The sequence below is a fragment of the Paenibacillus sp. FSL P4-0176 genome, from assembly GCF_037975265.1.
GTDB classification, from domain to species: Bacteria; Bacillota; Bacilli; order Paenibacillales; family Paenibacillaceae; genus Paenibacillus; species Paenibacillus amylolyticus.
Genome location: NZ_CP150242.1, coordinates 7,204,581 through 7,262,251 on the forward strand (window position 1 = coordinate 7,204,581; position 57,671 = coordinate 7,262,251).

The following is a 57,671-nucleotide window of genomic DNA, read 5'->3' on the forward strand; positions in this document are numbered from 1 at the left end:
TGGCGGGAAGTTGCCCACCGGTGGCAAGTTGACCACCGTTCCGTTGCTGTAATGAAGCGTAACGATTGCACCGGATATTGGATGACCCGTCACGGAATCGGTAATTGTACCGTAGGGGTCAATGAGCACCTCACTAATGCTGATTTGTCCTTCTGAACTAATCTCAATATCAGCATGACCAACAACAACAGGTTGTGTTCCACCGCCCGGGAGCGGAATGTTATAGATGACATCGGCAGTGTAGATGCCCTTAAGTACACTGTCGATATTAAATATTCCATTAGAATCAATTTGGCCTGTATGAGTCCCATTGCCGTCATTGATCAACACCGTGTAACCGCCGCCCACAGTTCCGTTGAGTGCCAGGGAGCCACCCTGCGATGTTTCTACCAAGACAACACCAGAGACTGTTTTATTTCCCTCAAAGGATCGACCATCCACACTAGCATTTACTGGAACACTCTGATTAAACGTGACGGGTTTTTTCTGTCCACCAATCTCTACTTGCTTTGTAATGGATACATCGTATGTCACATTACCCTGCGGTATAGCTAGGGTGTATGCTCCATCGCCCGCTGTAACTGCAACAGCATGAAAATCAGTAATACCATCACCATCAAAATCTTTGCTCACTTTAATCAAAGCGCCTGCTACGGGGTGACCCGCTTGGTCTGTGACGATACCCGTAATAACACCAGGGGTGATCGTAATATGAATCGTATCACTCACGTAGAGATCTCTTGGGCTATCAGCAACCGTTGCCGTTAATGGAATAGATGTAGATTCCGTACCGCCAAGTATAGCCGCCGTGAAGGTTGTAGTTGCGATTCCGTGTGCGTCCGTCAAGACGCTTATCATATTCAAGTTCCCAGCAAAATGGCCGTATGTTGTATCCGGCACTTTAAATACGACTTGAACCCCTGCCTGAGGATGACCCTCTTTATCAGTCACCACCGCCTTAAAGACGGATGTTGACGCGCCGTTACCAAGTATGGACGATGGGTTGGCCGTCAATGTCATTTCAAACTCGACAAGCTCAAAGTCTTGGATGACAACTCCATTCGTATTAACGTTGATCGTGGATACTGAGATTTCTCGATGAGCAAAGCTGTACTCATCGCTAACCACTTCTAGAATATATTTATTGATCACGACATTCTCAAAATTGTATTTACCATTTGAACCTGTCGTGAACCGCTCCTTCTCTTTACCTGCAAGGTCACGTAAAATGACTGTCGCCCCGGATACCGGATCTCCGGTTTTCTTATCCGTCACCGTTCCAACAATGCTCGGGTTGGTAATTGTGATCGTCACCGTAGCAATGTTGGACTGACCTGTTCCGTCAGAAGCTTGATATGTGAACGTCACACTTCCTGATGCTTCCTCTTTTGCCTCAAACGTGAATGAGCCATCCGAGCTGGCCGTCAGCGTACCCTTGCTTGCTTCGCTAACTGAACTAATATTCACTGCTGTGAGCGTATCATTCCCTACGCTAGTGTCGTTGAGTAAAATTCCTTTTTCTGCCGGGACGGTAAGTTTACCCCCTCTTGCAACCTGATAGCTGTCATTCTCGGCAACTGGCACCGCTCTGAATTTTGCATAATAGTCTCCGGCTGTCTGAACAGTAAAGGTGTATGACGCATCCGTGCTTACTGGAATACCTGTGCCTTCTTCGTTCTCATACCATCCCACGAATGAATAGCCCAGACTTGGGTTAGACGCAATTGTTGCCGATTCGCCAAGCCCATAAGCATCGTCACCATTAGTCGTGCCCCCGACATTTCCAATGACATGTGTATTGATTGGCAACGTAATTGTGATCGTCACCGTAGCTACACTCGAATAAACGGTTCCGTCAAAGGCTTGATAGGTAAACGTAACATTACCGGAAGCATTCTCCTCCGCAATGAACGTGAACGATCCGTCAGGGCTCACATTCAGCGTGCCCATGCTTGGATCACTGATTGAGCTGACATTCATCGCCGTAAGCGGATGATTCTCATCATCGGTATCGTTCGTGAGTATACCTGCCTCAACTGGAACAGTGAGTGTATCTCCACTCTTAATGCGATAGGTGTCATTCTCCGCAATAGGCTCATGCGTAGAAACTGGTAGAGTAATCGCAATCGTCACCGTAGCTACGTTTGACTGGGCGATGCCATTGTCTGCTTGGTAGGTAAACGTCACGTCACCGGATGCTTCCTCATCTGCCACGAATGTGAATGATCCGTCAGGACTTACATTCAGAGTGCCCTTGCTCGGGTCACTGACAGAGCTGATAGCCCCCGCCGTAAGTGGACGTCCCTCCGCATCCGTATCGTTCATCAAGATGCCCTCTAGTGCCGAAACGGTGAGCGTATCTCCTCTTAAGACACTATACGTGTCATTCTCCGCGACTGGCAGCATAACATATTTAGCATAATAGCCTACATCCGTCTGAACGGTAAACGTATATGCTGCACTTGTACTTACTGGAGTACCAGTGCCTGCTTGGTTGTCGTACCATCCCACGAATGCATATCCTTGATCTGCGCTTGCCTTAATTGTTGCTGAGTCACCAATACTGTAGGTGTTATCCCCTTCAGTCGTGCCTCCAATGGCTTCGATGACATGCGTGGTGACTACAGCTGTTGTCACATCCGTTACATTGGTAGTTACTGTATTAGAGCCAAGATTAATACCCGAAATTACAGCATTGTCGCTGATCACAGTTTGCGGTGTACCTGGTGCCGTTTTCGTGAAGCTCAGCACCTTACTGCTATTCGCGGGTACATCAATTCCCGTTTGTGTTTGGCCCTCACTGGTGACACTAAGACCTGTTTTTGTTGTATTCGTATAGTTATAAATTGTAACTGTGTAGTTTATAGATCCGTTGGTCTGAATCGTTGCAGGACCTGTCTTGTCAATCCCCATCTTCAGATCAAGCTTACCGTTGTTTCCAAGTTTCATCGTCGCTCTTCCATTATTCAGTGACTCCTCGGTTACATAGGTTGCACCAATTCCATCTGATTTGGAGATCGTCTGCTTACTCGTTAAAGCAAGATAGTAAGGGCTGTCCGTAGGCGGGAAGAAATAAGCCGCTGTTTTGGCCCCATCCATGGCATTACCTGAATTCAGGTAGCGAGATATGTTTCCTACATTATTGGGAGATACCCGAAAAGTAGGTTTTACTTTATAGTTGAGTGCAAATGAACCGTCTGTTGGTGCACTATATTCTCCCGACTTTGGGCTTGTCCGGTTCTTGAAGCGATAAATATGCCGTTGCATATCTTCTGCGTCGATATACCAAGTGAGACTGGTAACACCTGCGACTGTCTTAATGACGGCTTTACTTCCGTATCCAGCGAATTGATACGCTGTACCGCCATTTATCGTTGTAGTTGCATCCACCGTTGCGACAGCGTCAACGATTTTCAACGTGGACAGATCAACATTAAAGTCCTCGCTGATTTCGTCTGCAACAACAATTGCACTTGCTATATCGGCTGTCTCTGAGCCAAGATCGGTAGTCTCCGGTATATTGAGAAGCGGAAGTATGGTCGTAGTAGCTTCTACATCGTTGGCCAACCCAGCAAAAGCTGAACTCACAATGTCATAGGTTGGAGCGAATGTGTAATAATTACTGTACACAAAAGAGTCTGCGTAGTTAAAACCATTTGGCCCCTGAGCAGCATACGTTTTCAACTTGTCATAGGTATTCTTTGCCGTACCATAGTTATAACTACTGTCTTCCTTATGATCGTTGACTCTTTTCGGGTCAAGACCTGCCCATGCGTAGACTGGCTGGTTACCATTATACGGTCCGTTAATTGCCGTTGTGGAACCCAGTCCCACTGTATACACTTTGGCTTTAGTGGATTCTCCTCCATTGTATGCAGTGTACTGATTATCTAAAAGACCCTTCATATATGCGCCCGTGAGTATAGTCAGCGCAGCAATTTCCGGATCACCTGTATTGGCCAGACTGGTACCGGCAGTAGCTGGTACGTATTTGGTACCATCAGTGCCACTCTGATTGTAGTTTGCAATCGTTGTAGCTTCGGTTACCGCATTCTGAAAATCAGTTTCAAACGATTTGCCTTTGGGCGAAGTATACCATGCCTTCTTGGCATGAATTGCCGCCCCATCTGATAGAAGGAACAAGTAAGGCTGGCGCTTAGGTCCCGTGCCCTTAGTTCCCACACTGCTCATCGTCTTGGAGACACCATACATGATACCGTCCTGCGTTGGCGTACCTGCCCCTAGCGAGACTGCCGACTTCGTTCCAACGGCCGTACCATCCTTGACTAGATTGCTGTTCAATGTGATGTTTTGGTTCGATGTTGCATATTTCAAATAATCTTCCGTTCCATGTCCTGAACTAAATACGTAGTGTCCTAGTTCCATAAAAGTGCCAAGGTGGTTGGAGCTAGCCGATCCTCCAAACCAATAAACCGCAACTCGGTTATTGGGATTCGCATTCATGACTGTGCGGATTGCATCATTGGCTGCCTTGGCCATCGCTTCGACACGATAGTACACACCAGGTCCACCTGCTGTTTCTGCTATTTCTCTCCCATTTAGATTTCCCATAGACGAACTCATGTCCAAAATAAAGGTTACGTCCGCCGCAGGACCGTCGGCATTGCCGCTCCCTCCGACACCTGGGTTGGTCAAATTTGCAGTCATATATTCTTGTGCTAACGCTGACAATTTGACATTAAAACTGCCATCACCCTCTGCCGTAACGCTCTTGTCAGTCCAAATACGTCCGTCTGATGCCGCTGTACCAAAGCCGCTAGGTGGCGCATCCGTCACCGGGTCGGCAGTTAACTTGACTTGGTACTGGTCGTAGTTCGTCTCCGCCATAGTCGGAGCGATTGCCGCATTGGCCACTGAGCCGTCTAAAGGAGTAAGACCACTAAGCCCAAATATTAGACAGACCGTAAGCGCAATTGAAATAAATTTTCTAAAGCCATTGTTGTTCATATCTAGTCCTCCGTACAAAATTGAAATGTAAATATCCCTAATACAGCAAACTTCTTGTGTTTATTCGTCTATAACCTAACCTGTTCAAAAAGAACTATAGCAACATTTATTACCTTCTTCCCGTCTCCAGATTTGTTGCGAATTTTAGTATAATCATTAACTCTAAACAAAAACTGAACAAGAACGTAATAGACTGATACTCAGTTCGATCACAGTGAATTCGATACATTAAATTAATCGCATTATGTATAGTTCCTAGATAAAATTGGGCAGAACAATTTAAAGAGAAACTTGATGCAGGGCAAGTAAAAGAAATCAGTATCGGCATGATTAATCCCACCATATTAAGCGAGGAAGAAAAAAATACGGTTATCCAAATGATACAAGATGCAGAACTTAGACCTTTTGATGCAGGTGATGTTGTTGGATCGAACAATGCTGGAAAAATTACATTTACAGACGAAACGAGCCTAGACATCGTTATTTTCGGACCTTCTGGAGGAATCGAATTGGATCCGAAGGCTACCGACAAGGAGTATGAGATCATGAGTGAAGAGTTAAAAAATTGGTTTCACACCAATTATAGTGATCAGTAGTGTAAGAAAAATTTTGCAATTGCCCTCCAAGCAAAAAGGGTCTGGAAGCTTACTTCCAGACCCTTTTTCCATATTAAGGCTTCCAGTTCTTATTTCGTTTGTTAACTTCAATTGCAATGAACTCTGGCAAATAATTAGGAGTACAACCCTTTGATACCATTTCATCTTTATAAAGACCTGTATTCTCACCAAGTTTAATACAACGTGCACGGTACTTTTGATCATAAATGCCTATCCAACCTGCAATGAAATTCATAGCCCACTGGACTGTCGGCTCTTCCTGCGTAATATTAGCTTCAATTGCAGATAGTAAGTCCTCGGTGTTATCAGGAGGCGTTTGTCCGGTCCATCTCAATCGCGCTTGATAATACCAAAAAGCTCGCCTTTGAAGAGCAGAAGGGCTTTTTTCCCATGACTCCATCAATGCAATGGTCTTCTTGTCTTTGGTAAGCTGATTAGCCATTAACCAATCCATTAAGTTATTTCGCTCATCAAAAGTGTGAGTCTGCATATCCTTATCAAACTTATTAAGCACTTCTTGTGAGAGAAGTTTTTTATCCATAATTAAAATAGCTAATAGTCTGGGCAAAAACGCTTCGGTCGACCAAAGTTCCATAGCTAGTTCGTGATCTTTTTTAATATCCTTTGCGATTTTTCGTAATTCGCCTAGCTTAGTTTTACTATTGATCTGCTGTAGAATGTCCCCTGCTTTTGAAGAGTATTTCATTTCTATACTTTTATCCTTATTCATTTGATACCACAGCTCCTTTATGGCGAAAGTCTTTGAAGAGCGAAAGGGCTATTTCCCATGACTCCATCAACCGCAGTAAGATACGCTTATTTTCATATATTGACAAATAAATGTGTTAGACTACTAAAAGAAGAATTGCCAATCTATACTAAAGAATGCTACACAACTGGATACAGGCAGTTCTTACGATAAACGTGTTAGAAAGGAAACCCCATGAATAGTTCCTTGAAGCAACGAATGAAATCATTATTAGCACCCGTGTTTCCCGGTGGAATCATAACCATTCTGATATTTTCCCTTGATTACTTCCAAATCGAACTTGTTGAAAAATTTCTGCTTTTTGCGGCTTTTGTCATTGTACCTCTTGTGATTTTACTTTTGAACCATGACGAAAAGAATAAACATCAACGAATGATTTATGCCGCTATGAAATGGCTTCAATTTCCCGCTGCGCTTCTTACCCTGGCCTCGGTAATGAGTAGTAAGATGTGGGGGTTAGAAAGTACGGAAATCCCAGGGATTCTGTCTCTTGGATGGCTACTGTTCACACTGCTGCTTGGCATCTATGGCTTAACCACTATTGTAATCTCTAAAGGAAAAGCAGCTGAAATAGCGATTGGTGCGGGGCTCGTTTATTTTTTTATCGGGGGCATTTGGTTTACCTTATATCAATATCAATTGAACCTGTTCCAAGCTAATCCTTCAACGCACGCGTTAAGCTCGCTCCACTTCCATTTCTCATCTGCGATCGTTCCGATTTTTATTGGTGCACTGGGACGCATCATGACGAAGAAAAGCTGGTATCCTTGGATCGTTGCCATCGATATCATCGGACCAATCTTGATTGCTATTGGTATGATTTTCTCCAAGCCAATTGAATACGTCGGTGTCACTTTGTTCGCCTGTAATATTGTGGTTTACACCGCTTATCTCCTTTCTTACTTGAGGAAGAACTCTTTGGATAATAAGGCAACCATCTTTTTAGGCCTATCTTGTCTAGCCTTTTACGCGGTTGTTGTCCTTTCTATTTTCTATCCGTTACTGAAAAATATGTACTCCTTAACCATACTCGATTTTATTCCCATTTATGGATCTCTACATGCGTTTGGTTTTGTCTTATGTGGACTAATTGGTTGGGTGTATATGGTGGACTTCATTAAGGAAAAGGCTAACCAATCGGCTTCATAGGAGTAGTTTAGTCAGGTTCGTGCTATAATAGTGATCACATAAATAACATTCATCATTCTGCCGAGATGGCGATGATTAAGGAGATTGAATTTTGACGAACAACCATGATATTGGAGCAGTTAACGAACTACCGGAGAACTTTGAAGAGCTCAAACGAGCGGCTAACCGGACGTCGAGCTGGAGAGAAAGACTGAATGCGGTGAACGAATTGGGGAACTGGAATACAGCCCCTACCATTAAGTTGCTTCAGCATGTTTTGAAAAATGATCAAGTGTTTCAAGTGCGCGAAGCCGCATATCAAAAGCTCAAGCAGTTGGATGAAGATGTACAAATGCCTGCCAAAAACAAAGGTGAGCTGTTTAAAGGTACTAACAAAATTTTGCTGCGGATTAAAAAAAGCCTTCCTGAAGGTCACACATTCGAGCAATTCAAGGAAAAACTGCAAAAGACACGTCTGGATATTTATGATACTTACGAGGGCGACAAAGATGCTGATTTCGATTCCTGGCTCCATGGAATTTGGGAGACACTAGGTAGAAGATAACCGCCGTTCACCGTATAATAGCTGAGTATCAAGCCACTCCATCAATGGAGTGGCTTCTTTATTTCTTCAGCGTCACCTCCATCAGATGTGGGGGTATTTTCTCTCTAAAAAAGTCACCACTGTCAAACTGATCTGACAAAAAAACGCCCTGTCTACTGATTCTTAAAAATCAGTAAACAAAGCGCAAAGTTAGAGCCTTTTTGAACAACCTCTATACCATTTACTCTGGTATATAAGGAAGATCCAGTGTCTTCGGAACGTTGATGACATGTTTTTCTGTATACGTGCGGATGCCTTCGGCGCCGTATTCACGGCCAATACCAGATTGCTTAACCCCACCGAAAGGGAACCGAACATCGAGCCCCTGCACAGCAGCTGTATTGATCATAGTCGTTCCAGCTTCGAGTTGACGTGCAACGGAGATGGCATCCTCTTCTTTCCCCCACACAGAACTCGTCAATCCATATACACTTTCATTGTGTAGATGAATAACCTGCTCTTCATCGTCAAATGGAAGAATCGGAACCGTAGGACCAAACTGTTCCTCCACTACAATCGGATCATGAACATCGCAACCCAAGACAAGCGTAGGTTGTAGGTAGTAACCTTGTTCAAACAGCTTCTGATCAAGAATTTGACCGAGAGGGATGACCTTAGCCCCACGCTTTTGCGCATCTTCAACCAAACCAAGCACATAATTTTTCTGCTTCAGGTTATTAACCGGACCTACTGTCGTATTTGAATCAAATGGGTCACCAATTCGAATCCAGCGATTAGCCGCCTCTATATATTTTTCCACAAACTCATCATATATAGAACGGTGCACATACACACGTTTGGCGATCATACAGATCTGGCCTGCTGTCAAGAAATTAGAAATGACAATCCGGCGCATTGCTCGCTCATCATGAACATCAAAACTTTCCAAGAAGATAGCCGCATCATTACCACCAAGCTCAAGCGTCATATCCTTAATCGTTTCCGAAGCCGCTTTAATAATATGCTTAGCTGTTGCGGTTCCACCTGTAAAGGCGATTTTAGTAACGAGAGGGTTACTGGTCAGTTCAACGCCCACATCCGCATCACCATGAACGACATTGATTACCCCAGCCGGGAACTCACTCGCAATAATCTCTGCCACTTTCGCTGCCGCCAGTGGCGCATATGGACTTGGTTTAAGCACAATGGTGTTACCCGCAAGTAAGGCAGGAGCGATCTTAATCGTAGATAACGCAATGGGATAGTTCCATGGACTAATCGCAGCCACCACACCAATTGGATCATAGGAAAGAATCGTTTTACCATTCTCATGCTCTTTGATCTCTTCCTGTAGAGCCGATTTAGCTTCATTACAAGCAAACTCCATCCACATTAACGAAACATAAATTTCACCGTGTGCATCATACAGGGGCTTGCCATGCTCTCTAGACAGCAAATGTACAATTTCATTCTCAGCTGCTCTAATCTTCTCGATCGCCTTGCGCATCATCGTAATGCGTTCATCAATGGGGGTCTGCTTCCATGTTTTAAAAGCCCCTGCCGCCGCTTCAATCGCTTCAACCGCTTGTTCTTTCGTAGTGACAGGGAAATAACCTACCATCTCAGTTGGGTTTGTCGGATTCTCTTTTGCTACCTGCGAAAGGGATTTTACATTCTGACCATTTATGAACGCTTCAACTATAATTGTCTCTTGGTCTGCTTGGATCGTCATTTTGAATCCCCTCCGTTATTTAGATGGATTAATTCCAAACTTCTTCTGCAATTTCCTTCACATAACGAAGTTTACGCCATTGTTGTTCTTCCGTTAAAATATTGCCTTCTTCTGTAGACGAAAAGCCACATTGTGGACTCAAACATAGTTGCTCAAGTGGTACATAGGTTGCCGCCTCTGCAATCCGAGCTTTAATGTGTTCTTTATCCTCTAACTCGCCTGTTTTCGATGTGAGTAAACCAAGCACGATTTTCAGATCTTTTCGATTCACATATTGTAATGGCTCAAAACCACCTGAGCGCTCATCATCAAATTCTAAAAATAATCCATCTACGTTTAAGCCTCCAAAGATAACTTCAGAAGCGTAATCATAACCACCCGTTGAGAAATAATTCGATTTATAGTTACCACGACAAATATGCATCGTCACCACTAAATCTGCTGGTTTATGAGACAATGTTTCGTTAATCATACGTTGCATCGTTTTCAACTCTTCCGCCGGTTCCAGACCTTTAGCACGTAACTTATCGTGACCAGCGTCTGAGAATAGGTCTGCCCAAGCTGTATCATCTAATTGCAGGTATCGACATCCTGCATCATAGAAGGCTTGAATTGCTTTTTGATACGCCGCAATCGTATCCTGGAGGAATTGCTCTCGGTCTGTATAGATATTAGCGTCATTCTCCAATCGATATAGAAGCATGTTGGGACTTGGAATCGTCTGTTTCGCTACTGCGTCACCTGCATGTTTTTTCAAAAACTCAAAATCCTGAACAAAGGGATGACTCGAAAAATCAACTTTACCAACAACACGAATCCCACCCTTGCGCGTTTGCATATTATGGAATTTCGGTCCGTCTATTTGCTCATACAACTCTACGCCATCCAAGCCACCCAGAAAATCAAAATGCCACCAGCTTCTGCGGAATTCACCATCCGTAACTGCCAATACGCCATTTTCTTTTTGCTTATCAATAATTCGAATAATCTCTTTATCTTCCACAGCTCTTAATTCCTCATATGTGATGTTGCCTGATTTATATTGTTCACGTGCCTGACTTAAATCTGCAGGACGTAGAAAGCTACCTACATGATCATTACGAAATGGTATCATAACTATGTCTCCTTCTAACTTTTTAGTCTAATGAGTATAGCATGATGAAAAGGAATGCTTGTTATATGAAAAAAGCATGGCTAGTCATAGCTTTTAACAATAGCTAAAGTCTCAAAAAGCAAAAAAACCACAACCTCATAGGGTACTAGATGTGGTTTACCTCATATCAATATCAATTTAGCCTGACACCCGCCTTCCTATCTCTCCCATTACATTTATTTTCTAGTATAATAACGGGATACAACAAACATTTTAAAATAGAAGGAGAGTTGTTATGGAATATCATGTATCCATACATGGGAATGATCAAGAAAAAGGAACAGCGGATCAACCCCTTCGTACCATATCACGCGCTGCGGCTCATGCCATGGCCGGTGATACAGTTATTGTTCATGCGGGAGTATACAGGGAATGGGTTAACCCGGCTAATGGAGGAACAGCGGAGCATAGAATCGTATATCGATCCGCAGGAGACGGGGAAGTCGTGATTACAGGAGCTGAACGGATTACCAACTGGAATTCTGAAGGAGACCATGTTTGGAGCACAGAAGTGCTCAATTCCCTCTTTTCCGTTCGCAATCCCTATGAGGTAGAGCTCAGTGGAGACTGGTTGTTTGACGGGCCCTTCCCAATTCATCTCGGCGATGTCTATTTGGATGGCAAATCATTATATGAATGCGATAGTATTGAAAGCGTTAACAATCCTGAAGTTTGGTCCGAAGCCAAGTATCCCAAGGATTCATTGTTAAAATGGTATGCCGAGGTTGGTACTACAACAACAAAAATCTGGGCCAACTTTGGTGGAAAAGACCCTGGGACGGAAAATGTAGAAATTAATGTGCGTCCTTATTGCTTCTGGCCTGAGAAACCGGGACTGAACTATATCACCGTAAGTGGTTTCAATCTGCGTCAAGCCTCCCCCCAATGGGCACCGCCTACAGACTACCAGGAAGGTTTGATTGGACCTCACTGGAGCAAGGGCTGGATTATTGAAAACAATATAATCAGTGAATCCAAATGCGTTGGTATTAGCCTGGGTACCGAAATCGGCACAGGGCACACCAAGTCTTTGGAGAAACATAGTAAAGGCGGTACTCAACGCGAGCAGGAGGTTATTTTACAAGCATTACGCTCCGGCTGGCATAAAGATAACATCGGCAGTCACACTGTTCGAGGTAATGTGATTCACGATTGTGAACAGGCAGGTATTGTGGGTCATATGGGAGCAGCCTTCAGCCGCATATATCAGAACCGTATTTATAATATTCACCATAAACGACTCAGACACGGTGCCGAAGTTGCGGGAATTAAGCTTCATGCTTCACTGGATACTCAAATTAGCGAAAATATAATGTATAGCTGTTACCGTGCGCTTTGGCTGGACTGGCAGGCACAGGGCACTCGCATCAGCCGTAATGTATTTTTTGACAATCTTTCGGAGGACCTCTTCGTTGAGGTTTGCCATGGTCCATATATGGTCGATCATAACCTATTTCTCTCTCCGATGAATTTCAGAAATATGGCTCAGGGCGGGGCATTTGCTCATAATTTGTTTGCAGGCCGATTTGTAGTTCGTTCCGAAATTACTCGTATTACGCCATATCACTTCCCTCACGAGACGGCCATGGCCGGATACTCTAATATCACTGGAGGCGATGACAGGTACTACAACAATATCTTTATAGGTGACAATGATCCTAATAAGGAGCCTGTGCCCATCACCTTTTTTGAGCATCTTCCGCTTAAACCAAGAGATGAAGTTGGAGAGGACGGGAAGACGGTCATGGATGGTGTTCCGGACAATTCCATATGTTATCTGCATGCTGTGGGACTTGGCGGCTACGATCAACATCCGGATGTGAAAGATAAAAAATGGTCGGAATACACCAAAGAGGAGCTTCTTGAGCTTGGCGATGCGGCGAAGGATATCTTTATAGGCAATGCCATTCTTCCGGTAGCTATGGGTGGCAATGTATTTCTTAACGATGCGGTTCCAAGTCGTCACGAACCCCAAGCGAAGATAGTTGCACAGAAGGGCGTAACAATTGAGACGAATCTTGCACTAGGCAAAGTGCACATTCAGATCCATGATCCCGAATTGCTTCGTGGAACCTCTGCAATGTTAGTTACCACGGATCTGCTTGGAAAGACTTATCACGCCAACATGAAGTTTGAGGAGCCGGACAGCACTCCATATCATTTTGACTCCGATTTTTTCGGAACAAAGAGACCGGATGCAGATGTTACACCTGGTCCCTTTGAATTGAACGAACAGGGTACTCTTGATTTTGAAATTTAAGTTTATGATTGAGGGGCCAGTCATTTTAGGTGATTGGATCTTTTTGTGTGTAAAGCCTCTACTCCACTAATCGGGATAGAGGCTTTTAATTGGTGAACGATACTCTGTTTTCTTTCGGGTAATCTCTTTTTTATCAAAAGTATTCCGCTGTTACTTGTGGTACGGTTTAGCTTAACGGGGTTATCGGCGAAAAAAAACGAGAGGAACTGCTACACAGCGATCTGCTGATTCCGTTCAGCTATCGTACCTATAGTTGCTCACGCCATATTGAATTGAATGTCGAGCTTGAAGGTAAATACAGCAGACAACCCTATAGTGGTAAAATATAGATATGAAGTATTGGGGGTGAGGTTATGTATGGCTGAGTACAAAAATAACAGGAATTTTAACTTTCTATTACAACACCTAGAATATCATAACACCTACAAAAAGACGTTCAATAATGAGGAAGAAGAAAGGAAGAAAATCATCCATTTTATAATTGATCGTCCCGGTCGCGTCGCAGGGAATCCCCCTCCGCTGCTCAGGGTACGATTATCTTCGGTTTCGTGGATTGATGCTTCAATCTATACAGAAATTATGGGGCAGCTGGATTGCACTTGCGGTAACCTCGCTTACCTTCGGGGCCTTCCATCTTGGCAATCCAGGAGCGACAATATGGAGCGCACTTGCCATCACCCTGGAAGCAGGGGTTCTGCTCGGAGCTGCATTTTTGTGGCAGCGTAATTTGTGGTTCGCCATGGGGCTGCATTTTGCTTGGAACGCACTTGAAGGTGCGCTTGGCATTCCTATGTCCGGACTCCCTGCGGCCGGGTTGTTTACGGTGAAGGCTAACGGCGCGGCATGGCTTACGGGGGGAGATTTTGGCCTAGATGGCTCTATTGTTACGGTGATCCTGGAAATTGTGATTGCCATTCCGATGCTGATCGGTGCTGCACAGAAACGGCCATGATTTGTTTCCCGCTATTTGGATGGAAAGTTGGAGCTTGAAAAGATTGTCCAGCTCATGAACTGATTCGATTAATTCTCATTGTACAGAAGGAGCGCATTTAGCGTTCCTTCTGTAGCTGGCAGTTGTGAATCATTGCCGCGGTCGCAACCTCATTCTGGAAATCACGGCTTCTATGACGAGCAGATTAGGAATCCAACAAACCCAAGCAACAACCCGAAACCCCGCCTCGAAATCGCCAAGCAGAAGATTCAGCGGCGCTAACCAGATTCGAAGCGTAACAGCTGCAAGAGTAAGCGCATAACTGCGAAGCATCCATGCTTTATGAGCTTGGATGTCTTTCGCCATAATTTTTCTCGTTGCAATAAGCGTCGTCGCAACCCACAATACATCGAGCGACATGAACCCAAGCCCGGCAATCCAACCTCCCGTGGCAAAAAGGGATAAATAAACACTCACGATCCCACTAACTGTAATCGAAAGAACATATCCATACCCCAATAGGCGATGCAAACGTTTCCTATCATTCGTTGGCTTCATAAATAGTTGAAAGGGTCCTATGATCAAGGCAAATATCGCGGTAACAATATGGATGTATAGTACATATATCCATGGTTTGAGTTCAAAATTCGGCTTTTGCAATTTGAAAGAGACAAGTCCTGCATCACTAGCTTTAAGCACGCCATACTGAACAATTGCGTATCCGGCAGTCGAAAATGCAAGAATGAGAACGAGTGCCTGAATCATCTTATTTCCCATTTGAATTATCCTCCTCCGTTGATGCACCGTGAAGCTGTTGTCCCTTTAAACCCTATAGTGGCTGTAGAGTCAATACCGATCTTCTCGATTAAGGCATCGGCTAGAAAGGGACGCACAAATTCAACGCTTGTCGTGGTCAAGTTTCCTGCCGTACTTTTGGTGCAAACGGATCTTCGCTTCCTCCCAGCTTTACAGTTAGAAATAATACCCCTTCCGAATATCATTTAAAAGGGTAGGATGTACTGGTTTCCATCCTAAACGCTCCTGCGTCAACGCACTGGACGCCGGATTATCCGTTTTCGTGAAGGGTGCAAGCCATCCGAAATGTTTACCTGCTTCTTCAACCCCAATACCTTGGACCGGCAAGTTCAAATGGAGGCCCAAAGCCGTGGCGATCTCTTGAAATGGAATGCCCTCTTCGCTCACTGCATGAAACCGGGACCCTGCCGGAGCTTGTTCTAAGGCGAGTCTAAAAAGGCGCGCCGCATCCAGTAGATGCACGGATGGCCAACGGTTGTTACCGGAGCCTGTATAGGCGGAGAACCCCTTCTTGCGAGCGATGTTCACCAGATTTGGGAACAAGCCCGTCTTATCGCCTTCACCGTGTACGATCGGTGGGAGGCGTACAATCGAGGAACGTATCCCACGATTCGCCAAGTCTAGGGTGGTATGTTCTGAAATGATGCGTAATCCACCTTGCGATTGAGGATCCCCAGCGCTGGCCTCCGTTCCGAGACGGCCGGGAGTAAGCGTCATCGTAGGCATCGCGACGACAAGCGCCCGGTCACCGGCGGGTAAGGAGGTGCCAAGTGTCTCGATGGCTCGCCTATCGGTCTCAATTGCAGCCTTCATAAATCGCATCACTACATGACGAGGATTCCCTCCAAATAAAACCCTAAGCCGAGTTGGAAGGCCCGCATGCGAGAACTTGTGGAAGAAGGCCAAATGAATGACCCCGTCTACTGCAGCAGCCACTTTGCGCAAGCCTGCTAAATCCTCAATCGAACCGACTTGAACCTGGGCACCCAGTGCCGTAAGCGGTTTGCCGGCTTTTTCAGAACGGGCAAAACCAACCACTTGATGACCGGCATCCAGCAGTTCGCCAACGACCGCCCCTCCGATGAAGCCTGTCGCCCCTGTAACCAATACACGCATTTTCAGAAATCCCCTTTCCTATCGATAGGATGTTTACTCTTAGTATAGGGGATTGACTACTGCGGTCTTTGCCTTTTCCGTCCGAGTTTTTGCCTGATTCAACAGATTCCGCCGCTCAAAAATGAAAAATCCGCTAGGCTCTATGCCCGCGGAAATTTGAAAAGCCGTTTACATGTGCGTTTCACTTCAACTTTTGCTGGTCCTGACGCCACCTTGTGATATCTCTAGTTGGAGGACACCCAAAAAATCGGCTGTAATCGCGGCTAAATTGGGAATCGCTCAAATAGCCTACACGCCGGCTCGCCGTAGTTGCGTCAATGGAGCTGGATAACATTAGGCGCCTCGCCTCTTGCAGGCGCAGCACCTTTTGATATTGCAGAGGGCTCATCGCAGTAGCCGATCTGAAATACTCGCGAAACGACGATTCGCTCATATGGACCAGCTCCGCCAAATCCGCCACTTTCAACGGCTGAGAAAAGTTATTTTGGAGCCAATCAATCGCTTTTGCAACCTGCTGCATGCCCGATTCCGCCAGAACAGTCTCGGCAACATAAACACCGATTGGGCTACGGAGGATGCGGATATAAATCTCGTCTTTCACCAATGGAGCCAGCATTTGAGCATCATCGGGAGAGGACAGGCAAGCCATCAATCTTGCAGCGGCGTTCATCATAGCCAAGTCTGCTTCGATGACATAGCACGCACTGCGATTGCGAACCTCCGGTAAACCATTAGGAAATACCATCGGCAGCAACGAAGCAATCCTTTGCGGATCGAGGTATAGACCTATCCCCAAGAACGGTATTTGGGGGCTGGCCTGCATGATTTTCATCGCAACAGGCAAGGCAACGGGGGCAATATACATTCGCGAAGCACCATACTCATAAGCATCCTTGCCTACGGTAATTCGCTTATTTCCTTGCGCTGCAATGCAGATTACCGGTGAGAACATAGTGTGAACATCATCCGCCGCTTCTACTTGCGAATATCGATTCACATACAGACCATGGATCGGTGAAGCATAGGTCCCATCCTGCGAAGTATGCTTGTAAATCAAACTTGCCAACCGAGCTGCCTCACTATCTAGCGCTGAATTGGCATCATCTAATACAGATACATCCTCATATTTATAGTAATTGTCCATGTTCACAAGCAACTTCTTCCCCCTCAGATGTAACAGGATGATAGGCATGTTCATGATACCACAGGCGCATCCAGAAAGCTTAAGCATTAAAGTTAAATTAGCATGGATATCTCAAGTCTACCCTTCTGCAAGTCCGAGGGGATTCTCTGCTACCACGAAGCGGACAGCATTTCTCGCTATCACCTCCCAATGTGCTCTATAGATGATACGGTTCACCGTATCATCTATAGAGCGAAATCAGGATCACCCGTCCAACGGGTGGTTTGCTCTTGGGGTATAACCCCAATGTCAACTGGAGATTGGTGCAGCCCACAAATTAGAGGGTTTTAACTCTAATCAAATTCTCAAAATATCTCCTTCTCTCGCCGTTATCCTTTTTTGAGAATTCAACGGTATTGTACCATTCAATCATGTGCTCAAGTTGTCGTTCTGACACAGCCTCATTTTTAAGGTAAACAAAAACCCCTAATAAATATGTTAAATAATCTATTCTATTAGGTTGCTTAAAATTGTTTTCCTCAATAAATCCTATAGCACGGTCTAGGGCGTCTAATGTCATGCTGAATAATTTCCTTATATCTTCTTTATTTAATTTGCTAATTAAACTTGCCTTCACATCGGAGGGCATGGGACTAAAATTTGCCTTGTGCTCTCTATCTTTAAGCACCTCATACGCCGGGTTTAACGCCGCTAAAGGAATAGAAACCTCAGTAGCCTTAAATACAATTAGTTGGTCTAAGCTTGACTCTTTTAATTTCTCAACAAACTGATCCGAATACTCCTTATAGAAGTCTACACCTTTTATAAGCATCTCGGTAAGATTAACCTCGACATCTGTCACCTTACTCCCAGCAAGGTTAAGTACTTCAAACCATTCGCGCTGCTCTTTTTCAGACAAGTCTCGAGCATAGTTTACAGTGTAATAGTAACCCATAAATTTATTTCTAACCTTAGTAAGTAGATCCTGAACCTCGAAAACTTGCAGATCCTTATTTTCTTTCAAATATTGCGAGAATACCTTTGGGTCTTTATTGTACAGTTTTCCAACTGGAATTTGTGATTTTCTAAAAGCGCCAGTATTCATAACGAACTTCCCTGTCGTAATGTCGAGGACAACACATTTAAACTCTTCATGGTCAGTATACGCTTTAAAATTACAACTAAGTCTTTGTTGACCATCATTGACAGAGTGTTTACCGGCTGATTCTTCAATATCGATGCGTTCCCTTTCAATAAATGAAACTTGCGGTACAGCAAGCTCCTTATTTTCAATTATGTTAATCGATATGGGAGCAACAGCAGCTTTACCGCTCAGTTGAAAATTTAACAGGTCAATGGATTTTTCAACTTTCCATCTAATGTATGTCTGGAAAATTGGTAGGCTTAGTCTCCGCTCTTCGATATCCTTACACAGATTTCCCAATGAAACTGGTTTGGATTCCTTTGTCGGATCGAAAGTCGAAAACATCTCCAAATTCTTATTGATCTTAATAGCCATAGTTTATCCGCCTCTCGTCTTTATAATCGGATAATACTATGCTCCGGATTATTTAGTCAACAATAATAAAAAATAGAAAACGCTTACATTTTAGCAGCTAAATAAAAATGGGCTATTTTAAGTATTTTTATCCATTTTTAATTTAGCTGCTATTTTTTAAAGCTAATTACATTCGGTTGATCTAATCGTTACTCCTCCAAAACAATCACAATTAAAAAACCTTCTGTCTAGTTCACAGAAGGTCAACCGTATCTTGTATAGAGCGAAAAGGACTTCCTCTGAAAGAAGTGACTGAAAAACTAACTGTTTTGGAAAAATCCAAACTTTGGAGGGTCAGATATAACTCACAGAACGCAAAACAAGCCTTAGAAGCGATTCTAGAGGCATGTTTTTTGAAGGAGTCTTTTCAGTGAACTCTCGTGAAAGATGTCCTTTTCTTCTTTTCTTCTTTTCGGAAAATAGAAACTATAAAAATCACAATCATACTAGCCATTAAATAAGTGCTACATAAGGTGCTGATCTATTTTCAAAAGCTGCATCTTCAAACATTTCTTCCATATCCAATAAAGAGGTTAAAAAACCCAAAGACAAGAATGTAAAAAATGTATTGAATGCCCATGTATAAAGGAGTACTGGATTTAATTATATCTATTATTTCAAAGATAGAGAAAAAACCACTCACCTTTAAGTCAGTAAAAAGCCGTAAAAAGATGGCATTCCTAAGGTAAGTGCACTGTAAGCCAATGCTCCCCATGCCAATCTAAAACTGTATCATCAGTTACCACTACAACGAATACTTACCTTACAGCGTTGCGAATTTCTTCCTTTAAATTTCCAAAATATTTAGAATAGTTATTGGTAAGATCTTTGAACTCTAATTTGAACTCTTCCGCAAGCTCCGTGTCTGTTGAATGTTCATCAGCGATCCGAGACCTGCTAGATAATCCGATGTTTGTAGGTAAAATCCGCTAAGGTAAGAATAAGGAGCCGATTCTCGTAGAAGGCCATCATCCCCCGATTATTAGCCAAGAATTATGGGATAAGGTTCAGCTACTCCGGGAAAAGAAGGCTACGTTGCCCAAGAAGCGGTTTGAAGGAGAATATCTGCTAACTGGACTGATTCGTTGTCCTGAGTGCGGTGCCGCCATGACCGCCAGTCGCACTGTCAATCGGTCGAAAGATGGCAAGAAGATCACTCGGATGTACTATTCCTGTGGTCGATTCCGAAGCCAGGGAAGCGCCGTATGCCACGCCAACAGCGTCCGAAAGGTCGAAGCAGAACAAGCGGTAACTGATCGTATCAGGCAAGCCGTGGTCAATCCAGAGACTCTGCAAAGAGTTGTTCGCAGCATCAATGAACGACGTTCTGGACGAATGAAACCACTACGTGATGAGTTAACAGCAATACAGACACATATCACCAGTCTGGAGGATAAGAAACGTAAGTACCTCGAATTATATGAAATAGATAATATTGACCGCAATATGTTTTCTGAACGCCTGAGTGTATTACACAAGGAGCTGGATTCCGAGCTAACCTGCACATCAAAACTGGAATTAGAGCTTCGGGATGATCAGGCTGATCCAGTATCCTACGAATTTGTGTGTTTCCACATGACGAAGTTCGATGCCCTGCTACGTTATTCACCGTTCCAGCAGCGTAAAACGCTCTTGCACCTAATCGTAAAGAATATAACTCTAGATGACAAGAGGCGTATTGAAGAAGTTGAACTTGCATTTAGTAAAGAAACTCAAAATCATTTTTTAAGCGGAGCCCCTTCTGTTAAATCCATTGCAGAAGGGGCTTTTTCCTGTTCAAAAGATAATCTCTTGCTTAATCAGGTAATTACAATTGTTATCTAAAATTAGGAGTATTTTAATTTGAATGAGTATTCGATAAGTTCAACATTGTAGATAGACAGTCACTGTTTACGCTCGCCTAGAAATTCCAGTGATTTCTCGGCAACCACTCCTGATTGCAAGTCCCTATATAGATAAATATATGTTGTTTGCTTTCTTGACTATGAAAGGATATATTCTAAATGCTAATATAAACATTGCTATGTAGTATTACTTGGAAGGATTCATATACTAACCTGTAGAATATTCAATTACTAGCGAATAAACCTGTCGAAGGATGGTTGTAATATGAATATAGATAGTTTAGGGAAATTGTTACATTCCATGTACAATACGGCACCTCATGGTGATCAAGTTGCACATATTCATTTGTTTGGAGTTAAATATGCCGATCTTATACTCAAAAACCATTACAGCGTCAAAGAAATAGTTGCAGCCTCAGGAATTAACCCCTCATATGCCACAGAAGTTAGCAAAGGCATTAAGCTTTCACGTTATGTGATTGTAAAAGATTAAAGATAAAGGCATGTAGCTGATGAAGTAAGATAATCAACCCAGTTCAGTACCCTACAAACTTGTATCATCCTGATGATAAATTAGGATACCTTACTCCACCATCCACTGTCCCAGCAGCGAAAGAGACCTCTTCACATGTTTTACAAACTTATATTAACCAAAGGCGGAGAAGCAGTTTTTAAAGGTTACCCCCCCTTCCAATAAAGCAATAACGGAAGGGGGGTAACCTTAGAAGAGTAAAAAAAACCTAAGTATAGTTTCACTGTTGTCATCTGCAATATTGTGTACCAACTTAGTATAACTACATCGGACATTCAGATAAACTTAGAAGATTGTCAGGACTTTCTCCATCCGCTTCAGTTTTTAAGTATTTGTTTCCATAACGACTTTTAGATACAATTACATTCACAGTATGGCCTCCTCTACTTACAAAAAACTCCCATTTTCCATCTTCAATTCCCTCAATAGCTCGTTTTTGCGAAACCTTCCATCTTGTTCCGTCCTGATTTTTGCCTCCAATGCTTTCAATTCTCTCAAATGGATTGTACCGTTCTTTTTTGTTTACACAGAGTATCTCGTGTCTGCTTGCCATAATCTACTCACTCTCCTAATATTATTCTTTTGTAACGCCTTTGAATGGTTTGCTACTGCTAGTTTTTTGATCCATAAACTTACCTGTCGATGTGTCTCTCTTTACCCAGTTGCCATTAGGCGCTTTGAATTGACTTCTTCCTTTTACTGCACCAACTCTTCCGCTGCCTTTTGCTCCGTTTTTAGCCAAAATACTCACCTCCCTTCAATGTTGAGTTGATAATCAACTCAACATTGTTATCAAAAAGATAGATAGCTCAAAATTCAAAAGCTATCTGACCATCGTATTCTTCCTTTGAGTTGTAAACTTGTCCTTTGTGGACATAAAGCAGTTCTAAGCGATTTAGCCTCACACAGAGGGCACTAATTGATACTTTAAAAAAACCTGCCAAAGTATATAAGCTACCCATATCTATATTTCTAGTAGCTTTAAGTTTGCCGACAAACTTCTCCAGTGCTGGCTTAGGCATAAGTATTGCACCTGCAAACATATCTGCTTGTTGTTCCACTGGAGGACGTGTGGAATGACTTCTGCAATAAAAGACCTCTTTACTCTTATTTAGATTCAAACTCGTCTGTAAATTATCTTTATCGTTCACGTGAAGCACCCAGTGCCCTAGTTCATGAGCCATAGTAAAGTTCATCGTTCCAATTTTCTCTTCAAAAAGTTCTTTCCTGCTTTCATTCATGATAATTCGCTTTTGACCAGGGAGTATGGCAGCCATCACAATTCCTGATAGATCAAAATGATCAATGGGTTCCCAAGCGAAATCCAATTCAAAATGAAACTCGATTATCTCTTCAATAGGAGTAGCCATTGGAAGAACCATGTTTTCAAAATCAAATCCATAATCGGTGAGTATATTCAATGCTATGTCTTCCATTTCTTCTGCAGAAATATAGGGAACACGTGACATTACAACTACTCCTTTTCTTTAGTGGTCTCATTTATAATTTTTTGGATCTGAACCCACTGACTTTGTGATAACTTTGGTGCGCTCCTTAGAAAAACGGGAACCTCTTCAATTTCAGTAATAACCTTTTGAAGCTCACTCGGTATTTTATTTGCTGCTATCAGAAACCGATCAGGATCAATACCAAAAATCTCGGCTATCTTCACTATTTTATCTTCTGCTGGGGGAGTCATAGAACCATTCTCAATCTTGCTGATATACGTAAAGTCAATGCCGATCATATCAGCGAGTTTGCGTTGACTGATTTTACGCTCTTTACGAAGATCTTTGAGCACTTCTCCAAACTCGTTCAACGTCTCATCACCCTTCTAATATACATGATATAGTATGTTGATAAAAAAATCAACACTATATACACTAAATGTTTCTCTAATTCTTATGCATCAAAATTTCGCACTACTTGTGGTACGGTTCCCCCCGATTTATCTTCACCGCGCGATAAATCTGCTCCACCAATACCAGCCGCATAAGCTGATGCGGCAGGGTCATGCGCCCGAAGCTCAAGCGCTGCTTCGCGCGGCGCAACACCTCATCGGAGAGCCCATGGCTTCCTCCGATGACAAACACGACATGGCTCGTCCCATACGTGCCGAGCTTGTCGATCTCCAATGCCAGCTCCTCGGAACTCCAGAGCTGGCCATCCAATGCGAGCGCGACAACATGCGCCTCGCTCTTCACATGCGCGAGGATACGTTCGCCCTCGCGCTCTTTTACCGCCCGAACCTCAGCTTCGCTCAGGGTATCGGGCGCCTTTTCGTCTGCGACCTCGATCATCTGAAACTTGATGTACGGGGCGAGCCGCTTGGCATATTCCTGAATGCCCAGCGTCAGATATTTTTCCTTCAATTTGCCTACGCCAATAATCTGAATAAACATGAAAATTCATTCCTCCTAAATTGTCTTGCGAGATATTCTATAAGTAAGATGCTTCATCGCATCGTTCGTTCCAACTGTATTATACCTATACTACACATTTCTCCAAATTCTAACGAATCCCACACACCTTATTCAGCCCCATTTCGGCTCTTTTAAAATCTAACGAATCTGAAACACGCTATTTCGCATCAAACGAGCACTCCCCACCACTTTCGAGGCCATTTCAGCAATATAACGTGTCTACGATTCGTTAGATTTCAACCAGGCGGTGTTTGCCTCATATAAGGCGTCTCGAGTTCGTTAGAGCTACTCGCCCCTCCACACCCACGTCACTACCCACATCGCTGTTACCCAACGGCACTTTCCCCCATGCCTCAGCGGCTTCCATTTCTACTACCTACAACTTGCACCTTTACTACAACCTAGCCCACTCCCAACTCGGTACCCACCTACCTTAATCTTCTCTTACTCTCGCCTACTCCCACGTCAGCCCCTACGACCTTCGCCCCAGTCCCACGCTACCTACTAACCACCACCAATTCCCCACACAAAGACAAAAAGAGCGCTCATCACGCTCTCCTTGGCTTCTTGCTGTGATGTTCATACCGGATGGAAAGTCAGCCCGAAGCGCCACCTTAAGTCACGCCTCCAGCCATCTAAGTCCTACAGTACGCTAAACGACGAGAAATTCCGCATGCTGTTCGCACTCGGCGCATTTCGCAGGCGGGTCCCAGTCGGCAAATTCCGTCTCCTTCAGATCAACGATATCTGGAGCGTCCTCATACTCATCGACAAACATGTCGATGGCAATGTCCACGTGTTCTTTGCATACAACGTACATCCGTTAAGCATCCTTTCTGTAACCAGCTATGTTCCCGATTCACAACCGCGTATCCCATTACAGGATAGCCACTTCTCAGTTCTATCACACCTGCCGCCGAAAAGAAACCCCTACACGCCTAATGACAGCAAAAACATCCCTCCCACATAACAGGATAAGGATGTTTGCCTTTTACTTATACCGTTTTCAAAAGTCCATCTTTAGACTCAAGGCCAAGAAATTTCGCCTTTAATTACCTGAGCGCTCGTCTCCAGATCGCCTGTATTCGTAAAGTCCGGATATGCTTTTTCCATGGCTGCAATCAGTTCTTTAGAATCTTTGGCTGTCTCTGCCTCTGCTTCAAACTTAGCAATATAATCACGGGTGAACGTAACACTTGATATATCCCCGGCACTGGTACCCAGGTAATGACCTGGAATCACTCGCTCTGGATTCAATGCAATAATTTGGTCTAGCAATTGGCGCCAGTAGTCACGGCTCTCTGGCGTTTGGTTATCTGCAATCCAAACGTGCGAATTTTCGTAGACAGGAACGCCACCCAAAACAGTTTTAATGGAAGGAATCCACAGGAACGTATGGGACGGATCGGAACCATCTAGACCGATAATCTCTACGGTTTCCCCATCTACGGTCAATTGAGCACCCTCAAGGACGTCCGGAACAATCTGTGCAGTCGGTGCATTTTCTTTCAAAATCGGATTCCAATATTCATTCTTCACTTGAATTGTTTCCTTGATTCCTTCCACCGTTGCTGGAGTCGCAACGATTTTTGCATCAGGGAACGTCTCACGGATCACCGATAGACCGAAGTAATAGTCCGGGTCCTTGTGGCTGATATATACGGTGGTCAGTTTTTTACCCGTATCTTTAATCATTTTGACCAATTGCTCGGCATCATTCTTTTGGAACTGCGCATCAACGAGCACGACTTCAGTTGGACCTTCAATCAGATTTGATGAAACGCCAAAAATGCTGTTTTCCCCAGGATTATAGGTAGTCAATTTCAGCTCCACCGCTGGTGTGTTTGTTTCCTCGCTCTTTGTATTTCCAGCACTAGCAGCATTGGATGAAGAGTCTTCCGCATTTTCGGTTTTACTTGCTGTACCCGCACAAGCACTCAGAATTAACATGAAACATAGAACGAGCATAACGCCCATTGATGATTTTTTAATAAACATTTAATTGATCTCCCTCTCTTTATGTCGCTGCCATTCATCCATATCAATGCATTTAGCAGCCAATTCCGTTGATTTTTTAAACCATCCTATAGTCTGGTTGTACAATTGCTTCGACTGAATCCCCCTTCAAATCACTATATGTAACTAATACAGTTACAACTTATATAATGTAATGATTATAGTTACAACTAACTGCGAATGTCAAGTTATTTGTTCAAAAAATCTACTTCTAATAACTTTTCCGCTACTCAAAAACTTTATAAAAACAACAAAAAGACCAACCAGAATTTTCTGATTGGTCCCCCATTTAACTTCCCCTAACCCTGTAATACGCTTTATTCCACAGATTCAGACTCTTCATGTCCAATACTAATTTTACTTCAATCCCGACTGCGCCTTCGTCAACAGCTTTCCGCCTTGAAAAGCAATAACCGCATTGGCACCATTGCCGGCTGTGCCTTTATAGTTGTACACCACCATGTTCTCCGCTTCACTCAGCGCTTCACCTTCGCCGCCGAGGATCTCGATGACATCTCCCACCGACATGCCAACCTCAAGCTTCTCATACTGGGCAAAGGTAATCAGCACCCCGTCGCCTTTCCCGGCCGATCCGTTGTTTCCCGATGTTACAGGCGTTTGACCACCAGCCTCACCTACCGCAATCACACTTGTACTCAACTCATTCAACTTGGTCTCAAGTGCTGCAATCTTTTGCTCCTGCTCAACGCTCTTGGCTCCCTGCTCCACCAGTTTCTTCTCAAGCCCTGCAATCTTCTCTTGCAGAGCACTTATATCTACAGATGCTCCTGTCGTAGCTACCTCAGATCCACAGGCGGACAGCATAAACAGGGACAGCGCCAAGCTCGTTCCCCCAAGCATCTTTTTCCTCAAATGTTTCATCAAAAATACCCCTTCCATTCTGAAATAAAAATATGATCGACAAACAGATGTTATTGCATCAGCGACCGTCTCCAACATATTGACAACAGTTTACCACAGCCCTAGTCTTATGTATCTGCTCCTTTGGCTCCGGGTCTAACTGATCATGAGAATATAAAATGGTTGATCTACTCATTTACTGTCGAACGAGCACATCCACTCATAATAACTAAAAAAGAGTGGTCAGTTAATCTGATCACTCTTCTAGCATTCCCTATTTCAATCCGTGCAACAGTATGGGCTCGTTAGGCTCCCCTTACTCCGGTTTATCCGTCAGCTTCACCGATACTTTCTCCACTTTGCCATCCCGGTAGAAGGTCACTTCAATCGTATCCCCAATCTTCTTCTCATCGTACAGATATTTCCGTAGATCCAGCGTGGAGGTAATTTTTTGCCCGTCAAATTCCGTAATGACGTCATTCAGCTTCATGCCGGCTTCGGATGCTGGACCAGATGCTTCCAGCACAACCACACCGCTGTCCACATGAGATGGCAGCTTCAGATCCTTACGCTGCTCGTCATCCAGTGGTGCATAAGGGTTGCTCAGATCTACCGTGTACACGCCCAGGTATGGACGAGATACTTTGCCGTTCAGTAGCAGGGAATCTACCGTTTTCATCACTTCGTTCATCGGAATCGCGAAGCCAAGACCTTCAACGCCCGTATCCGAGATCTTCATCGTGTTGATGCCGACCACTTTGCCGTTCAGATCGACCAAAGCACCCCCGCTATTACCTTCATTAATCGCCGCATCCGTCTGGATTACATTTTGTTCCCAGTCGTACACCCCATCCTGATTAATCGATACCGGTAGAATACGATCCGTGTAACTGACAATACCGGATGTCAGCGTACCGCCCAGACCGAGCGGATTCCCGATTGCCAGCACCGTTTGACCGCGCTGAAGTTTGCTGGAATCGCCAATTTCCGCGACTGCACCCAGCCCTTTATCTTCTGCGGATAGTACAGCAATGTCACTTACACGGTCTTTACCGACCAGCTTCGCTTTATGTGTCTCCCCATCTACGGTCACAATCTCCAGATCACTCGCACCCTCCACGACGTGGTGGTTGGTCATGATGTAGGCCTTGCCATCTTCCTTTTTGAAAATGACCCCTGAGCCCAGCGCCGAATCTTCCATCGATAGACTGCTACCCGTTTTATGGTTCACAATGCTCACCACGGAAGGACGAACGTGTGCTGCTGCTTGGATAATCCGATCGTATGGATCAGCTGCTTGCGCTGTCTGTGCACCGCCTCCACCACCGTTGCCTGTAGCATTAGCCAGCGGTAACGAAGCGGGCTGTGTGATGAAGCTAAACAGCAGGACGGTCACGATGGAGCTGATCACCGAGCTAATCACAGCTACCTTCACTGTGGAACTGATTCCCGTACGCGATCTGCGCGGATTACTCCAGCGGTCACGTCCACGTGCCCTGCCTCCAGGGCGGATGATCTGAAGTTTGCCTTTCTGTTCAGGTTCGGCGCGTCTTGATACTTTGGTTGAATAAAAATCGTCTCCAAACAATCCCATCGTGATCCTCTCCCCTTCGTTGTCACGCATCAAGACCCTGACTGCCGCCTAAGTTGTCGCATGTTCAACGATGGAGTTCTCACATACACCACTCCGCCAACAGACGAACCTTCCGATCGCTGTTACTCACAAATTTTTTTGATCCCCTCTTCCAAGGTGAAAATTTGTTCCTAAAGGCGAACACTCTGTTTCTTCAGGTTTCTTCTGTCGTCTTCGTTACGTGAAGACTCCAACGGTTTCCCATGCTTTTTTGCATTTTTATAAAATGGTCTTGCATATCGCCGCATCCCGGCATCAAATCAAGATACAGCGTCTATGTACAACAGAACGGACACGCCATTCTGTCAGTGACTCTATCAATCATGCTCTCGCATTCTATGACATGCCATTTCACACGCAAAACAGCCAAAATCACAATGCTCCTCATATACTAAACACGTCAAATCACAAAAAGTTGCATATTTACGAAAATTAAAGCAAATTTCCGCTATAACGCGCTTAACAATAAAGGTCCATAGTATCTATCACCACAAAATCCGGTCCGCTAAGCGCCATTTTGGCAAATTTGAAGAACTTTTTCACCCCTGCATAGTCACAGGTTCAGCATACACGTCTCATCACACAAATGTTAGCGGCAAAAAGAGGAATGTTTTCCATCAAGCCTGACTACAATAATAGTAAAAGACAATTCGAAGCTTCATAGAGGAGGATATATATGGATCGCACACGTACACTCACAGCCATGGATGAAGTTCATATGGCGGCCAAGCTGGCCGATCTCAAGGAAGAACACTATCGCAATACCCTTGCACTCAGCACCATCATTGAACTACTTATTGATAAAGGCATCCTAACCCGCGAGGAAGTTGAGCGCAAAGCCGCCGAACTGGACAGCTTTATGGCTCACCCACCCTATCCCATGGCGTAGGACGGTCATAATACGTATCACAGAGTTTGAACTCATGGTCTCTATAAAAGCATCCACGGCTCTCCATCGCGTCGCGCACCGACATTTTCGCCAAGTCCATCATATTATGATCTCGGCTAAGATGTGCCAGATACGTGCGCTTGATACGTCCATTCATCAGTTCACTAAGCGCTGCGCCTGCTGCTTCGTTCGACAAATGCCCAATGTCGCTCAAAATCCGGCGCTTGGTGTTCCACGGATAACGCCCCATACGCAGCAATTCGACATCATGATTCGCCTCCAGCACCAGCACGTCAGAATCAGAGATGGCATCGCGAACCTTGTCGCTCATGTACCCAAGATCGGTTGCAACAGACAACTTCTCCGTACCATCATCGAATGTGTACCCTACCGGCTCAGCCGCATCATGCGAGATCCCGAAGGATTCCACGCGCAGTGACCCAAAATCATGCTTTTCACCCGTCTCAAATACCCTCCGGTTTTCCTCTGGAATCGCCCCAACCGACTTCTCCAGTGCCGCCCACGTATTCAGATTCGCGTAGATTGGTAAATTATATTTCCGAGACATCGCGCCTAGTCCTTTAATGTGATCGGAATGTTCATGTGTAACCAGAATCCCGTCCAATTCTGCCCCAGAAATCTCCCTTTCCTGAAACAGTGCATCCAATCGCTTCGCACTAAGACCCGCGTCAATCATGAGAGAGGTACCCCCATGCTGTATGACTGTGGCATTACCTGTCGAACCGCTGGATAACACGGTAAAATATATCCCCATAACGCATTACTCCCCTGGTTTGTCTGTCTTGGGACTGAATACATCCCCACTGATGCCCTGCACGTACAACACTTCGCCACTTTCCAGCACGAACCGCCATGCCGGCATCGCTACCTGTATATCTGAATTGAACAACTGGCCGTAATAGCCCAGCTGAATATCTTTGACAATTGCATCATTTGGCAAAAAGTTCTCGATCAGCGTTCCCAGCGCCTTCGACGCCGGAAGCACCTGCTGATCGCTCTCCTCTGCGGTTGTAATCCGCACTGGAGTTTGACGGTAACCCGTTATTTTCTGGTCGCTGTAGAATAACTCCAGACTCACATTGAAGAGCGGCCATTTGCCATCGACCAGTGGGTGAAGCACAAATGCCCCATCCTCGGCCATCAGCTGATCCAGCCGGTATGTCCCGATCTGTGGAATCTCACGCTCTAATGCATCTTCCAGCTCACTCTGCGAGAAGATCAACTTGCTATCTACAGGCTGTTCCAGCTCCATATCCACGCCAGCCTTATCCTCTTCAATGAACTCATAGGACAACTTTGGTAGCTTTGGCGTTTCATTTGGAATCGGAGCCAGCACCTGAATGCCCTTCTCTTCCATCGCCTGCTGTGTATTATCTGCCAGTGAGGTGAAGTCCAGATTGGCTCCGGCCGTCTCCCGCGCATCCATCCAGATCTGGTATCCCAGCACCAGATTGAGCAGCAGAAAGGCATAGATCAACACATTTTTCGCCCGTCCCCAATCCAAAACGTTCACCTCCCTCAGTTAACTGGCTGAAATACTTTCAAACACTCTTGGAAAATTAATCTCTATTAACGTTAGCGCTGCTGGCTAACGAACTCCACACGCCTTATATGCTTCATTTTCCGCAAATTTGTAATCTAACGAATCTGAGAGAAGTTATTTCTTTCATTTATAGGCTTTCCATCGGTTTTCACTCATTTTCTGCCCGAATAACGTCGCTGAGGTTCGTTAGATTTTGCGTTCTAGGCTAATTCGGCATTTAAGGCGTGTCAGATTCGTTAGCCATTTGCCCTCTGCCCAAGGGAAAGTATAAACTCCCTTGGGGAGCTCACACCTATCAATCGAAAGTTATTCTGCACGCGTAGTGATAAAGTGCAGCTACTCTTTGGTTCAAAGACTACAACCTATCAAGATACGGTAGTCTCTTCACCATTTCCAAAGCGGATCACCCATACCGGAATCAGCTTTAGTCCGTCCTCAATTGAAGAAGGACGATACGCCGGGTAGACATCCACCACCTGGCGATTCTCACCTGCTACCTTTTTAATAAGAGCCTTCAGCTTGTCTCCGCCAGGCAACTTTACCGATTTCTTCGTCTCTGCACCTTCGTTCAGGTATTCCAGTGATCGCTCATAGCTGGATACCGTCTCCTGCTGCATCTCCATACTGATCGTGCCAAAGCGGAACTGCATGGAATCCATAATCGGATAGCTACCATAATACTGTTGGAATTCAAGCTGCGTCTTGCTGTCGGCGGTCTCCAGCATCATGCGCGAACGGCCTTTCCAGCCACCATGCTGATTCACAAAATCAACCGCAGACAACGCATCCTTCGCAGGATCAATCTGTCCCGCAGGCGGTGCCGCCGGATCGGTATAACTGATCCAGCGCTGTTCCTGTTTTACCTGCAGACTACGTTTACTATCCGTGTAGATCTCCGATCCATCTTTTTCCCGGATATTCCGGGTCATGCTTGGATCGAAAAACAGACTACGCTGCATTTGCTCAACCGTGAATTGCCCTGTCGGCACATCTGCCTCAATCGTCTCCAGAGCTTGGGCCGGGATATAATACCCGCCAGCCATCAGCGTATATGGCGTCCAGTTCGTACCGAAGTCAACATGCTGTTGCACGTCTTGTACTGTCAGGTCCGCCTGCGTTGCTTCGTATACCACGTCTCCCTTGGCGCTGAAGAACAGCGCATGGGCCTTCGTTTCATTTTTGGACGTATAGATCGAAATTCGGTTAATGGTCTCCCCTTGGAACAAGGAATCCGTCCCAAGCCTCATCACCCGCTGTAACAATGCTACGGGAATACCTTCTTTGAACGATAGCTCAAACCCAGGGTTCTCCTTGCGAATCTGATCCCAGTTCACCGATTGCACACTCCGGCGCTGAAAATCATCGAACGCCCGCCCCTGTAACCGTGAATAGATCAACTGATAGAACGTATTGCCAGGGTAAAACACCGTATGTTTATCCTCACCCAGATGAATAATCATCTGATCAGGGAAGATCAATTCTTCAATATTCCGTTCCTGACCCATATTTTCCGTCTTCACATAATTCGTTTCTGACGTCACAATGGAATCCCCGCCTCCGGGCAAACGGTAGATCAGAAAATAACTCTGAACCAGACTGGCTACAACAAGGGCAGCAAGCACCAAGGATTTAATCCGTTCCTTCACGGTGCTCACCCCCTTTCTCACGCATCGGCAGTGTGAACGTTACTGTCGTTCCCACATCTACTTCAGACTCCAGAGAGATGCTACCATCATGTGCCTTCACAATTTCCCGGGCAATGGACAGTCCTAGCCCTGTGCCTCCCATACTGCGGGAACGAGCCTTGTCCACCCGATAAAACCGCTCAAAAATGCGATCCAAATCGCGCTGTGGGATACCCATTCCGGTATCCGATACCGAGATGGCAAGTGCGTGTTCATCACTGCGTCTAGCCGCAATTGTAATGGTGCCGCCTTCCAATGTATATTTCAGCGCATTGGACACGACATTATCCAGCACCTGATCAATCTGGTCGCGATCCAGCGGAACAGCCGGAATATCATTCTCCACAGACAGCACAGGCTGAATATCCTTCTGATGCATCTGGAACGAGAATCGATCCGTCACTTCCTCCAGCATTTCCAGAATATCGGTTGGCTGCTTGCGCAGTAAAGCTTCCTTGGAATCCAGCCGCGATAGATGCAGCAGATCCGTAACCAGTCGTATCATTCGTTCCGTCTCGTTCTGAATAACACCAACGAAACGACCGGCAAGCTGCGGATCTTCCAATGCCCCGTCATCCAGCGCTTCCGCGTAACTCTTGATCGTCGTCAGTGGTGTACGCAGTTCATGGGATACATTGGCCACAAATTCACGCCGGGATGCTTCAAGCTCTTCCTGCTCGGTAACATCCTGAAGTACGGCAATGGTTCCCGTGATTCCCCGTTCACGTCGATGAACCGGTGTGAACGTCATCCGAATGACCACAGGCTCTTCTTGTCCTGCGGGTGCAATCTGCAGCAAAGTTGAACCTGTGAAACCACTCGCGAGGGCTTCCGCATCCTCCGGATCAATGCCGAGTAATATAGCGAAGTGTCTTCCTTCAATATCCGCAGGATGCATACCCAGAATGCTGCTGGCACGACGGTTTACGAGAATGACTTTACCGTACTCATCCGTAGCAACCACACCATCACTCATATTCGTCAGAATGGAAGTCAACTTCTCCTTCTCCTCTTCATTCAGTGAAAGTGCATCCCGAAGCCTGCTGGTCATATAGTTAAAAGCCCGACTGAGCTGACCAATCTCATCCGTGCCAAATACAGGTGTCTGCTGATCAAAGTTACCTTCTGCGACCGCTGTCGCTCTCCGGGTCACTTCCTTAATCGGCTGCGTAATCGTATGGGACAGGATCACGCCAAGCACCGCCGTTAACACCAAGGCAATCAGAATGCCGGAGATAAAAATTTTGTTGATTCCCTCCATCGTGGAATACAGCTCGTTCATGGACGCCGCGATGTAGACCGCGCCAATGATCTTGCCGCCAGACAGCACCGGCTTGGCGACAACTTTTTTGCGAACATTATCCTCGTCCACAATATATTCCTCATTATCCCGAATGCCTTGCAGCGCACGGCTGACGACGGTCTGGGTGTTTTTTCGCCCCACATAATCCGAATGTGAACTTAGCGAGGTCGTGAGTACCTTGCCGCTGGCATCCAGCACCTGAATCTCGGCACCGTTAATGTTGAACAGGTTGTTCACCAGCACACGCAGATTTTCCGTTTTGTCCTCGCCAGCCTCTGCTTCTCCACCAGCCATCGTCTCCCCCACGAGAACCGACAGCATCTCCGCACGCGCCTGCAAGTCTTCCGTAAAGTTGCTCGTTAGTGAGTTCTTCATCGCGCTCACAAAATAAACCCCGATCAATTGCATCGCAATCAGAATCAGCAGTACATAGATAATTATCAATTTCGCCTGAATCGTTCGGAAGAACGAAAATCGCGCGAATCGGCCCATTATATCCCCACGCTTTTGGCACTGCGCACGAGATAACCGAGCCCGCGGCGAGTCAGAATCGTTTCCGGTTTGCTCGGATTCTCCTCAATCTTCTCACGCAAACGACGGATCGTGACATCCACGGTACGTACATCACCGAAATATTCATATCCCCATACCGCTTGCAGCAGATGTTCCCGTGTCATAACCTTGCCGGAATGCTTCGCCATATAATAGAGAAGTTCGTATTCACGGTGGGTCAGATCAAGCGGTTCTCCGCCTTTATAAGCCGTATACATGTCCATATCAAACGCCAGATCAAATAGCCGCATGACCTGCTTCTCTTCGTCTTCGTGCGCTTCTGCCGTAATCGCAAGCTTTTGCCGTCTGCGCATCTGTGCCTTCACCCGTGCAAGCAACTCACGCGTACTGAATGGCTTCGTCACGTAATCATCCGCACCCAATTCCAGTCCGAGCACCTTGTCGATCTCGCCATCTTTGGCGGTAAGCATAATGATTGGCATCTCCAGATGAGCGCGCACCTCGCGACAGACATCCATACCGTCCTTGCCCGGGAGCATCAGATCCAGCAGCATCAGGTCCGGTTTCTCGGATAACGCCAATTCAACCGCACGAATGCCATCAAATGCACAGATGACCTCGTAACCCTCTTTTTCCAAATTAAACTTCAGAATGTCCGCGATGGGCTGTTCATCGTCCACCACCAAAATCTTCCCCTGCATCGGCTAAGTTCACCCCTATATCCTGCTTAATCCGCGTTAGCGTTTATATCTCTCTTCTATGTTTAGCTTGTACCAAGCCTACTTGATTTGTTTCTCTAGTTTGTTGTTTATACTCTCTAGTTTAACATACCTGAAGCACCGTCACATCCCGATCGGAGGGTTGGAAGGTCTTTCATCTGAAAATTTTTTACAGCAGCAAAAAACAAGGCCAGCATTATAGCCAACCTTGCTCCACTTAAGCTCTATATTAGTTCAAATACGTTAACGGATTTTCTACCGTTCCATTCTTAATAATCTCAAAATGCAGATGTGTTCCAGTCGAACGACCCGTGTTGCCCATAACGCCGATACTCTCGCCTTTTTCAACCACTTGTCCAACCTTAACGCCAATGCTGTTCAAATGTCCATACAGTGTTTCGTATCCGTTACGGTGGTTAATAATGATGACATTACCATAACCGCTTTTCTGTCCTGCAAAAGTAATTACACCCTCATCAGACGCTTTCACATCGCGATTACCTACCAGATCGACACCTTTGTGCTGGCGACCCCAACGTTGTCCAAAGCTGCTACTCATCGTTGCATTTGATACCGGCCAAGCAAATTCACCTGTGCCCTCACCAACAACTTTTGTTCCGCTAAGGACTACTTCAGTTACAGCTGCTTTAATCACTTCCTGACCAAGCCACTCTTCCTGAACCACTTCACCATTTTCTTTGGTTATACGGTACTGCATGCTTTTCAAGCCGCTTTGTCCTGGGCGCACGACTTTTGTTGTACCTGCTTTCAACTCGTCACTTTTGCGCACTTCCACTTGCGGTTTGATCTCAATCTGTTCAACAACCTGCTCAACCGATTTAACGGTTACCGCCGGTTTCGGAACGGTCAAGGTCAGTTCGTCTCCGATTTGAAGCGACGTTTCCTTGATGCCCGGATTATGCTGGCGAATCTCGCTTTGTGTTATTTCATACTTTGCAGCGATCGAAGAGATTGTATCTCCTTCACGAACCACATAAGTTACAGGCGCGTCTTTACCAACGGTTAAAGCTTTAACCGCCTCGGACACATCCCATATTTTGTTTGGATCAGCCTTCACCACATCTGTCGCTACATCTTCCTTGATGCCTACCGACTTCAGGGTTGTGCTTGGTCCCTCGTCTTTCTTCGGGGAGTTAGCCGATACCGACTTCGTCTTCAGCGAACTTCGCACAGCCGATGCCGATATGTATTTGCTCTGCACTTGTTCCAGGATTGCATCAGCTGTTGCCTGATCCTTCACAATACCAATGACTTCACCATCTACCTTAAGCTCCACACCTTTGGCGTAGGCTGTCAGCATGTCACCCAGTTTGTCCAGCGTCTCGTCACTGTTCACTTCAGGTTTGTACGCTCTTACCGTTTCGGTTGTGATGCCATCCGTGTTCAGCACCATCTCTGCATCCGGATATTTATGTTGATATTCCTCAGTTTTGTCTGTAAATAGTTGTTGTAATTGTGCCTCATCTGCAATGGTACCAATCTCGCTACCTTTAACCATTACTTTATAGTACGGTACGGTGTTTGCAGTAACATATTGTTTGCCTGCGAACCCAAGCGATGCTGCGATGAATACACCACATGCTGCTGTAATGATCCATTTGCGCGAGGCCAGAACGCGCTTCTTATTCACACTGAAGGTGGACATGCTCATGTTGTTTTTGTCTTCGGCCGTCCGGTGTTCCCCGGATTGTTCGTGTACCCGGTCTTTGCCCGGTTGGCGTATGCCTCTGAAACCTTTCATGATTCTCTCCTTTTCAGCACTTCTCAGTTCGCATTTCTGTCAAGACATCACCCATCGTGTCTGTCCCATGCTCGTTGATACTTGTATTGGTTGTCCGCAAAATCGGACTTTAGCTGCGCTCTCAAAAGTGTCAAAATTTTAACCTTTTATCACACCCGTATACTTTAACACAGGTTTTACACTCATTTCAACTCTACACGTCACACCGCAAAGCCACGCCCCGCTTGGTTTCCCTGAATTATCCATAAGATAGTATGGCTGTTCCATCACCCATTATGCCTCAACATCCGCTGTACTATGTACTTTTCTTCGCAAATTAAGACTAGGTACTAAGACCCAGTGAAATATGCTTTATTTTTCATAAAAATACATATGAAATCCCTCACCAGATCAACTCTGATAAGGGATTACGTAAACAACCTGTTTGTGGTTTATCTTAAACTGGATTTCATCTCATGCCACAATAGAAATTAACTTTTATGTCTCTATTCTTTGACTGCAAGAATTACAAATCGCTTTTGCTGTACTTCCCAGAATCCATTGTGCTCCATCTCTATATGAATATCCATTAACGGCTCACGGAACTGCTCTACCTTGAAATCAGGTACTTGCCACGGGATGGTCTTTAGATAATATACCAGTGCCCCTATATCATAGAAACGCTGCGTGGGAGTTGCTTCCCGTTGCTCCAGAATACGGAATCCACACTGTTCCAGCTGAAGAACAGCTCTATCCAGCTCCCATCCAGCGTAATCCACGGGCATAGGAATGCCGAGCCGATCATTGATCTCCCTGCAATCTGACCAACCTACCTGTTGAGTTAGAAACAGTCCCCCTTCGGATAGAATCCGCCTAACTTCCTGCTCATCATACGACTCATGCCGATTAAGAATCAGATCAAATTCCCCATTTGCGAAAGGAAGTTGCGAATCATCAGTCACCGGAAGCACCTTCACACCTAACGGCTGTAAACGTTCCTCTGCAATCGGTATATTCGGAAGATAACCTTCGGTCGCACATGTGTATGGAGGAAGCGGAAGGAGTCTGGACAGCATTTCTCCTCCACCCGTCCCCATGTCGAGCATTCGCTCTGTCTGATTCATCAATCGGCGCGCCATAGTTCCATAGGACCAAGGCAACATTCCGCTCTGAAGTCGCTCACTCCCTGTTACATAGCTAAAATCCCAGCCACTAAACGGCTGGTCCGCCTCTTGCAGCCCTTGCTCGTATCGCTCTTTCGCCGCCTCGGCAAACTCTTTTACTGATGGTTCTGAATTAGAATGATATAAGTTCATGGTCAATACAACCTCCAATTAGTGTATTCGTAAACACAAGTCCATCGTTTCTCTTGAAAGCACCTATGAACGGAGGTCCACGAATTGGACTGGAGGTTTCTGCAATGTTGCCTGAACGTTTTTATATGTTGTGTTCTTTACCTTTATATTTCATACACTTTTCCCTCCTATAGGCATTTCCAGAATTTATTTAAATAAATTATATTCAATCATCCTCGACAAGTCCATTACATTATGAATCAGGCGATACGTCTATGAGCACGCCTGTCTTCCCTGCCTGCCTATCATCCTATTCTGTTTGCAGTACTTCCATCAGGTTGTCGTACTCTTCACTGGTCAGGTACTTCGAGATCACCTGTTCAATCTCACGTAATTCCTGTTCCGTTAGGCCACCTTCCATGGCACCTGAGATCTGCTGCATCTCTTTCTGCGGCAGCTTGTTCATGAGCAGACTGAAGATTTTTTCTTTCTCCTCTGCTGGCAGCTTGTCCTTCGCTCCTGTAATGTCATCCGGTGATACAACAATGGCATCATTGCCTGAAGAAGCACCGCCGCTGGCCGCTCCGGTTCCATTGCCTGAAGCTGAACCACTACCCTGATCTGTTCCTGAGTCATTACCCGTGCCCGTATCCGTCCTATTGCCTGCACTTGTGCCTGAGTTTGATCCTACGGTCGTATCTGTACCTGAACCTTCCCCTGTGCCCTCGTTTGAGCCACTTCCTTGGGACGCATTATTGCCTGCATCTACCCCAGATTGACCGCTCTCCGTCCCATTCCCCATAACTGAAACAGCATCTTCCGGAACCTGCTCTTCGTCCGCTCCTGTCGGCTGATCTGTCGTCCCATTTCCTGATTTGTTCCCCTCGCTGGTTTTACCGCCCAAGGCACCTTGGAACATGGCGGTTAACCCCATGGGTTGACCTTCCCACTGAATATTGAAACTCGCAAGTAGCGACTTCGCATATGACTGTACAATTAATCCGGTCGTGAGCAGTGTTAATGAACTGACCATCACCACGGTCAGCACGATTTTAACAAACCACACAAGCAACTTCATTCCGTTCTCTCCCTCCGATTATCCCACCCGTCTAACATGCGCATGTCGGGGTCTGTGACTCTACTGTTAACCAGTATTGACGGAAATCTCGGGATTATATCCGATAAACATACAAAAAACCTCCAGTCATCGCTATAAAAGCAACAACTGGAGGCTTAACATGCCTAAGTCGGCAGAGGATTCTATTTTATAATTCAAGAAACAATCTCTCTATTTCTTCGATTACTCGTAGATTGGAAGAACTTGATTCGTTTGCTCACGGTTACGACCAACAGAGAAGATGGCAATTGGAATGCCTGTCAGTTCAGAAACACGTTTTACATAATTCTGTGTGTTCACTGGCAGGTCTTCAAGTTTCTTAGCTCCAGTGATATCTTCGCTCCAGCCTGGCATCTCTTCGTATACCGCTTCACATTCTGCCAGCATTTTGAGGCTTGCCGGATAGTGTGTGATGACCTCGCCACGGAATTTGTATCCTGTGCAGATTTTCACAGTTTCCAGACCTGTCATTACGTCCAGAGAGTTCAGGGACAGACCTGTGATTCCACTGACACGACGCGCGTGGCGAACAACAACACTATCGAACCAACCTACACGACGTGGACGTCCAGTTACCGTACCGTACTCATGTCCAGTCTCACGGATTTGGTCACCGATTGCATCATACAATTCCGTAGGGAATGGGCCATCTCCTACACGGGTTGTGTAAGCTTTCGCTACCCCAATGACTTGCTGAATACGAGCCGGGCCTACGCCAGAACCGATACATACGCCACCTGCGGACGGATTGGATGATGTAACAAATGGATAAGTTCCTTGATCAAGGTCCAACATAACGCCTTGTGCGCCTTCAAACAATACCTTTTTGTCCTCATCAATATATTCGTTCAGAACAACGGATGTATCACGTACGTAAGGACGCAGAATTTCAGCATATCCGAGGTAATCTTGCAGAATCTCTTCAACATCAACAGGCTGGCCGCCGTAAACTTGCTCGATGACGCGGTTCTTTTCTTTGACCAGATGACGCAGTTTCAGTTCGAAATCTTCAGCATCCAGCAGGTCAACCATCCGAATACCAATACGGGCTGATTTGTCCATGTAACATGGGCCAATTCCTTTGCCAGTTGTACCGATTTTGTTCGGACCTTTGCTCTCTTCTTCGAGTGCATCCAGTACCATGTGATATGGCAGGATGATATGTGCACGCTCACTGATGGACAGGTTCTTCGTTGTGAAATCATTGTCATGAATATAGTTAATTTCTTCGATGAGTGCCTTCGGGTTGATAACCATTCCGTTACCAATCACACACGCTTTATCCGTGTAGAAAATCCCTGATGGAATCATCGTCAGTTTATATTTTTTGTTATCAATCAGAATTGTATGACCCGCATTGTTACCACCTTGATAACGAGCCACCACATCAGCGCTCTCCGCCAAATAATCCGTGATTTTACCTTTTCCTTCGTCTCCCCATTGCGTTCCCACTACAACTACCGTTGACATAGTTAACATTCCTCCGTGGGTGCCTTGCGCACCTTTGTATTGGTCTGTCCGTCCTCTATCCCGGCAGGCATGTTACGCAATAAACCGACTGAGAAGCGTGCTAACGGACAGTAAAAATGTCCTTCCGTTACATTCAAGGGAAGGTTTGCGCTGCTTTAACGCAGCAGTATTAGTGTACCAGTACCCTTTTTCAAAGTCAAATCAAATGGCGAACAATTAGATATAGTACAACCGTAATGTTCGGGATTTACCCATTATTTCAACACAAAAAACCGGAGACTTCAGTCCAAGCTTGCTTGACTGCTATCACCGGTTCAAGGATACCCATTTCAATATGAATCTATATCTGGTATTTATCACACATGTTTGAGTTCAGTTGCTCTAATGGTTGATCTTCGGGACAGACGATTCTGGCTTCTTGATCGAAGCCTTCAGCACCTGCCCATTACATCGCGAAGGCATCATTGTGTGCCCTCTCGTAATTGACGAATTTATTAAAGTTTTTCAGGAAGACCAGTTCAACCGTACCTACCGGACCATTACGCTGTTTGGCGATAATGATCTCAATAATATTTTTCTTCTCGGTCTCCTGGTTATAGTAGTCATCCCGGTACAGGAACGCTACGATGTCGGCATCTTGCTCGATTGAACCCGATTCCCGCAAGTCACTCATCATCGGACGTTTGTCCTGACGTTGCTCTACACCCCGGCTCAGCTGGGACAAGGCAATAACCGGAACTTCCAGTTCCCGGCCAATCTGTTTCAGTGTACGTGAGATCTCGGATACCTCTTGTTGACGGTTCTCCCCTGCTTTACCACGTCCACTAATCAGTTGAAGATAGTCAATCAGGATCATGCCAAGGCCTTTCTCTTTCTTCAGACGACGGCATTTGGCACGAATATCCGCTACGGTAATCCCTGGCGTATCATCTATGAAGATGTTGGCTTCTGACAAAGCTGCAATACCCATCGTCAGCTTCTGCCAATCTTCATCACCCTTGAAATCACCCATACGCATCACGCTGGCATCCAGGTTGGCTTCCGCACAGATCATACGTTGCACCAGCTGGGCGGCTGACATCTCCAGACTGAAGATGGCTACCGTCTCCTGGGCCCGAATGGCTACGTTCTGAGCGATATTCAGGGCGAAGGCCGTCTTACCTACGGAAGGACGGGCCGCTACAATGATCAAGTCACTGCGCTGGAATCCGGCAGTCATCTTGTCCAGATCGATAAACCCGGACGGAATACCTGTCGTTGTACCCTTATTCTGATGAAGTGTTTCCACACGATCGAATACTTCCATCAATACGTCCTGAATGGCTATAAAACCACTACTGGAGCGACGGTTGGAGATCTCCAGAATGCGACGTTCAGCTTCTCCGAGCATCGCTGCAACATCTTCGCCGCCTGTATATCCTTCGCTCACGATCTGTGTTGCCGTACGAATCAGGCGACGCAGCATCGATTTCTCTTCGATAATCTGAGCGTAATAGTCTACGTTCGCGGCTGTAGGTACACCATGGGCTAGCTTAGCCAGATAACTAACGCCCCCGATGTCCTCCAACTCACCTTTATCCTTCAGAAGCGAAGTCAGTGTAACAAGGTCAATCGGTTGATTTCCCTCACCAAGCTGGATCATCGCTTCAAAGATTAATTGATGGGGTTTATCATAGAAATCCTCGGTTTGCACCCGTTCCATCGCTGTAATCAGGGCCTCGCCCTGCAACAGGATTGCACCCAGCACGGCCTGTTCGGCTTCCAGGTTCTGCGGGGGAATCCGGTCGAATAACATTTCTCCGCCCATCTTACTCTTCCGTTACCTGTACCTTCAAGGTTGCCTTCACTTCAGGGTGAACCTTGACAGTTACTTGTGTTACGCCGAGTGTACGAATAGGCTCGTCCAGCTCAATTTTGCGTTTGTCTACTTTCAGACCCTTTTTAGACAAAGCTTCTGCGATCTGTTTGCTCGTAATGGCGCCAAACAGACGACCACCTTCGCCGGACTTGGCTTTCAGTTCAGTCACTTCTGCTTCCAGCTTCTTCGCAAGTGCTTCCGCTTCAGCTTTCTCTTCCTGTTTGAGTCTTTCCTCAGCCGCCTTCTGGTTGTCCAGTGTCTTCATGTTGCCGTCTGTTGCCAGACGTGCGATTCCCCGTGGCAGTAAGAAGTTCTGTGCGTAACCCTCAGATACTTCTTTCACTTGCCCTTTCTTGCCTTGACCCTTCATATCTTTTATAAAAATGACTTTCATTCGAACAGCCCCTCTTCCTTTTCGATTTCAGCCAGTACGTTCGTCAGCCGTTTTTCTGCCTCTCCAAGCGTTCCTTCAAGCTGCACGGCAGCATTCGTCAAATGTCCGCCACCGCCCAGTCGTTCCATGACAACTTGAACATTCATGCGCCCCAGCGATCTCGCGCTGATGCCAATCAGTCCATCCGGACGCTCACTAATCACAAATGAAGCGACCACGTCAGTCATATTCAGCAATGTATCCGCCACCTGGGCGATCATCATCTGTGAAATCTTGCTACCAGGGTCTGTGACCGCCAGCGCAATGTTTCCATATACCATTTTAGCATGCTTTATGATTTCTGCCTTAGCAATATATTCTGACAGATCCTCTTTCATCAACCGCTGGATCATAATGGTGTCCGCACCGCTACGGCGCAAGAAGCCTGCCGCTTCGAACGTTCTGGACCCCGTGTGCAGTGCAAAATGCTTCGTATCCACCGTAATCCCGGCAAGTAGAGCCGTAGCTTCTAGCGGAGTGAATTGTACCTTATCATGAATGTATTGCAAGAGTTCGGTTACCAATTCGGCAGCAGAAGACGCATAAGGTTCCAGATAGATCAACACTGCATCATTGATGAACTCTTCACCCCGCCGATGGTGATCCACAACTACGACACGGGTAGCAGACTGTACCAGTTTCGGTTCCATGGTCATGGAGGCCTTATGAGTATCCACCACCACCAGCAACGTGTGCTCGGTCATCATCTGGGTTGCCTGTTCCGGTGATACAAATGCTTTGGACAACTTCTCGTCCTTGTTCACTTGCTCCATCATGCGTTCAATTGATGGATTAATTCCATCCAGAACAATTCGGGCTTCCACATTGTACAGACTGGCCGCTTTCCACACTCCGATGGATGCACCGATCGCGTCCATATCCGGAATTTTGTGCCCCATGATGAGCACCCGATCGCTCTCCTGCATGAGATCACGCAGCGCGTGCGCAATAACGCGGGCTCTTACCCGTGTCCGTTTCTCCACTGCGTTAGACTTGCCGCCATAGAAAGACAGGCGTTGTCCGGATTTCACGGCAGCCTGATCACCACCACGTCCAAGTGCCATGTCCAGACTGGACTGTGCCAGTTCTCCCATCTCACTGATGCTATCCGATCCAAACGCCAGTCCAACACTGAGTGTCATTGGCACTTTGAGGTCAGCAGTCATCTCCCGAACCTCATCCAAAATGACAAATCGGCTCTGTTCCAGTTCCTGCAAAGACTTATGATTCAGCATCAACAGATAACGATCAGAAGACAGACGGCGCAGGTACACTTCGTACCGCTTGGCCCAAGACGTAATTTCGCTGGTCACTCGGGCAATCAGTGCTGTACGCTGTTGATCGTCCATGCCTTGGGCAGCCTCGTCCAGGTTATCCAGAACGAGAATTCCCAATGCAAGGCGTTCATTTTCATATTTATCACGAAGAATGGCTAACTCCGTAATCTCGTATACATATACATACCGCTCCTGCGGGTTATGAATAACTCCATAATGCCGATCATCCAACTGGAATTCGTCATGGAACTCCTTGGATGAATGTTCCTTCGTCCCATCCTTCTTCTCTTTAGGCTGAGGAAGTTTGGGAAACAAATTAAGTAGCGGATTACCCACCATTGTCTTCTCCTGGAACATCTCCGCGACAAAGCGGTTATGCCACTCTACCGTACGATCTTCGCTGTACAGCACAATTCCGAATGGAAGCATGCTGACCGCTTCCCCCTCCATCCGTTTGATCCGAATAGATAGGCCATTAATGTAGTCGTTAAGCTCACGGCGGAACGCGAGCTCCGCCTTAATCATGACGATTCCCAGCGCCGAAGCCAGTATCAGACTAATCAAACCAAGCGTCCAGTTATAAATGGTAACGAACATAACGAGCAACAGCAGCAGTATGAACGCCCATACGGTATAGTAGCCGTGCCAGCGTTTCTTCAGAAATTTAGGCATGACTCATCACCCTATCGTTTTGATTTCGATATTGCCTCACGAAGCGGGAACGCCAGATCGATAATTCCGATTATCCGAAGCGGACCAATGAAGAAGACCGCTGCCGCCAGGAAATATGGTATAACCGGATTCCATTTCTTTGTATGTGAGAGAAAGAAGAAGAAACCGATCGCTTGAATCATGAAGCCCAGATTAATTAACGGGGACAGATTCATGGCAATCATGGTCCAGTATGTGCCATCACTTTGTCTGGAGATCACTTCGATCAACAGAGCAAGGAAATAATACCAGATCAATGCACGTGGCATACGCCATTCTCTCGCTGGTGGAAGCTTCGATACCACCACACCCATCACGTTCAGAATCGGACGAGCAATGGCGTGTGTAATAAAGGCCATTACCATCGATGTGACAACGAGAGCAAACGGAATCATAAGCTGTGTTTGTTTGGCAACATCCTCGGTCATCTCAGGTGTCCATGCAAACCCGTTGATCATCTGATTCGATGTATTGGTTAACGGTTCAATGGTCAATTTGACTACATCTTCAATATAACTGGACAGGTCGAATTGGAAAATGACACTGCCGACCAAGAGCAACAACAAGTATTCTGCCAACATCATGCCACTTCCCGCCATCAGCGCGAACAGGGCCGATTTGCGTGTTTTATACGCGTGACCCATAACGATCGCAGGCAGGGTAAAGATGAGCAATAGTAACAGATAGATGGGGTGGAATACGACCAAAATAACGGCTACGGGCACGAGATGCCATATAAATGATTTTAAAGATAATGAAGCATACAAAATAACTCCCGGAATCATCATAAAAAATATGGCAAGTACCGATAAAGGAGTTAACAGCGAAAGTAGCAAGAGCAGATAAACTGCGCTCCAAACAGCTGATTTAAAGCTAAATTTCAACAAATTCACCTCTTACGCATATGATCTTCTAGCGAGGAAATATCCTGGTACCAGTCTTCAAGCTGGTGACCTTCCTGTTTATGCTTTTTCAACTTCTCAACTAGCAGTGCATCCAGATCCTTGAAAGGAATACCGAGCCTGCGGCCCAATATGTAACTACTCATAATCAAACTGGCAAGACTGTCCCCGATTCGAGTTGTACTGCCTTCCCATAACGCCTTGAATAATCGGGATACCTGATCAAGCACTTCGGTTTTCAGCCATTCAATCACTTTAGCGCGTTTGGCTACATCCAGTTCTTTAGGCATTTGGCGAAAGTCACTCTCCCCCGAAAAAGCTTTATTCTCGATTATAGCATAAAAAGAGGGCCCGCAAAATTACCCCAAAAAACGGAGAAGTTCTCCGAAACTGATGTCAGGTACTTATGCGGAGTCCTCCGTACATCCTATCGACCTATATATTTGTAAAAAACTTCGAATGCGCCCCTGATTCAGGACTTCTTAAGTTTAACATGATACCGGACGGCTGTGATTATCCATCATGACACAATAATGTTTAAATTCGTAACAGCCTTACTTCGCCTTGATCGATTCTTTGGCTACAATGCCCTCGCAGTACTCAATAATCTGACTCCGTCTGACAATACCAATGAACCGATCCATATCATCGACCACAGGAACAAAGTTCTGAACTTTAGCCAGATTAATCAGGTCCTCCATGTTGGCGTTAATGGATACAGGTTTAATATCCAAGCGAAGGGGAACATCCTTGAGCAAGAACTTTGAAGCGTTTTCAAATGAAATCTTTCCCTCGGCATTCTTCATATACCACAGTAAGTCGCCTTCGGTAACCGTACCAATATATTTGCCCTCTTTATTCAAAATGGGTACCGCCGTAAAACGATGATATTCCATCCGTTCCAACGTTTGCCGTAGCGTAGAATCCGACGTCACGCACGTAACCTCTTGTTTGGGTAGCAAAAAAAATGCGATGTTCATACCCTTGTGTATCCTCCTTGTGAATTTCTTCGTTCAACTTATCTCGCTCAACTTATATTATACGGATCAGAACGCAGGATGTTCCAAAAGGATAATAGTTCTCAATACAAAGAAAAAAAACAGCAGCCCGCGAATAAACGTACTGCTGATTGTGGTCTACAACACATCATTGGTATGGAATTGGTTATTCAATCTTTTGCCGGTCAGGGATCATGACTTCACCGGCTGGGGTCGATTGATCCATCCAGTTGTTAATCAGCTCTTTGGCATATTGGACATCTTTCTCGTCAGCCTGACCATAATAGATACCGTCTTTTTTCATTCCCTCACCCAGGATGGTGAAGCTTGAAATCTGCGGTTTCTCCTGAGTAAGCACTTGTTTGGCCAGATCAATAATGAAAGAAGCTCGCATATCCGTCTGGAAGCTGTCTCCCATGATCTGAATCAGTTCCGGAATTTTGGCAATTTGATTCAAATTCAGCATCTCATTCGCCATCGAGTTTAGGAAAATCTGCTGCCGCTTGGTACGATTAAAATCGCTATCCTCACGGTATCTTACATAATACAGTGCTTCCTGCCCGTCATAGATCGGCTTACCGCCTTCAATCGTGAATTGCACATGATCCGGATTCTTGTTCACAATGTCCTCATCAATTGGCAGTTTTACACCACCGAGCGCATCAACCACTTTTTTGATTCCGTCGAAGTTGATCGTTGCATAATAACCCACATCAGCATCAAGAAATTTCTCCACGGTATTGATGGACATATTCTCCCCACCAAAAGCATAGGCATGCGCCAGCTTATCATAATCATCTTCGCCGTCCTTGTTGGCATCCCGTCCTACAATCTGCACATACGTATCACGTGGAATGGATACCAACAGCACACGGGATTCCTTCGGACGTACTACAGCATAGATGACGGTATCGGAACGTCCACGCGTTTTTTCATAGGCGCGTTTGTCCGAACCGAGCAGTAATACGGAAAATGGTTCCTTACGGTATACCGTTGGATCAGGCGTGTTGTTGCCTTCCTGCGGTACATAAGAACGGGATAACTGATCTTCTACCGAACCGGCGAGAAACAGATCAAATGCCGCTACAGCCAGTTGCTGACGGAACAAATAACCTCCGATTAACAAAACAACAAGTGAAACGAGCGTTATATATAGGCCTTTTCTTCTTTTCTTCTTCTTATCTTTAGTTCTGCTTTTCATCCATTGATTCCTTCTTCACTATCAAAATGATACTGCCTACTATATAAGTTTCATCTAATATTTACACTAATAACGGAGAGGTCAGAAAAAACCTGAAGAAGCGTAGCGCTCGCCTTTATCACCGGATTTTTACCTTTGGAATAAGGAAATCAAAAAAAATCTGGGGATAACAGCGATCGGAAGGTTATTCTGAACTCGCAGTGATGAAGTGTAACGATTCGTTCAACTTATATAATACCAATTAAACGTCTGAGATGTCTTGTGACTCGGTGTTCACTGAAGTTTTCTCTCTCTGGAATCAAGACACCGCTTACGCTCGTTCTATTGTAATCATTGCAGGAGCAAGAAAAGTTACAATCCGGTTAAATTGAAAAGAACAGCGACTCCTTTTTAGCTACAAAAGGTGCACTGTTCTCTTCATTTCTAACGTTATCGAATCAGTTTGTGGATATACTTTCCACATGTTGGCTCTTCTCTTTTTGACGCAGACGTCCCGTTATAAGCGCAGCTACCAGCGTAAGCACACTGAATACCACCGCAGACCAGAAAAGGCCATTATAACCCTGCCCTGTCGTTTGATGCACTGCCTGGAGCAACACATCACGAATACTTGCATCAGGAATCTGGGACAGGCCCTCTGTCAGACTGGATACATCACTGCCTGATGCTCCACCCGAGGCATATTGCTCCAGCATTTCAGGCGGCACCTGAATTCCTTTGTCAGCGAATCCTGCCTGAATGTTGGACCCCAGATTAATGAAAGAACGTGCCAGGAATCCAGCGAAAATCGTAGGTGCAATAGCCATCGCCATCTGGCGGAATAACGAGCTGGTCGCTACCGCGATGCCTTTGTTGTTCTCCCCCGCCTGTTCCGTGACAAGTACGTTAACTGGCGCACCAAGCATCATGCCGAAACCGATACCTACGAGTGTACTCGCGATGACAAATTGCCAGATATGCTCCACCCATAGCGGGAACAGCAGGAATCCAATGGCAGATAACAGCCCCGCAACCGATAACGTCCAGATCGGCCCTTTGCGGTCAACGAGGTATCCACCTCCACCTGCCCCGATGCCGGATGCCAGCGCGAGTGGAGTAAACCAGTACCCGGAAGCTGTATTGGATACGCCGAGATATTGCTCAACAAATCCGGGAATGAAGATCACTGAGGCCAGAATGGCTCCCGAGAAAAAGGCAATTAGCAACGTCCAGCGAAAGGAAGCAATGCCCAGAAGCTGTGTCGATACAACAGGTTCACGTTCAGATCCTTCCAGCCTTTTTTCCATGAAGTAAAAGAGCACCAGGATGATTACACCTGCTAAGAAAAAGCCGTAGAACATCGGTGATCCCAGACTTTGAAGCATGTTCACACCGTCCAGATTGCTGAAGCTATACATTAAACTGAGTACACCCAACGTTAGGACAGCAATACCGCTCCAGTCCACTGCTGCACGATTCAGTTCCTGCTCTTCCTGAATAAATCGAATACCTGCAATGAACAGCAGAATCGCGATAGGTACATTGATCAGGAATAACCAATGCCAGTTGCCCGTAAGGTCCAGTATAAAAGCACCGACATTGGGTCCCAAAATAGCGGCAACACCATTCATCCCTCCGAGCAGACCCAAGGCTGTACCTTGTCGCTCCGCCGGGAACTTGCTTAATACGTATGAGCTGGCAATGATAAAGATCCCCCCACCGCCCAAAGCTTGAATGACACGAGCAATCAGGAAAAAGGTAAACGATGTGCTCAGCGCGACGAGCAGGGACCCGATCCCAAACAACGCCACTTCAATCAAAAATAGCTTCTTGCGACCATAACGGTCCGACAGTTTGCCCGCAATAGGTACACTCACCGCAAGCCCCAGCGTGTAAAGCGTAATCGTCCATGCTCCCCATGTTGGCGACACACCAAATGATGCATTTAAGGTGGTCAGTGAAGAGGTGATGATCCCGTTATCCAGCGCAGCCATAAATACCCCTATGGCAAACAGGATTAGCGGCCATTTCATTTGTTTTTGCATCACATGTTACCTCCCGATCAGATCTTAAATTCAGTATCGTACAGTTGGTTTGGTACATATATATTAAACCGAATTGAATAATAATGACTCACTGGTCATTTTAAAACAAAAGAAATCCATATGTCAATTTAATAATATGGTTATATGGATCAATTTACCTCAGATTCGATAAAATAGAGCTACCACATGTTCAGTCGAACCTGCGGACAGCCCTCATATCTTATCTAACGTACTAACGCTTGCGTAATGCTTCAATAATCTGGTCTGACTCGGTTTCCCGAAAACCCATAGTTGAATAACTTCCGAGTCTCCACAAAACGCCCTTCACGAGTATCTGTTCCAAATACAACTGATATCAGTCTTTTGCCATCACGTTCAGCTGTCCCCACAAAATGATATCCGGAATCTTCATCATACCCGGTCTTTAATCCGTCATTCCCATCATAAGCATACGGTCCACCAATAGAGGACAACATCCAGTTCGTGTTACTCATGTACATCCCTTTTTGGTGCATTGATACTTGCATTTGACTGGAGATTCTTAAAATCTCGGGATGGTTATTTAGCAGATATCGCGCAAGCTTGCATGCATCTATAGCCGTCATTAAGGTCTGCCCTTGTATATCCATCGGACGGTTAGGACCAAGCAGCTTTTCACTGAGGCCCGTTGAATTCGTGAATTGTGTATCCTCAGACAGCCCAATCTGAGTTGCTTTCTGATTCATCTGTTGCACAAACTTCTGCTCTGTACCACTGATATGTTCAGCCAGAGCAACCGCTGCATCATTGGCTGAATAGACAGCTATGATCTCGAACAACTCCTGAACGGTGAATTGCTCTCCTTGTTTCAGGGTCAGTTGACTGCCCCCCACGGAGCTGGCATACAGACTCACATTAACAAGATCATTCCAGCCTATATGACCATTGATCACGGCCTCCATTACTAACAGTTCTGTCATCAATTTACTGACGCCTGCCGGAGCAATCTCTTCGGAGCCGTTAAAATCCATTAAGATCTGTTCAGAGTTCATATCCATTAAGACCGCAGATTCAGCTTTAATTCCCGGTTTGCCTACCAGCATGTCCGGTTTCACACCCAAATATATAATAAGCAAGAGAGCCAGCAGCATACCTGCCCGTTTCCACCATTTTTTCATAAGATGATCACCTCTTACCTATATAGACGAAGTAAAGAGGCATTTTGTCTGCACTTTTTTGAAAAAAAGTTAAATTTTTTTTATTTTTTGGTTACAAAAAAAACATGAACCCCATACACCCATGCCAGAGTGTACAGAATCCATGTTTTTAAAGACACTTTTTATTCATTTTTCCAGGAGAATTCTTCATTAATAATCTAGCAACCGGCTTCTTAAAGGACCCCAATCCTTACAGCTGCTAATTTAAGAATGTTTTACTGAGCTACAACTGCTTTGTCTGCATTAACTTGCAGGTCGCTCAGGTAAACGCCTGTTCCATCACCAATCGCATAGTTCATTACACGTTTGTTAACGGGTGCTACAACTGCACGATACAGTGTAGGGAATACAGGAACTTCATCTACCATGTATTGTTGCCATTGATTGTAGATCTCTTTACGCTTGTCTACATCAAATGCTTCAGCAGAGATACCTTGTGCCAGCAATTTGTCATTCTCTTCGCTGGAGAATCTGGAGAAGTTGTAGAGTGCATCACGGCCATACAGACCAGATGGATCTACGTCAATACCAACGCCCCATGCTGCTTGATACACATCAATGTTCGGATCATCTTTACCTGTGTTACCTACACGGTCATAGAAGCTGTTGAACTCAACCATTTCCAGATTTACTTTCAAACCAATAGCTGCCCATGATTGAACATAATAACGAGCCAATGGTTCAGCTGTGTCTCCACCAGTCATGGATACAAAGTTGATTTCGAGTGGTGTTCCATCCGGATTCGTACGGAATTCACCATCCAGTTTGTAACCAGCTTCGTCGAGCAATGCTTTCGCTGCTTCTGGATCATATGTTACACCCGGATTGTTGGAATCATGGAATTCTGGGTGAGACGGTGGAATCAGGGTTGTTGCGTTCCAACGCAGGCCATTATAGAAACGTTTACCAACTTGATCGTTATCTACAGCCATCCACATTGCTTTACGCAATTTTTTGTCGCCCATTTTTGCTTCGGCATTGCTTACAACTTTTCCGTTCTCTTCATCCCACGTACCCAGTTTGAAACCGATGTACGTATAAGCACGATCGATTGCGCCCAGGAATTCTACGTTGGACAGGTTAGCATTATCTTTGTATTGATCTGTCGGGAATGCATCCACGAGGTCTACCCCGCCAGATTTCAGTTCTTGAACAACCGTTGTCGGGTTGATAACTTTCAGAGTCACTTTGTCCAGTTTCGGAGCCCCACGCCAGTAGTCTTCGTTCTTAACATAAGTTACAGACTCACCCGGAGTGATTACATCCACTTTAAATGGACCAAAACCAATTGGTTTTTCACGTACTTCTTTGGAAGAAGACATTTTTGCTACATCCATATCGCCGAAGATATGTTTAGCCAGTGGATACGTCCATACGCCACCTGTCAGCAGGGACGGAGTGGATTCTTTATACGTAATGCTGATTTGTTTGTCGCTCAGCACTTTAATACCAGAGATTGTTTTTGCTTTTCCAGCATGGAATTCTTCCATACCTACTATGCTAGTAAAGTTGGAGTCATAACGTGGACCATCATACGCTTTGTTACCAATAACTTCATAAGCAAATTGCAGATCTTCAGCCGTTACCGGCTTGCCATCATGCCAGTTTACGTTGTCACGAATGGTCAGTGTGAACGTTTTGCCATCTTCAGATGTCTCATATGTTGCTGCACCATCATTGGTGTACACATAGTCTTTGTCCCATGTAAGTAATGGCTCATCGAACCATTGCAGTACCTGAACATCCGGGTTACCGGAATAGAAGTTATAGTTCAGTGTACCTTCAAAAGCAGTATCCGATACAAGTCCGAATGTAATCGATCCACCCTCGATCGCAGTACCCTCATTCGTTTTGACATTGTTGAAGTCATCAATGGAGTAAACGCCCTCTTCATTAGCAGGCTTTTCCTCCGTTTTTCCCTCTTCTGTGTTGGAAGCTGGAGCTGGAGTAGCTGCCTCTTTCTCAGAGCACGCTGCGAGCACCAATACAAAGACCAACATCATCGTGAAAAATAGTCCCCGTGAAAATAATCCCTTTTTCATGAACCTTTCCTCCCTTTTTTTAACCTCTTCTTTGTCTTGCATCAGTCGCACGCTTTAGGGCTTGACCGACATTATTTATACTCAACATCAATACCAGAATCAGTACCGATGCGGGTAGCCATATCCACCATCTGGATTCCAGGGTTTGCGGATTACGTGCATAACTTACGAGTGTTCCAAGACTAGGCGTACTTTCGGGAAAACCAAACCCGAGGAAAGACAGCCCGGATTCGAGGCCAATATTGGCAGCGAGATTCAATGTCATCGTTACAATAATAATGGAGCTCAGATTCGGAAGAACCTGTGAGAGCATAATCTTCAGATGAGAAGAGCCCAATGTTTTTGAAGCTTTTACATAATCCAGTTCCCGTTCCTGTAATGCTTTGGAGCGAATCAATCTGGCGATACCCATCCAGAGAAATGCCGTCATGATTAGAGAGAACGAGATGATATTGTATTTCGGTACTGCCGTAACAAACGCGATAACAATCATCAACATCGGAAGGATCATGAAGAAATCAACAACACGCATAAACAGGTTGTCTATCATTCCACCGAAATAACCGGATAAAAGGCCAATTAAGATACCTATGAAGCCAGTCATTAACGTTACGATAATTCCAATGGTCAGGGAGTTACGTGTACCGATGACCAGCTGGCCAAATACATCACGACCTCCATAATCCGTTCCTAACCAATATTTCGCGGATGGTGGTTCATATAAGGCAAACAGATCCACGCGTACGATATCATCCTGATTCAGAATGAGAGACGTGCCATATACCAGCAACATGACCAAGCCCAAGAAAATGAGCGAGATTAGTGCCACCTTATCTCTGACAAGCTCCCTCCATAAAATACTCAAGCTGGAGGGGCTTTTATCAACCTTTTGTGAAGTTACAACTACCTCGTTGGCCTTGCTCATCTTGTTTTCACCCCGAAATCTTCAAGTTCTTACTTGATCCGTATACGTGGATCTACAATTCCTAGAATTATGTCAGACAGCAATGCCCCGAGAATGGAAGCTACGCCATACAACAATACGAGTGCAGTCACAACGCTGAAGTCACGCAATGAGATGGAACTCAGGAACAACTGCCCCATACCTGGATAACTAAATATACTTTCAATAAATACCGTACCTCCGATAAGCCCTGTAATCTCATATCCGAAGAACGCGGCGATAGGTAATAGTGAGTTCCTCAAGATATGCCTGTTGTAGATCCGGGATTCCGAGGCGCCTTTGGCTCTGGCAGTAATAACGAATTCCTTATGCTTGATATCAATGATTTCACTACGTAAATATTGAACCGTAGATACCGTTGTAATTAGTGCCATCGATAATGCCGGCAATAATAGATGATAGAACTTACTCATTACGTAGCTGAATGTGCCTGGTGTAAGACCCGGCGCAACGCTACCTCCTGTCGGGAACCAGCCGAAGTGGAATCCGAAGATCCATACCATCACCAGTGCGAAGATGAACAATGGTGCGGCAAACCCCAGGTAAGTGTATCCCGTGATCAACCGATCAGACCAGGTATCGTTGTAACGACCACTGATGATACCCAGTGGAATAGCGATCAGGTAAGTCAGTACAAGTGTCGCCAGTGCGAGCCAGAATGTATTTGCTACACGCTGACCGATCAAGTCGGTAACCGGCATTTTGAAACGGAAGGATTGCCCAAAATCACCTTGGATGGCGTTTTTGATCCAGTCCCAATATTGCACATACCAAGGATTATTCAATCCCAATCTCTCTCGCTGGGCTTCCAATGCTTTGGGATCAACGCTTGGATCAAGCAATCCGGTTAGTGCATCGCCCGGCATGGCCTTGGCCATCAGAAAGACCAAAAGACTAAGTAAAAAGATCTGAGGGATCATTATGATAATTCTGCGTACTATCGTTTTCCACATATGGCCTTCAACCTTTCTGAGGTAGAGCTACTCGGTGAGTATCGGAAATGGATTTGAGCGAGTATGCAAGTCCTTCCTCATCAAAGAAATTTCGGTATGAATGTTCATACTCGGATTTGACCTGTTGACGGAAGGCTACCATTTCCTCTCGTTTGGTTGGGTCCATATCCGGAATGGCTGCAATGAGACGTTTGGTATAGATGTGTTGCGGATTCTCAAAAATATCATTTGTTGTGCCCTGTTCCACATATCGACCTTTATACATAATTCCAATCTCATCACACATATGACGGATGATACCCAGATCGTGACTGATGAACAGATAGGTCAGATTTAATTCTTTTTGAATTTCCTGCATGAAGTTGAGTACCTGAGCCTGTACCGATACATCGAGTGCAGATACAGGTTCATCAGCGATAATTAACTTCGGCTTCAGGGCAATAGCCCGTGCGATGCCTATCCGTTGACGCTGTCCGCCGGAGAATTCATGAGGATATTTGTAGATTGATTCCGGACTCAGGCCAACCTTTTCAAGTAATTCTCTTACTTGTCTTTTCTCCTCGGTAGCTGTCAGACGCTCATAGTTACGAAACGGCTCAGCGATAATATCGATAACCCGCTTCTTTGGATTCAGTGATGAATATGGGTCTTGAAAAATCATTTGTACATCCCGCTGGAGCTGCCTGTTCTTACGTCGCTCCGTAGCCAGATTTTTGCCGTTAAACAGGATCTTTCCGTCAGTGACATGGTTTAGCCCAATAATGGCTCTGCCTGTTGTTGTTTTTCCTGAACCTGATTCGCCAACCAGACCATAAGTCTGTCCTTCTTCAATGGAGAAGCTAACATCATCAACAGCCTTTACACTGCCAATTTCCCGTTTAAGCAATCCACCGCGAATCGGAAAGTGTATCTTAAGCCCTTCTACTTCGAGTAATGCCATTATGTTATTCCTCCTCAGCTTTGGTCAGGGAAATGAAAGTGCTGGTAACAGGTACACCGTACAAAGTGACCTGGTGCAATTTCATGCATCTGTGGGTTCTCTTCATGAGCCGATTCACTAATCCATGGAATTCGGGCTTTGAATCTGCACCCTTTGCGAGGAAGATTTTTGAGTGATGGTACGATGCCTTGGATGACATGTAATTTGGATCTTTCTTCAGACAGGGTGGGAATAGAGTTCAACAATGAGCGGGTATATGGATGCTTCGCATCGTTCATCAATGTGAAGATATCTGCGATTTCAACAATTTCGCCTGCATACATAACTGCTACGCGATCAGCCATCTCAGCTACGACACCCAGATCATGTGTAATCAGAATAATGCCTGCGTTAATTTCACTCTTCAGATCACGGATCAGCTCCAGAATCTGTAGTTGAATCGTAACGTCAAGCGCCGTCGTTGGTTCATCGGCTATGAGTAGTTCCGGTTTGTTGGCAATCGCAATGGCAATAACAATTCTCTGTCTCATACCACCAGATAGTTCGTGGGGATACTGCTTGTATATTTGTTCGGGACGTGGAATCCCTACCTGATTCAATAAGTGAATGACCTTTTCTCTCTTCTCTCTGGAAGACAGCTTGGACTGATGAAGTGTGAGAATCTCTTCAATCTGTTCACCAATAATCATTAGAGGATTTAGTGCGGACAATGGGTCCTGAAAAATCATGCCCATTTCTTTGCCGCGTAGCTTGTTTAATTTGCTTGGGGAGATGTTGGCAATATCTTGTCCTTTATAGAGAATCTGGCCTTCGATCTTTGCTTTGTTATGCAAACCCATAAGAGAGAATGCAAAAGCACTTTTACCTGACCCGGATTCACCTACAATCGCCAACACTTCATTTTTCTTCACCGTAAGGTTAACGTGATCCACTGCTGCATAATAGTCATCTTCAATTCTGAATGATGTTGTTAGATTTCTGACTTCCAATAGCTCTGTATTCAAATCAATCACCCTAACCCCATAATTTCCGTAGATTGTATTCGTGTGTAGAGAAATGCATCCACTGTATATTTCCAAGTTCTTGAAGATAACGAACAATAGCTTATACAAAATACCAAATTGTTAGGAGAAACAAGTTTAAAAGACTTATATTTAGACCATTGGTCAATTAATGTTGATAATTCCTAGCGGAATTATATATCAAAATAATTAATGTAATCATACGTGTAATTTTAGCTAACGTCAATGCTTATTTTGAGATTTTTGGTATAAATGTTTTTTATACTACAGATTTGGATATTAGTAATACTATAAAGGCTTATAGCAGGGAATTTGAGAGGCGTTATCTTGTTTTTGGCTGTGAGGTATGCATAGGCAATTGGTCAAAATAACATATACATAACATAATAGTTACATCTAGTGTATGTTTATGCTTTAAATTAAGTAGACAATCTCAATTTTGCGTGAGGTAAATGTTACATACATGAGTGATGATTATATCTCGATCTATAGCTGAATTTTATTGAACCGGAGCCGTTATGCTTACAATTGAAATAATATGTGCGATCAGAGTAAAAAATCTAGTTAATCTAGTATAGTTTTATTTATTTGCTAATGTAAAGACCAAATTGTCATCTTTTATCATTTATTTTACAAAAGAAAGAAAAAAGCCCTGCAAAATGCAGAGCTTATCTAATAATTATTCATTTAAGTGTATATATAACACCTTTTACTGAGAGTCAGGGGGTCTTTTACCACGTTTTAACTCATTAATACTCAGTCCAAAATCCATCTGCAAGTGAGGATAGTCGGAAAGTTTGCCCAATCTCCACCCCAAGTGAAATCTAACT

The 57,671-nt window shown here is 45.2% G+C and carries 48 protein-coding genes and 2 pseudogenes (2 of these 50 cut by a window edge); 9 read left to right on the forward strand and 41 right to left on the reverse strand.

Annotation, left to right across the window (positions count from 1 at the left end):
* On the reverse strand, window positions 1-4,968 hold the 5' portion of the coding sequence (locus MKY95_RS32755) for an Ig-like domain-containing protein (RefSeq protein WP_036611856.1). The gene continues 1,323 nt to the left of window position 1, outside the view; 4,968 of the gene's 6,291 nt are visible here — the first part of the coding sequence; it begins with the start codon at window positions 4,966-4,968; its stop codon lies beyond the left edge, outside the window.
* Between the two features lie 326 nt (window positions 4,969-5,294).
* On the opposite strand from MKY95_RS32755, the gene MKY95_RS32760 reads away from it, so the two are divergent.
* Entirely contained in the window at window positions 5,295-5,564 is a 270-nt protein-coding gene (locus MKY95_RS32760; RefSeq protein WP_036611859.1) for a hypothetical protein, read from the forward strand.
* Between the two features lie 73 nt (window positions 5,565-5,637).
* Here the strand turns inward: MKY95_RS32760 and MKY95_RS32765 are convergent, their stop codons facing one another.
* Window positions 5,638-6,315 carry a DNA alkylation repair protein gene (locus MKY95_RS32765; RefSeq protein WP_036611861.1) on the reverse strand — a complete coding sequence of 226 codons (678 nt, stop codon included), beginning with the start codon at window positions 6,313-6,315 and terminating at the stop codon, window positions 5,638-5,640.
* 213 nt (window positions 6,316-6,528) lie between these two features.
* Here MKY95_RS32765 and MKY95_RS32770 point away from each other — a divergent pair, with 213 nt between their 5' ends.
* A complete protein-coding gene (locus MKY95_RS32770; protein ID WP_036611864.1) occupies window positions 6,529-7,503 on the forward strand; it encodes a YndJ family transporter in 975 nt (324 codons plus the stop codon).
* A 91-nt stretch (window positions 7,504-7,594) separates the two neighbouring features.
* The gene (locus tag MKY95_RS32775) at window positions 7,595-8,047 is read left to right on the forward strand and encodes a HEAT repeat domain-containing protein (RefSeq protein WP_036611867.1); all 453 of its coding nucleotides are present in this window, start codon (window positions 7,595-7,597) and stop codon (window positions 8,045-8,047) included.
* A 220-nt stretch (window positions 8,048-8,267) separates the two neighbouring features.
* On the opposite strand, the gene MKY95_RS32780 is transcribed toward MKY95_RS32775, so the two are convergent.
* Both MKY95_RS32780 and MKY95_RS32785 read right to left on the reverse strand, forming a co-directional pair.
* Window positions 8,268-9,758 (reverse strand): aldehyde dehydrogenase family protein, encoded by a 1,491-nt coding sequence (locus MKY95_RS32780; RefSeq protein ID WP_036611870.1) that lies wholly within the window; start codon window positions 9,756-9,758, stop codon window positions 8,268-8,270.
* 28 nt (window positions 9,759-9,786) lie between these two features.
* Window positions 9,787-10,872, reverse strand: coding sequence for a 5-methyltetrahydropteroyltriglutamate--homocysteine S-methyltransferase (locus tag MKY95_RS32785; RefSeq protein ID WP_036611873.1), 1,086 nt, complete (start codon window positions 10,870-10,872; stop codon window positions 9,787-9,789).
* Window positions 10,873-11,146: 274 nt separating this feature from the next.
* Between MKY95_RS32785 and MKY95_RS32790 the strand changes: the two genes are divergently transcribed.
* The gene (locus tag MKY95_RS32790) at window positions 11,147-13,171 is read left to right on the forward strand and encodes a right-handed parallel beta-helix repeat-containing protein (RefSeq protein ID WP_339196232.1); all 2,025 of its coding nucleotides are present in this window, start codon (window positions 11,147-11,149) and stop codon (window positions 13,169-13,171) included.
* Between the two features lie 556 nt (window positions 13,172-13,727).
* Window positions 13,728-14,123 (forward strand): CPBP family intramembrane glutamic endopeptidase, encoded by a 396-nt coding sequence (locus MKY95_RS32795; RefSeq protein ID WP_339196234.1) that lies wholly within the window; start codon window positions 13,728-13,730, stop codon window positions 14,121-14,123.
* Window positions 14,124-14,252: 129 nt separating this feature from the next.
* Here the strand turns inward: MKY95_RS32795 and MKY95_RS32800 are convergent, their stop codons facing one another.
* From MKY95_RS32800 to MKY95_RS32815, 4 genes are all read right to left on the reverse strand, one after another.
* The gene (locus tag MKY95_RS32800) at window positions 14,253-14,879 is read right to left on the reverse strand and encodes a DUF2306 domain-containing protein (RefSeq protein ID WP_339196236.1); all 627 of its coding nucleotides are present in this window, start codon (window positions 14,877-14,879) and stop codon (window positions 14,253-14,255) included.
* Window positions 14,880-15,074: 195 nt separating this feature from the next.
* Window positions 15,075-16,034, reverse strand: a complete 960-nt coding sequence (locus tag MKY95_RS32805) for an SDR family oxidoreductase (protein WP_339196238.1) — start codon at window positions 16,032-16,034, stop codon at window positions 15,075-15,077.
* A 181-nt stretch (window positions 16,035-16,215) separates the two neighbouring features.
* Window positions 16,216-17,265 carry an AraC family transcriptional regulator gene (locus MKY95_RS32810; protein ID WP_339196240.1) on the reverse strand — a complete coding sequence of 350 codons (1,050 nt, stop codon included), beginning with the start codon at window positions 17,263-17,265 and terminating at the stop codon, window positions 16,216-16,218.
* 229 nt (window positions 17,266-17,494) lie between these two features.
* Entirely contained in the window at window positions 17,495-18,676 is a 1,182-nt protein-coding gene (locus MKY95_RS32815; RefSeq protein ID WP_339196242.1) for a hypothetical protein, read from the reverse strand.
* A 990-nt stretch (window positions 18,677-19,666) separates the two neighbouring features.
* Between MKY95_RS32815 and MKY95_RS32820 the strand changes: the two are divergent.
* The 3 genes and pseudogenes from MKY95_RS32820 to MKY95_RS32830 form a co-directional block, all read left to right on the forward strand.
* Window positions 19,667-19,729: pseudogene (locus MKY95_RS32820) on the forward strand (recombinase family protein); the annotation flags it as partial.
* Between the two features lie 21 nt (window positions 19,730-19,750).
* Complete coding sequence (locus tag MKY95_RS32825; protein WP_339196244.1) at window positions 19,751-20,539, forward strand: zinc ribbon domain-containing protein; 789 nt, start codon at window positions 19,751-19,753, stop codon at window positions 20,537-20,539.
* Window positions 20,540-20,824: 285 nt separating this feature from the next.
* Window positions 20,825-21,052, forward strand: coding sequence for a hypothetical protein (locus MKY95_RS32830; protein WP_150365075.1), 228 nt, complete (start codon window positions 20,825-20,827; stop codon window positions 21,050-21,052).
* A 301-nt stretch (window positions 21,053-21,353) separates the two neighbouring features.
* Here the strand turns inward: MKY95_RS32830 and MKY95_RS32835 are convergent, their stop codons facing one another.
* From MKY95_RS32835 to MKY95_RS32875, 9 genes are all read right to left on the reverse strand, one after another.
* The gene (locus MKY95_RS32835) at window positions 21,354-21,644 is read right to left on the reverse strand and encodes a DUF3892 domain-containing protein (protein WP_150365076.1); all 291 of its coding nucleotides are present in this window, start codon (window positions 21,642-21,644) and stop codon (window positions 21,354-21,356) included.
* A 21-nt stretch (window positions 21,645-21,665) separates the two neighbouring features.
* Complete coding sequence (locus tag MKY95_RS32840; RefSeq protein ID WP_339196250.1) at window positions 21,666-21,833, reverse strand: hypothetical protein; 168 nt, start codon at window positions 21,831-21,833, stop codon at window positions 21,666-21,668.
* Between the two features lie 67 nt (window positions 21,834-21,900).
* Window positions 21,901-22,560, reverse strand: coding sequence for an ImmA/IrrE family metallo-endopeptidase (locus MKY95_RS32845; protein ID WP_339196253.1), 660 nt, complete (start codon window positions 22,558-22,560; stop codon window positions 21,901-21,903).
* Between the two features lie 5 nt (window positions 22,561-22,565).
* Window positions 22,566-22,910 (reverse strand): helix-turn-helix transcriptional regulator, encoded by a 345-nt coding sequence (locus MKY95_RS32850; RefSeq protein ID WP_339196256.1) that lies wholly within the window; start codon window positions 22,908-22,910, stop codon window positions 22,566-22,568.
* A 103-nt stretch (window positions 22,911-23,013) separates the two neighbouring features.
* Window positions 23,014-23,493, reverse strand: coding sequence for a 23S rRNA (pseudouridine(1915)-N(3))-methyltransferase RlmH (gene rlmH / locus MKY95_RS32855; protein ID WP_017691463.1), 480 nt, complete (start codon window positions 23,491-23,493; stop codon window positions 23,014-23,016).
* Window positions 23,494-24,166: 673 nt separating this feature from the next.
* Window positions 24,167-24,334 carry a CxxH/CxxC protein gene (locus MKY95_RS32860; protein ID WP_017691462.1) on the reverse strand — a complete coding sequence of 56 codons (168 nt, stop codon included), beginning with the start codon at window positions 24,332-24,334 and terminating at the stop codon, window positions 24,167-24,169.
* A gap of 206 nt (window positions 24,335-24,540) precedes the next feature.
* Window positions 24,541-25,512, reverse strand: coding sequence for an MBL fold metallo-hydrolase (locus tag MKY95_RS32865; RefSeq protein ID WP_339196258.1), 972 nt, complete (start codon window positions 25,510-25,512; stop codon window positions 24,541-24,543).
* Window positions 25,513-25,887: 375 nt separating this feature from the next.
* Complete coding sequence (locus MKY95_RS32870; protein WP_339196261.1) at window positions 25,888-26,412, reverse strand: hypothetical protein; 525 nt, start codon at window positions 26,410-26,412, stop codon at window positions 25,888-25,890.
* Between the two features lie 295 nt (window positions 26,413-26,707).
* Entirely contained in the window at window positions 26,708-27,985 is a 1,278-nt protein-coding gene (locus tag MKY95_RS32875) for a trypsin-like peptidase domain-containing protein (RefSeq protein WP_133386399.1), read from the reverse strand.
* 715 nt (window positions 27,986-28,700) lie between these two features.
* Between MKY95_RS32875 and MKY95_RS32880 the strand changes: the two genes are divergently transcribed.
* The gene (locus MKY95_RS32880; RefSeq protein WP_036611899.1) at window positions 28,701-28,913 is read left to right on the forward strand and encodes a hypothetical protein; all 213 of its coding nucleotides are present in this window, start codon (window positions 28,701-28,703) and stop codon (window positions 28,911-28,913) included.
* Here the strand turns inward: MKY95_RS32880 and MKY95_RS32885 are convergent.
* The 24 genes and pseudogenes from MKY95_RS32885 to MKY95_RS33000 all read right to left on the reverse strand — a co-directional run.
* Window positions 28,882-29,688 carry an MBL fold metallo-hydrolase gene (locus MKY95_RS32885; RefSeq protein ID WP_036671861.1) on the reverse strand — a complete coding sequence of 269 codons (807 nt, stop codon included), beginning with the start codon at window positions 29,686-29,688 and terminating at the stop codon, window positions 28,882-28,884. The two genes, MKY95_RS32880 and MKY95_RS32885, sit on opposite strands and share 32 nt — an antisense overlap.
* 6 nt (window positions 29,689-29,694) lie before the next feature.
* Window positions 29,695-30,438 carry a two-component system regulatory protein YycI gene (gene yycI / locus MKY95_RS32890; RefSeq protein ID WP_036612041.1) on the reverse strand — a complete coding sequence of 248 codons (744 nt, stop codon included), beginning with the start codon at window positions 30,436-30,438 and terminating at the stop codon, window positions 29,695-29,697.
* Between the two features lie 404 nt (window positions 30,439-30,842).
* Window positions 30,843-32,123, reverse strand: a complete 1,281-nt coding sequence (gene yycH / locus MKY95_RS32895; protein ID WP_076320180.1) for a two-component system activity regulator YycH — start codon at window positions 32,121-32,123, stop codon at window positions 30,843-30,845.
* A complete protein-coding gene (walK, locus tag MKY95_RS32900) occupies window positions 32,107-33,957 on the reverse strand; it encodes a cell wall metabolism sensor histidine kinase WalK (RefSeq protein WP_036671863.1) in 1,851 nt (616 codons plus the stop codon). Before walK ends, yycH begins: the two co-directional genes overlap by 17 nt.
* Complete coding sequence (gene yycF, locus MKY95_RS32905) at window positions 33,957-34,679, reverse strand: response regulator YycF (RefSeq protein WP_017691453.1); 723 nt, start codon at window positions 34,677-34,679, stop codon at window positions 33,957-33,959. The genes walK and yycF overlap by 1 nt, the downstream gene beginning before the upstream one ends.
* Before the next feature lie 247 nt (window positions 34,680-34,926).
* Window positions 34,927-36,459, reverse strand: a complete 1,533-nt coding sequence (locus MKY95_RS32910) for a peptidoglycan DD-metalloendopeptidase family protein (protein ID WP_339196265.1) — start codon at window positions 36,457-36,459, stop codon at window positions 34,927-34,929.
* Between the two features lie 485 nt (window positions 36,460-36,944).
* The gene (locus MKY95_RS32915; RefSeq protein ID WP_339196267.1) at window positions 36,945-37,754 is read right to left on the reverse strand and encodes a class I SAM-dependent methyltransferase; all 810 of its coding nucleotides are present in this window, start codon (window positions 37,752-37,754) and stop codon (window positions 36,945-36,947) included.
* 289 nt (window positions 37,755-38,043) lie between these two features.
* Window positions 38,044-38,811: a hypothetical protein gene (locus tag MKY95_RS32920; protein WP_036611916.1), complete on the reverse strand. Its 768-nt coding sequence runs from the start codon at window positions 38,809-38,811 to the stop codon at window positions 38,044-38,046.
* A gap of 222 nt (window positions 38,812-39,033) precedes the next feature.
* A complete protein-coding gene (locus MKY95_RS32925) occupies window positions 39,034-40,320 on the reverse strand; it encodes an adenylosuccinate synthase (protein ID WP_036611919.1) in 1,287 nt (428 codons plus the stop codon).
* A 445-nt stretch (window positions 40,321-40,765) separates the two neighbouring features.
* Window positions 40,766-42,127: a replicative DNA helicase gene (gene dnaB / locus MKY95_RS32930; protein ID WP_036611922.1), complete on the reverse strand. Its 1,362-nt coding sequence runs from the start codon at window positions 42,125-42,127 to the stop codon at window positions 40,766-40,768.
* A gap of 1 nt (window position 42,128) precedes the next feature.
* A complete protein-coding gene (gene rplI / locus MKY95_RS32935; RefSeq protein ID WP_036611925.1) occupies window positions 42,129-42,572 on the reverse strand; it encodes a 50S ribosomal protein L9 in 444 nt (147 codons plus the stop codon).
* A complete protein-coding gene (locus MKY95_RS32940; protein WP_036611927.1) occupies window positions 42,569-44,560 on the reverse strand; it encodes a DHH family phosphoesterase in 1,992 nt (663 codons plus the stop codon). Before MKY95_RS32940 ends, rplI begins: the two co-directional genes overlap by 4 nt.
* A gap of 11 nt (window positions 44,561-44,571) precedes the next feature.
* Window positions 44,572-45,483 (reverse strand): DUF2232 domain-containing protein, encoded by a 912-nt coding sequence (locus tag MKY95_RS32945; protein WP_036612044.1) that lies wholly within the window; start codon window positions 45,481-45,483, stop codon window positions 44,572-44,574.
* Window positions 45,484-45,488: 5 nt separating this feature from the next.
* The gene (locus tag MKY95_RS32950) at window positions 45,489-45,791 is read right to left on the reverse strand and encodes a MazG-like family protein (protein ID WP_036611930.1); all 303 of its coding nucleotides are present in this window, start codon (window positions 45,789-45,791) and stop codon (window positions 45,489-45,491) included.
* A 264-nt stretch (window positions 45,792-46,055) separates the two neighbouring features.
* The gene (locus tag MKY95_RS32955; protein ID WP_017691444.1) at window positions 46,056-46,481 is read right to left on the reverse strand and encodes a CBS domain-containing protein; all 426 of its coding nucleotides are present in this window, start codon (window positions 46,479-46,481) and stop codon (window positions 46,056-46,058) included.
* A 184-nt stretch (window positions 46,482-46,665) separates the two neighbouring features.
* On the reverse strand, window positions 46,666-47,700 hold the full coding sequence (locus tag MKY95_RS32960; RefSeq protein ID WP_036611933.1) for an LCP family protein: 1,035 nt from the start codon (window positions 47,698-47,700) through the stop codon (window positions 46,666-46,668).
* 437 nt (window positions 47,701-48,137) lie between these two features.
* Window positions 48,138-49,724 carry an MFS transporter gene (locus MKY95_RS32965; RefSeq protein ID WP_036611935.1) on the reverse strand — a complete coding sequence of 529 codons (1,587 nt, stop codon included), beginning with the start codon at window positions 49,722-49,724 and terminating at the stop codon, window positions 48,138-48,140.
* Window positions 49,725-49,975: 251 nt separating this feature from the next.
* Window positions 49,976-50,881 carry a D-alanyl-D-alanine carboxypeptidase family protein gene (locus tag MKY95_RS32970; protein WP_036611937.1) on the reverse strand — a complete coding sequence of 302 codons (906 nt, stop codon included), beginning with the start codon at window positions 50,879-50,881 and terminating at the stop codon, window positions 49,976-49,978.
* A gap of 254 nt (window positions 50,882-51,135) precedes the next feature.
* Window positions 51,136-52,962, reverse strand: a complete 1,827-nt coding sequence (locus MKY95_RS32975; protein WP_036611939.1) for an oligopeptide ABC transporter substrate-binding protein — start codon at window positions 52,960-52,962, stop codon at window positions 51,136-51,138.
* A 19-nt stretch (window positions 52,963-52,981) separates the two neighbouring features.
* Entirely contained in the window at window positions 52,982-53,887 is a 906-nt protein-coding gene (locus MKY95_RS32980; RefSeq protein WP_036611941.1) for an ABC transporter permease, read from the reverse strand.
* 29 nt (window positions 53,888-53,916) lie between these two features.
* Window positions 53,917-54,879, reverse strand: a complete 963-nt coding sequence (gene opp4B, locus MKY95_RS32985; protein ID WP_036611942.1) for an oligopeptide ABC transporter permease — start codon at window positions 54,877-54,879, stop codon at window positions 53,917-53,919.
* Between the two features lie 7 nt (window positions 54,880-54,886).
* Window positions 54,887-55,819 carry an ATP-binding cassette domain-containing protein gene (locus MKY95_RS32990; RefSeq protein ID WP_017691436.1) on the reverse strand — a complete coding sequence of 311 codons (933 nt, stop codon included), beginning with the start codon at window positions 55,817-55,819 and terminating at the stop codon, window positions 54,887-54,889.
* Window positions 55,820-55,833: 14 nt separating this feature from the next.
* Window positions 55,834-56,823 (reverse strand): ABC transporter ATP-binding protein, encoded by a 990-nt coding sequence (locus MKY95_RS32995; protein ID WP_036612047.1) that lies wholly within the window; start codon window positions 56,821-56,823, stop codon window positions 55,834-55,836.
* Window positions 56,824-57,550: 727 nt separating this feature from the next.
* Window positions 57,551-57,671, reverse strand: a pseudogene (locus MKY95_RS33000) (M15 family metallopeptidase); it runs 469 nt beyond the window's last position.

Coding starts and splice junctions, on each gene's coding strand:
- MKY95_RS32760 (WP_036611859.1), top strand. CDS start 5,295: ATGATTAATCCCACCATATTAAGCGAGGAAGAAAAAAATACGGTTATC.
- MKY95_RS32765 (WP_036611861.1), bottom strand. CDS start 6,315: ATGAATAAGGATAAAAGTATAGAAATGAAATACTCTTCAAAAGCAGGG.
- MKY95_RS32770 (WP_036611864.1), top strand. CDS start 6,529: ATGAATAGTTCCTTGAAGCAACGAATGAAATCATTATTAGCACCCGTG.
- MKY95_RS32780 (WP_036611870.1), bottom strand. CDS start 9,758: ATGACGATCCAAGCAGACCAAGAGACAATTATAGTTGAAGCGTTCATA.
- MKY95_RS32785 (WP_036611873.1), bottom strand. CDS start 10,872: ATGATACCATTTCGTAATGATCATGTAGGTAGCTTTCTACGTCCTGCA.
- MKY95_RS32790 (WP_339196232.1), top strand. CDS start 11,147: ATGGAATATCATGTATCCATACATGGGAATGATCAAGAAAAAGGAACA.
- MKY95_RS32795 (WP_339196234.1), top strand. CDS start 13,728: ATGCTTCAATCTATACAGAAATTATGGGGCAGCTGGATTGCACTTGCG.
- MKY95_RS32800 (WP_339196236.1), bottom strand. CDS start 14,879: ATGGGAAATAAGATGATTCAGGCACTCGTTCTCATTCTTGCATTTTCG.
- MKY95_RS32805 (WP_339196238.1), bottom strand. CDS start 16,034: ATGCGTGTATTGGTTACAGGGGCGACAGGCTTCATCGGAGGGGCGGTC.
- MKY95_RS32810 (WP_339196240.1), bottom strand. CDS start 17,265: ATGCTTAAGCTTTCTGGATGCGCCTGTGGTATCATGAACATGCCTATC.
- MKY95_RS32815 (WP_339196242.1), bottom strand. CDS start 18,676: ATGGCTATTAAGATCAATAAGAATTTGGAGATGTTTTCGACTTTCGAT.
- MKY95_RS32830 (WP_150365075.1), top strand. CDS start 20,825: ATGAATATAGATAGTTTAGGGAAATTGTTACATTCCATGTACAATACG.
- MKY95_RS32835 (WP_150365076.1), bottom strand. CDS start 21,644: ATGGCAAGCAGACACGAGATACTCTGTGTAAACAAAAAAGAACGGTAC.
- MKY95_RS32845 (WP_339196253.1), bottom strand. CDS start 22,560: ATGTCACGTGTTCCCTATATTTCTGCAGAAGAAATGGAAGACATAGCA.
- rlmH (WP_017691463.1), bottom strand. CDS start 23,493: ATGTTTATTCAGATTATTGGCGTAGGCAAATTGAAGGAAAAATATCTG.
- MKY95_RS32860 (WP_017691462.1), bottom strand. CDS start 24,334: ATGTACGTTGTATGCAAAGAACACGTGGACATTGCCATCGACATGTTT.
- MKY95_RS32865 (WP_339196258.1), bottom strand. CDS start 25,512: ATGTTTATTAAAAAATCATCAATGGGCGTTATGCTCGTTCTATGTTTC.
- MKY95_RS32870 (WP_339196261.1), bottom strand. CDS start 26,412: ATGAAACATTTGAGGAAAAAGATGCTTGGGGGAACGAGCTTGGCGCTG.
- MKY95_RS32875 (WP_133386399.1), bottom strand. CDS start 27,985: ATGGGATTGTTTGGAGACGATTTTTATTCAACCAAAGTATCAAGACGC.
- MKY95_RS32880 (WP_036611899.1), top strand. CDS start 28,701: ATGGATCGCACACGTACACTCACAGCCATGGATGAAGTTCATATGGCG.
- MKY95_RS32885 (WP_036671861.1), bottom strand. CDS start 29,688: ATGGGGATATATTTTACCGTGTTATCCAGCGGTTCGACAGGTAATGCC.
- walK (WP_036671863.1), bottom strand. CDS start 33,957: ATGGGCCGATTCGCGCGATTTTCGTTCTTCCGAACGATTCAGGCGAAA.
- yycF (WP_017691453.1), bottom strand. CDS start 34,679: ATGCAGGGGAAGATTTTGGTGGTGGACGATGAACAGCCCATCGCGGAC.
- MKY95_RS32910 (WP_339196265.1), bottom strand. CDS start 36,459: ATGAAAGGTTTCAGAGGCATACGCCAACCGGGCAAAGACCGGGTACAC.
- MKY95_RS32915 (WP_339196267.1), bottom strand. CDS start 37,754: ATGAACTTATATCATTCTAATTCAGAACCATCAGTAAAAGAGTTTGCC.
- MKY95_RS32920 (WP_036611916.1), bottom strand. CDS start 38,811: ATGAAGTTGCTTGTGTGGTTTGTTAAAATCGTGCTGACCGTGGTGATG.
- MKY95_RS32925 (WP_036611919.1), bottom strand. CDS start 40,320: ATGTCAACGGTAGTTGTAGTGGGAACGCAATGGGGAGACGAAGGAAAA.
- dnaB (WP_036611922.1), bottom strand. CDS start 42,127: ATGGGCGGAGAAATGTTATTCGACCGGATTCCCCCGCAGAACCTGGAA.
- rplI (WP_036611925.1), bottom strand. CDS start 42,572: ATGAAAGTCATTTTTATAAAAGATATGAAGGGTCAAGGCAAGAAAGGG.
- MKY95_RS32940 (WP_036611927.1), bottom strand. CDS start 44,560: ATGCCTAAATTTCTGAAGAAACGCTGGCACGGCTACTATACCGTATGG.
- MKY95_RS32950 (WP_036611930.1), bottom strand. CDS start 45,791: ATGCCTAAAGAACTGGATGTAGCCAAACGCGCTAAAGTGATTGAATGG.
- MKY95_RS32955 (WP_017691444.1), bottom strand. CDS start 46,481: ATGAACATCGCATTTTTTTTGCTACCCAAACAAGAGGTTACGTGCGTG.
- MKY95_RS32960 (WP_036611933.1), bottom strand. CDS start 47,700: ATGAAAAGCAGAACTAAAGATAAGAAGAAGAAAAGAAGAAAAGGCCTA.
- MKY95_RS32965 (WP_036611935.1), bottom strand. CDS start 49,724: ATGCAAAAACAAATGAAATGGCCGCTAATCCTGTTTGCCATAGGGGTA.
- MKY95_RS32970 (WP_036611937.1), bottom strand. CDS start 50,881: ATGAAAAAATGGTGGAAACGGGCAGGTATGCTGCTGGCTCTCTTGCTT.
- MKY95_RS32975 (WP_036611939.1), bottom strand. CDS start 52,962: ATGAAAAAGGGATTATTTTCACGGGGACTATTTTTCACGATGATGTTG.
- MKY95_RS32980 (WP_036611941.1), bottom strand. CDS start 53,887: ATGAGCAAGGCCAACGAGGTAGTTGTAACTTCACAAAAGGTTGATAAA.
- opp4B (WP_036611942.1), bottom strand. CDS start 54,879: ATGTGGAAAACGATAGTACGCAGAATTATCATAATGATCCCTCAGATC.
- MKY95_RS32990 (WP_017691436.1), bottom strand. CDS start 55,819: ATGGCATTACTCGAAGTAGAAGGGCTTAAGATACACTTTCCGATTCGC.